The organism is Schinkia azotoformans (assembly GCF_035811335.1).
Classification (GTDB): Bacteria; Bacillota; Bacilli; order Bacillales; family Bacillaceae_J; genus Schinkia; species Schinkia azotoformans.
Genome location: NZ_JARSMD010000043.1, coordinates 1 through 42,101, shown reverse-complemented (window position 1 = coordinate 42,101; position 42,101 = coordinate 1). Strand labels below are relative to the sequence as shown.

43 protein-coding genes, 6 pseudogenes and 1 riboswitch are annotated in these 42,101 nt (G+C 36.5%); of the genes and pseudogenes, 29 read left to right on the top strand and 20 right to left on the bottom strand.

Annotated elements, in window-relative coordinates:
* Positions 1-162 precede the first annotated feature (162 nt).
* Positions 163-1,737 (top strand): plasmid pRiA4b ORF-3 family protein, encoded by a 1,575-nt coding sequence (locus tag P9E47_RS20650; protein WP_326164698.1) that lies wholly within the window; start codon positions 163-165, stop codon positions 1,735-1,737.
* Positions 1,738-1,791: 54 nt separating this feature from the next.
* Here the strand turns inward: P9E47_RS20650 and P9E47_RS20645 are convergent, their stop codons facing one another.
* Positions 1,792-2,238, bottom strand: coding sequence for a hypothetical protein (locus P9E47_RS20645; RefSeq protein WP_326164696.1), 447 nt, complete (start codon positions 2,236-2,238; stop codon positions 1,792-1,794).
* Positions 2,239-2,467: 229 nt separating this feature from the next.
* On the opposite strand from P9E47_RS20645, the pseudogene P9E47_RS20640 reads away from it, so the two are divergent.
* From P9E47_RS20640 to P9E47_RS20615, 6 genes and pseudogenes are all read left to right on the top strand, one after another.
* Positions 2,468-3,245: pseudogene (locus P9E47_RS20640) on the top strand (RNA-guided endonuclease TnpB family protein); the annotation flags it as partial.
* 184 nt (positions 3,246-3,429) lie between these two features.
* Positions 3,430-3,777 (top strand): ArsR/SmtB family transcription factor, encoded by a 348-nt coding sequence (locus tag P9E47_RS20635; protein ID WP_326164695.1) that lies wholly within the window; start codon positions 3,430-3,432, stop codon positions 3,775-3,777.
* A 51-nt stretch (positions 3,778-3,828) separates the two neighbouring features.
* A complete protein-coding gene (gene arsB / locus P9E47_RS20630; RefSeq protein ID WP_326164700.1) occupies positions 3,829-4,872 on the top strand; it encodes an ACR3 family arsenite efflux transporter in 1,044 nt (347 codons plus the stop codon).
* 12 nt (positions 4,873-4,884) lie between these two features.
* Positions 4,885-5,307, top strand: coding sequence for an arsenate reductase (thioredoxin) (gene arsC, locus P9E47_RS20625; RefSeq protein WP_326164692.1), 423 nt, complete (start codon positions 4,885-4,887; stop codon positions 5,305-5,307).
* A 105-nt stretch (positions 5,308-5,412) separates the two neighbouring features.
* Positions 5,413-5,748 carry an arsenite efflux transporter metallochaperone ArsD gene (gene arsD / locus P9E47_RS20620; protein WP_326164690.1) on the top strand — a complete coding sequence of 112 codons (336 nt, stop codon included), beginning with the start codon at positions 5,413-5,415 and terminating at the stop codon, positions 5,746-5,748.
* A 64-nt stretch (positions 5,749-5,812) separates the two neighbouring features.
* The gene (locus tag P9E47_RS20615) at positions 5,813-6,841 is read left to right on the top strand and encodes a GMC oxidoreductase (protein ID WP_326164689.1); all 1,029 of its coding nucleotides are present in this window, start codon (positions 5,813-5,815) and stop codon (positions 6,839-6,841) included.
* 73 nt (positions 6,842-6,914) lie between these two features.
* On the opposite strand, the gene P9E47_RS20610 is transcribed toward P9E47_RS20615, so the two are convergent.
* Both P9E47_RS20610 and P9E47_RS20605 read right to left on the bottom strand, forming a co-directional pair.
* The gene (locus P9E47_RS20610; protein ID WP_326164688.1) at positions 6,915-7,328 is read right to left on the bottom strand and encodes a VOC family protein; all 414 of its coding nucleotides are present in this window, start codon (positions 7,326-7,328) and stop codon (positions 6,915-6,917) included.
* 135 nt (positions 7,329-7,463) lie between these two features.
* Positions 7,464-8,147 (bottom strand): Dph6-related ATP pyrophosphatase, encoded by a 684-nt coding sequence (locus P9E47_RS20605; protein ID WP_326164685.1) that lies wholly within the window; start codon positions 8,145-8,147, stop codon positions 7,464-7,466.
* Between the two features lie 196 nt (positions 8,148-8,343).
* Between P9E47_RS20605 and P9E47_RS20600 the strand changes: the two genes are divergently transcribed.
* Positions 8,344-8,523 carry a hypothetical protein gene (locus tag P9E47_RS20600; protein WP_326164682.1) on the top strand — a complete coding sequence of 60 codons (180 nt, stop codon included), beginning with the start codon at positions 8,344-8,346 and terminating at the stop codon, positions 8,521-8,523.
* Between the two features lie 65 nt (positions 8,524-8,588).
* Here P9E47_RS20600 and P9E47_RS20595 read toward each other — a convergent pair whose 3' ends face one another.
* The 3 genes and pseudogenes from P9E47_RS20595 to P9E47_RS20585 all read right to left on the bottom strand — a co-directional run bounded on the left by P9E47_RS20595 (position 8,589) and on the right by P9E47_RS20585 (position 11,212).
* A complete protein-coding gene (locus P9E47_RS20595; protein WP_326164679.1) occupies positions 8,589-9,464 on the bottom strand; it encodes a cation diffusion facilitator family transporter in 876 nt (291 codons plus the stop codon).
* Between the two features lie 139 nt (positions 9,465-9,603).
* Positions 9,604-10,581, bottom strand: a pseudogene (locus tag P9E47_RS20590) (acyltransferase family protein).
* 19 nt (positions 10,582-10,600) lie between these two features.
* Positions 10,601-11,212: a DUF4362 domain-containing protein gene (locus P9E47_RS20585; RefSeq protein WP_326164676.1), complete on the bottom strand. Its 612-nt coding sequence runs from the start codon at positions 11,210-11,212 to the stop codon at positions 10,601-10,603.
* A 368-nt stretch (positions 11,213-11,580) separates the two neighbouring features.
* On the opposite strand from P9E47_RS20585, the gene P9E47_RS20580 reads away from it, so the two are divergent.
* Positions 11,581-12,690, top strand: coding sequence for a glycosyl hydrolase family 18 protein (locus P9E47_RS20580; protein WP_326164673.1), 1,110 nt, complete (start codon positions 11,581-11,583; stop codon positions 12,688-12,690).
* Between the two features lie 205 nt (positions 12,691-12,895).
* The gene (locus P9E47_RS20575) at positions 12,896-13,861 is read left to right on the top strand and encodes a quinone oxidoreductase family protein (RefSeq protein ID WP_326164671.1); all 966 of its coding nucleotides are present in this window, start codon (positions 12,896-12,898) and stop codon (positions 13,859-13,861) included.
* A 162-nt stretch (positions 13,862-14,023) separates the two neighbouring features.
* On the opposite strand, the gene P9E47_RS20570 is transcribed toward P9E47_RS20575, so the two are convergent.
* Positions 14,024-14,512: an SRPBCC family protein gene (locus P9E47_RS20570; protein ID WP_326164669.1), complete on the bottom strand. Its 489-nt coding sequence runs from the start codon at positions 14,510-14,512 to the stop codon at positions 14,024-14,026.
* Positions 14,513-14,733: 221 nt separating this feature from the next.
* Here P9E47_RS20570 and P9E47_RS20565 point away from each other — a divergent pair, with 221 nt between their 5' ends.
* Positions 14,734-15,186, top strand: a complete 453-nt coding sequence (locus tag P9E47_RS20565; protein WP_326164666.1) for a VOC family protein — start codon at positions 14,734-14,736, stop codon at positions 15,184-15,186.
* Between the two features lie 369 nt (positions 15,187-15,555).
* Here the strand turns inward: P9E47_RS20565 and P9E47_RS23015 are convergent, their stop codons facing one another.
* The 4 genes and pseudogenes from P9E47_RS23015 to P9E47_RS20555 form a co-directional block, all read right to left on the bottom strand.
* Entirely contained in the window at positions 15,556-16,071 is a 516-nt protein-coding gene (locus P9E47_RS23015) for a DMT family transporter (RefSeq protein ID WP_407697211.1), read from the bottom strand.
* Positions 16,072-16,083: 12 nt separating this feature from the next.
* Positions 16,084-16,134: pseudogene (locus P9E47_RS23010) on the bottom strand (hypothetical protein); the annotation flags it as partial.
* A gap of 28 nt (positions 16,135-16,162) precedes the next feature.
* Complete coding sequence (locus P9E47_RS23005) at positions 16,163-16,432, bottom strand: EamA family transporter (RefSeq protein ID WP_407697210.1); 270 nt, start codon at positions 16,430-16,432, stop codon at positions 16,163-16,165.
* A gap of 120 nt (positions 16,433-16,552) precedes the next feature.
* Positions 16,553-17,347, bottom strand: a complete 795-nt coding sequence (locus tag P9E47_RS20555; protein WP_326164665.1) for a M20/M25/M40 family metallo-hydrolase — start codon at positions 17,345-17,347, stop codon at positions 16,553-16,555.
* A gap of 161 nt (positions 17,348-17,508) precedes the next feature.
* Positions 17,509-17,609: riboswitch (purine riboswitch) on the top strand.
* Between the two features lie 91 nt (positions 17,610-17,700).
* Here P9E47_RS20555 and P9E47_RS20550 point away from each other — a divergent pair.
* From P9E47_RS20550 to P9E47_RS20540, 3 genes and pseudogenes are all read left to right on the top strand, one after another.
* Positions 17,701-18,882, top strand: a complete 1,182-nt coding sequence (locus P9E47_RS20550) for an MFS transporter (RefSeq protein ID WP_326164662.1) — start codon at positions 17,701-17,703, stop codon at positions 18,880-18,882.
* A gap of 191 nt (positions 18,883-19,073) precedes the next feature.
* Positions 19,074-19,414: pseudogene (locus tag P9E47_RS20545) on the top strand (nucleoside triphosphate pyrophosphohydrolase).
* Between the two features lie 122 nt (positions 19,415-19,536).
* Positions 19,537-19,743: a DUF1540 domain-containing protein gene (locus P9E47_RS20540; protein ID WP_326164659.1), complete on the top strand. Its 207-nt coding sequence runs from the start codon at positions 19,537-19,539 to the stop codon at positions 19,741-19,743.
* Positions 19,744-19,812: 69 nt separating this feature from the next.
* On the opposite strand, the gene P9E47_RS20535 is transcribed toward P9E47_RS20540, so the two are convergent.
* Positions 19,813-20,517 (bottom strand): hypothetical protein, encoded by a 705-nt coding sequence (locus tag P9E47_RS20535; protein ID WP_326164656.1) that lies wholly within the window; start codon positions 20,515-20,517, stop codon positions 19,813-19,815.
* A 326-nt stretch (positions 20,518-20,843) separates the two neighbouring features.
* Between P9E47_RS20535 and P9E47_RS20530 the strand changes: the two genes are divergently transcribed.
* Together P9E47_RS20530 and P9E47_RS20525 are read left to right on the top strand one after the other, a co-directional pair.
* The gene (locus P9E47_RS20530) at positions 20,844-21,533 is read left to right on the top strand and encodes a nuclease-related domain-containing protein (RefSeq protein ID WP_326164654.1); all 690 of its coding nucleotides are present in this window, start codon (positions 20,844-20,846) and stop codon (positions 21,531-21,533) included.
* Positions 21,534-21,629: 96 nt separating this feature from the next.
* The gene (locus tag P9E47_RS20525) at positions 21,630-22,001 is read left to right on the top strand and encodes an HIT family protein (protein ID WP_326164652.1); all 372 of its coding nucleotides are present in this window, start codon (positions 21,630-21,632) and stop codon (positions 21,999-22,001) included.
* 104 nt (positions 22,002-22,105) lie between these two features.
* On the opposite strand, the gene P9E47_RS20520 is transcribed toward P9E47_RS20525, so the two are convergent.
* Complete coding sequence (locus tag P9E47_RS20520; RefSeq protein WP_326164650.1) at positions 22,106-22,705, bottom strand: hypothetical protein; 600 nt, start codon at positions 22,703-22,705, stop codon at positions 22,106-22,108.
* Positions 22,706-22,974: 269 nt separating this feature from the next.
* Between P9E47_RS20520 and P9E47_RS20515 the strand changes: the two are divergent.
* The 3 genes and pseudogenes from P9E47_RS20515 to P9E47_RS20505 all read left to right on the top strand — a co-directional run bounded on the left by P9E47_RS20515 (position 22,975) and on the right by P9E47_RS20505 (position 28,698).
* Positions 22,975-24,894, top strand: a pseudogene (locus tag P9E47_RS20515) (3'-5' exonuclease).
* Between the two features lie 77 nt (positions 24,895-24,971).
* Positions 24,972-27,408, top strand: a pseudogene (locus P9E47_RS20510) (DEAD/DEAH box helicase family protein).
* A gap of 360 nt (positions 27,409-27,768) precedes the next feature.
* A complete protein-coding gene (locus P9E47_RS20505; RefSeq protein WP_326164648.1) occupies positions 27,769-28,698 on the top strand; it encodes a DMT family transporter in 930 nt (309 codons plus the stop codon).
* A gap of 98 nt (positions 28,699-28,796) precedes the next feature.
* Here P9E47_RS20505 and P9E47_RS20500 read toward each other — a convergent pair whose 3' ends face one another.
* Positions 28,797-28,994 (bottom strand): YvrJ family protein, encoded by a 198-nt coding sequence (locus P9E47_RS20500; protein WP_326164646.1) that lies wholly within the window; start codon positions 28,992-28,994, stop codon positions 28,797-28,799.
* A 44-nt stretch (positions 28,995-29,038) separates the two neighbouring features.
* Here P9E47_RS20500 and P9E47_RS20495 point away from each other — a divergent pair, with 44 nt between their 5' ends.
* Positions 29,039-29,905, top strand: coding sequence for a cation diffusion facilitator family transporter (locus P9E47_RS20495; RefSeq protein WP_326164644.1), 867 nt, complete (start codon positions 29,039-29,041; stop codon positions 29,903-29,905).
* A 77-nt stretch (positions 29,906-29,982) separates the two neighbouring features.
* Here P9E47_RS20495 and P9E47_RS20490 read toward each other — a convergent pair whose 3' ends face one another.
* The 3 genes from P9E47_RS20490 to P9E47_RS20480 form a co-directional block, all read right to left on the bottom strand.
* Positions 29,983-30,159 (bottom strand): YvrJ family protein, encoded by a 177-nt coding sequence (locus P9E47_RS20490; RefSeq protein WP_326164641.1) that lies wholly within the window; start codon positions 30,157-30,159, stop codon positions 29,983-29,985.
* 161 nt (positions 30,160-30,320) lie between these two features.
* Entirely contained in the window at positions 30,321-30,542 is a 222-nt protein-coding gene (locus P9E47_RS20485) for a DUF2922 domain-containing protein (protein ID WP_326164639.1), read from the bottom strand.
* 35 nt (positions 30,543-30,577) lie between these two features.
* On the bottom strand, positions 30,578-30,799 hold the full coding sequence (locus tag P9E47_RS20480; protein WP_326164636.1) for a DUF1659 domain-containing protein: 222 nt from the start codon (positions 30,797-30,799) through the stop codon (positions 30,578-30,580).
* A 666-nt stretch (positions 30,800-31,465) separates the two neighbouring features.
* On the opposite strand from P9E47_RS20480, the gene bioF reads away from it, so the two are divergent.
* The 3 genes from bioF to bioC are packed head-to-tail and all read left to right on the top strand — an operon-like array spanning position 31,466 to position 34,234.
* Entirely contained in the window at positions 31,466-32,650 is a 1,185-nt protein-coding gene (gene bioF, locus P9E47_RS20475; RefSeq protein ID WP_326164634.1) for an 8-amino-7-oxononanoate synthase, read from the top strand.
* Positions 32,647-33,429 carry an alpha/beta fold hydrolase gene (locus tag P9E47_RS20470; RefSeq protein ID WP_326164631.1) on the top strand — a complete coding sequence of 261 codons (783 nt, stop codon included), beginning with the start codon at positions 32,647-32,649 and terminating at the stop codon, positions 33,427-33,429. The genes bioF and P9E47_RS20470 overlap by 4 nt, the downstream gene beginning before the upstream one ends.
* Entirely contained in the window at positions 33,419-34,234 is an 816-nt protein-coding gene (bioC, locus tag P9E47_RS20465) for a malonyl-ACP O-methyltransferase BioC (RefSeq protein WP_326164628.1), read from the top strand. Before P9E47_RS20470 ends, bioC begins: the two co-directional genes overlap by 11 nt.
* A 96-nt stretch (positions 34,235-34,330) precedes the next feature.
* Here bioC and P9E47_RS20460 read toward each other — a convergent pair whose 3' ends face one another.
* Entirely contained in the window at positions 34,331-34,696 is a 366-nt protein-coding gene (locus tag P9E47_RS20460) for a hypothetical protein (protein ID WP_326164627.1), read from the bottom strand.
* 207 nt (positions 34,697-34,903) lie between these two features.
* Here P9E47_RS20460 and P9E47_RS20455 point away from each other — a divergent pair, with 207 nt between their 5' ends.
* Positions 34,904-35,182, top strand: coding sequence for a hypothetical protein (locus tag P9E47_RS20455; RefSeq protein WP_326164624.1), 279 nt, complete (start codon positions 34,904-34,906; stop codon positions 35,180-35,182).
* Positions 35,172-35,660 carry a DnaB-like helicase N-terminal domain-containing protein gene (locus P9E47_RS20450; RefSeq protein WP_326164622.1) on the top strand — a complete coding sequence of 163 codons (489 nt, stop codon included), beginning with the start codon at positions 35,172-35,174 and terminating at the stop codon, positions 35,658-35,660. The genes P9E47_RS20455 and P9E47_RS20450 overlap by 11 nt, the downstream gene beginning before the upstream one ends.
* A 605-nt stretch (positions 35,661-36,265) precedes the next feature.
* Here P9E47_RS20450 and P9E47_RS20445 read toward each other — a convergent pair.
* The gene (locus P9E47_RS20445; protein WP_326164620.1) at positions 36,266-36,778 is read right to left on the bottom strand and encodes a DUF3189 family protein; all 513 of its coding nucleotides are present in this window, start codon (positions 36,776-36,778) and stop codon (positions 36,266-36,268) included.
* A gap of 199 nt (positions 36,779-36,977) precedes the next feature.
* Here P9E47_RS20445 and P9E47_RS20440 point away from each other — a divergent pair, with 199 nt between their 5' ends.
* Both P9E47_RS20440 and P9E47_RS20435 read left to right on the top strand, forming a co-directional pair.
* On the top strand, positions 36,978-37,424 hold the full coding sequence (locus P9E47_RS20440; RefSeq protein WP_326164618.1) for a GNAT family N-acetyltransferase: 447 nt from the start codon (positions 36,978-36,980) through the stop codon (positions 37,422-37,424).
* 166 nt (positions 37,425-37,590) lie between these two features.
* Positions 37,591-38,040, top strand: coding sequence for a DMT family transporter (locus P9E47_RS20435; RefSeq protein WP_326164616.1), 450 nt, complete (start codon positions 37,591-37,593; stop codon positions 38,038-38,040).
* Positions 38,041-38,249: 209 nt separating this feature from the next.
* On the opposite strand, the gene P9E47_RS20430 is transcribed toward P9E47_RS20435, so the two are convergent.
* Positions 38,250-38,729: a PAS domain-containing protein gene (locus tag P9E47_RS20430; protein WP_326164615.1), complete on the bottom strand. Its 480-nt coding sequence runs from the start codon at positions 38,727-38,729 to the stop codon at positions 38,250-38,252.
* A gap of 353 nt (positions 38,730-39,082) precedes the next feature.
* On the opposite strand from P9E47_RS20430, the gene P9E47_RS20425 reads away from it, so the two are divergent.
* Positions 39,083-40,534 carry a D-alanyl-D-alanine carboxypeptidase family protein gene (locus P9E47_RS20425; protein ID WP_326164612.1) on the top strand — a complete coding sequence of 484 codons (1,452 nt, stop codon included), beginning with the start codon at positions 39,083-39,085 and terminating at the stop codon, positions 40,532-40,534.
* A 480-nt stretch (positions 40,535-41,014) separates the two neighbouring features.
* Entirely contained in the window at positions 41,015-42,028 is a 1,014-nt protein-coding gene (locus tag P9E47_RS20420) for a ketoacyl-ACP synthase III (protein WP_326164610.1), read from the top strand.
* The last annotated feature ends 73 nt before the right edge of the window (positions 42,029-42,101 follow it).

Below are 42,101 nucleotides of genomic sequence, written 5' to 3'. Positions count from 1 at the left end.
TTTAGTCATGGGTTGTTGACAGGAAATTCGTCAGCAAAAAGTAGCTGAACGTGGAGGTTTTAAGGAAAAAATATTACTGGTAGAGGTCACGGATCCTAGCTATTATTCTTGTTAGGAATCGATTGATTATAGCACAGAATTTATATATAAAGGTGAGGGCTTATGATACTACAATTGAAAATAACGTTAAGAGATTCGAAACCTCCGATTTGGAGAAGGATCGAAATAAGGGATTCGATGACATTTAATGAACTTCATCAGGCGATTCAAATTGCTTTTGATTGGTTTGACTATCATATGCATGGCTTTAATGTTAGAAGAACAAATGGCTTTAAAATAAATAATTACCTCTCAATTGAACCTGCAGGCAATGCAAATTATGAATTGATTAAGTCTTTTGATGAGGATGAGTCTCTGCTTAAGGAAATTTTTAAACAGGAAAAAGATAAAGTCATCTACACTTATGATTACGGGGACAATTGGGAGCATGAAATTGTTCTTGAAAAAATTTTACCTGAACAAGTAGGTGTATTTTATCCAAGATGCACAAAAGCTCTACGTGCGGCACCGGAAGAGGATAGCAGATTTGAATATTTGGAAACAGGAATTGTAACAGAAAATGTTGATTCTAAGTCTCTGATGGAAGATATCAATGAATATTTTATGAGCAGATTTGAAGATGAAGGTGCCCAGTCGTATAATACTGACGATCTTGGTGAGATTACCCAAGTTGGTAAAGAATCTGCAAATTGGCCAAGATTATTGGAACTCACTGAGGAACTTAAGCAATTGCAGCCTTGGAAATGGATCGATGATGATCAAATCTTTGCAATCCAAGACCCTGAAACAAAAGAATACGTGTACTGTTCCATCATGGGAGCAGGAGGTATGGAATATGGACTATCTGCCTTTATAGGTGTTGAGGGGATCGAATATTTAAGAGGGCTATTGACTGCAAACATCATTGATGAAAAATATTACTTAAAACAACGAAGTTTACTAGTAAGCTTCTCCAATCGGGACGAATTAAGTAAAGAAGATTTACAACTTTTAAAAGAACACGGCAAGTCATATCGTGGAAAAAATCAATGGCCGCAATTTCGCAGCTTTCGTCCCGGCTTTTACCCCTGGTTTTTAGATGAAGATGAAGTCCGTCTTTTTTCACTAGTAATCGAACAAGTAATGGAAGTATGTAGATTAGCTAAAAAGGATCCGAATTTGATAGCTGCAGAAGAGTTGGATTGGTTTTTTACAAGAGAGTATGATCACAAAAACAGAAAATGGATAGATATGCGAATTTCTGTAGGGACAAGCGTGCCTATGCTAGAGGATGTACCGTTGTATGTGAATGAACTCGAACTTCAGGAACTCAAACGTTCCAATAAAAGATCGAATATCCCTCTGGAATTTGATTGTGATTATATATTAACACCAACACAAGACCGGCCCAACGAGCGCCCTTATTATCCTAGACTAGCATTTTGTGTGGAAAGGAAACGAGGGTTGATTGTATATAGTGATATGGTGAAAACTAATAATGTTGGTGCCGTAACCCAAGAAGCACTTGTCGGATTAATAAAACAATTAAATAGTATCCCAAGAGAAATTTGGATAAAAGAAGAGATGTTCCCCTATCTAAAAGAAATTGCCAAAAAGTTAAACATTCAACTTTTAGTCGCTCAAAAGCTCCCTTTCCTTGAAGAAGCACGGAGGGAAATGGAAATGATGATGCTGTGATGGGGAATTGGCATAAAGGGAGGAATAGGACAGAGAACTACATCTCCGTCCCATTTAGTAATTATTGTCTGAATATACTGCATTATATATCTGATCACATAAATCAGCTGTATATGTTCTAAGTGTTACAATTAGATGCCGCTTTGCTAAATATACATTATCAATTTGTTCTTCCGCATAATTTTGGTCAACAAAACTACTGAACCGGTGGTATATATAATTTGTTAATATATTCTCAATCCATTGCCATTGACCCTCATTTTCCGGTCTATAATGCTGATTAATAGCATCATAGATCGGTTGAGGGAATTGGTCCTCACGGAACAACATACTGGCAGCTTCTTTAAAATTTTTTGCTTGTACTAAATTAAAAGATTCTCCATACACATCAAAAATATTTTCACAAATATAGCCTACATAAGTAGGAAAAGATTCGTCCAAGTTTCTCACGATTGATTCTTTATCTGTAACAGGTTCTATGAATGTTTTTTTGTAGTTCAATGAATGCCAATATAATGGTAAGATTTTTATAAAGAAATCGACATGGTATATTAATTCCAGTCATTTAAGACGTATGGAGGGATTTTTTTGAAAGTATATAACAAACTTGTCCGCGATTATATCCCGGATATTATTAAAAAAGATGGGAAGCTGCCAACTACCAAAATCCTTTCCGATGAAGAATATAAAGTGGAACTATAAAAAAAGGCTCAAGAAGAGCTAAACGAGTATTTGCGGGCTACTACAAACAAAGAAAGCATCGAGCATGACCCACAGTTCCCGACCCTCTGGCCCAAAAGAAGTGGATTCACTGGCTTTAGCGAACGCACAAATGAACCTTCAAACTGCTTATAAGAACTTCTTTGAAGGAAATGCTGAATTTCCAAAGTTCAAAAACCGTAAAGCTAGACAATCCTACACGACTAACTTAGTCAATGGAAACATCGAATTGAAAGATGGTCATATCAAACTACCAAAACTGAAACTTGTAAAAATCAACCAACATAGAGAAATCCCTGAGAATTACAAACTGAACTTGTACCATTTCCAGAACGAGGTCAGGAAAATATTATGTATCTGTACTAACAGAATACGAAAAAGATATACAGCCTAAAAAAATAGAAAATGTCGTTGGGCTAGATTTTGCTATGTCTGAATTATATGTGAGTAGCGAGAATGAGAAAGCCAATTATCCTCGATACTATCGTGTTGTGTCAGAAAAATTAGTAAAAACACAACGCATTCTGTCCAAGCGTAAGAAAGGTTCTGCACGTTGTTGGAACAAGCAACGTCTGGTAGTAGCTAAATTACATGAGAAAGTGGCGAACCAACGCATGAATTTTCTTCACCATAAGTCTAAAGAATTGGCTTCTAACTTTGACGCTGTCGTGATTGAGGTCTTGGACATGAAAGGAATGTCTCAAGCCCTTCACTTTGGAAAAAGTATTCAAGATAACGGTTGGGGCGATTCCTTTAACCTGTCAATCTTCGATATATACAAACTTCAGTCCCCATCTTTTAGATACATTTCATGACCATCAAGTGATTAATATATTGACCGAATGTAGATATTATGTTAAAAATAGTTCACTTCTATTGCTTATATAAGTATTTAATTATATGATTATAGTCGAAAATGAAAATATTAAGAAAAACTTAAAAACTAATACCGTTAGGGAGATGTAAAACGATATGCAACAAACAACAGTAGAAATCGTGAAAGCTGCACAAGTATTAAAACTTCTTGGGGATAAAACAAGACTTACAATCATTTCTATTTTGAAAAAGCAGGAGTGTTGCGTATGCGAGCTCGTTGAATTATTTGATATAAGTCAGCCTTCAATTAGTCAGCATTTGCGGAAACTTAAAGATGCTGCACTTATTGTAGAAGAGAGAAAAGGTCAATGGATTTATTATTCCTTAAATAAATCCAGTGAGTATTATCCACTTATTAATGATATATTGCTGCATGTCCATGAACAAAATGAGAGAACGGCAAATATTGATGGTAATGATGTTAAATTACGTTTTGATTGTTAGGTAAGCTTTAAGGAGAGGGATGAAGAAATTATGAGTAAAGAAATTGGGAACATGCGGCGTCTTTCCTTTTTAGACCGGTATCTTACGCTTTGGATTTTCCTTGCTATGTCGGTTGGGATTGGAGTCGGTAATGTAGCACCGGGCTTTGTAGATGGATTGAACAGCTTACAGGTAGGAACAACTTCAATACCGTTAGCCATTGGCTTAATCCTGATGATGTATCCGCCATTAGCGAAAGTTCGTTACGAAGAGATAGGGAGGGTTTTTAAAGACGTAAAAGTACTCCTGCTGTCACTTGTCCAAAATTGGATTATCGGTCCTGTTCTGATGTTTGTTCTGGCCATTATTTTTTTGCCAGATAAGCCAGAATATATGGTTGGGTTAATTCTTATTGGTTTAGCTCGATGTATTGCGATGGTTATTGTTTGGAATGATCTTGCCAAAGGGGATACAGAATATGCAGCAGGGTTAGTTGCCTTTAATGCATTATTCCAAACTTTGTTTTTCTCTGTTTATGCCTATGCATTTGTAACGGTAATTCCAAAATGGTTTGGAATTGAAGGAGCTATTGTTGATATTACAATGGCTGAGGTTTCAAAATCTGTCTTCATTTATTTAGGTATACCTTTTATTGCTGGTATGTTAACAAGGTTTATTTTTGTAAAAGCAAAAGGAAGACAATGGTACGAAACAAAGTTCGTTCCTAAAATCAGTCCAATTACCTTAATTGCATTACTATTTACGATTATCGTGATGTTCTCATTAAAAGGTGATGTAATTGTCAGCGTACCATTAGATGTTGTACGAATTGCAATTCCATTATTAATCTATTTTGTAATTATGTTCTTTGTTTCTTTCTACATGGGCAAGAAAATTGGTGCTGGTTATCCTGTGACAACGACATTAGCGTTTACGGCAGGAAGCAACAATTTTGAATTAGCAATTGCTGTTGCAGTTGGCGTGTTTGGTATCCATTCAGGCGCTGCCTTTGCTGCGGTTATCGGTCCACTAGTAGAAGTGCCAGTTATGATTGGTCTTGTCAATGTTGCTTTATGGTTTCAACGTAAATACTTTAATACACAGACAATAAATTAAAGGGGTCGTAACATGAAAAATAAAAAAACGATTTACTTCTTATGTACAGGTAATTCATGCCGCAGCCAAATGGCCGAAGGCTGGGCGAAGAAATATTTAGGTAATGAGTGGGTTGTTAAAAGTGCTGGTATCGAAGCACATGGTTTAAACCCTAACGCTGTAAAAGCAATGGAGGAAACTGGCATTGATATTTCAGCTCAAACTTCTGATATTATTGATCCTGATATTTTAAATAATGCAGATTTAGTCGTAACACTTTGTGGTGATGCAGCAGATAAATGCCCTATGACACCGCCTCATGTTAAACGTGACCATTGGGGCTTTGATGATCCTGCAAAAGCAGAAGGCACAGATAAAGAAAAATGGACTGTTTTCCAACGTGTTCGTGACGAGATTGGTGATAGAATTAAAAGATTTGCAGAATCTGGAGAATAATACATCTAAATAACCAAGAGGTTCTCTTGGCTTTCGTCAAGTTCAAATATAAGCATTTGCTTATAAGGGTGACCATGTTATTAAACATTATTAGGAGGCTAAATAATGAGTAAAATTGAAATTTTTGATCCAGCAATGTGTTGCCCAACTGGAGTTTGTGGGCCAAGTGTTGATCCTGAACTAACAAGAGTGGCAACAGCAATTTTTTCTATAGAAAAGTTAGGCAAAGATATTAAAAGATACAATCTAGCGAATGAACCTGATCCATTTATACAAAATACAGAAGTAAATAAATTGCTAAATGAAAAAGGGCCTGATTGTCTGCCTATAGTTATTGTGAATAGTGTTGTGACTAAAGTAGGTGAGTACCCCAAGAACCACAGTTCCCCAAGAACCACAGTTCCCGACCCTCTGTCCCACTCCAAGGCCGATTGGTTCTGAATTAAACAAATGGCCAATTAATCGGAGAGAGTTGAACGTTTATTATGGAATGGCAGAAAAATGATTGCATGTAACAAGGGATTGGGCAAAAGGTTCTTCCATGCAAAATATTATGTTAAAACGATTACATGCTGCAGGAATTTTAGAGGCGGATGATAGGCCTTTGGCTATTGATTTGACACCTTCACATCAAGGGGAAGTTCACTCAAATGCATGGTATAGTTCCATTAATGCTTTAGCGGCAGCACTTTTTGATAGACCATATGATCTTGCTGTGGATGCATACGTGTATAAAATAAATGCTCCGGGTAATAGAGCCCAAAGCGTACAGGTATTTGATGCTAATAAGAGGTCACATACAATCCGAGCAAAAAATGTAGTCGTTTCCGCTAGCACTCTAGAGACTCCTCGACTCCTCCTTAATTCCGGAATTCCAGGACCAGCAATTGGCCATTTCTTGACAGGACATGTGTCGATGATTGGGATCGGAACAATTAGCCGAAGACAATTTTCAGATAGAATCGGAAATCTTTCTATATTAAAGTTTGAAACGGAAGAGGATCCATATCAAATCCAAATACTAGGACCAAATCAGTATTGGTCCTACCAGCAATTTGAAGACAGAGTACCGACAGATCAGCTCTTTGTTGTATTTGCAACCTTTGGAAGAGTGCAGCCTAGACGAGAAAATAGGGTGTATGTTGATCCAAATGATCGGGATGAATTTGGTGTACCTTGGCAGCAAGTTCAGTATTCCTTAAGTGATAGGGATAGGCAAACGGCTAAGCAAGTGGAAGAAGGAATTAGACGATCTGCACGAGCCATGGGAGTAACTCTCGATGAGTCTTCTCTAGTTCTTCGTCCACCAGGTGCTGACATGCATGAAGCTTCTACCTGCAGAATGGGAGATGATCCCAATACCTCAGCAACAAATCGTCACGGACAAATCCATGGTGTTCAAGGTTTATTTGTAGCCGATAATAGTGTTCTTCCTAGTCTAACTGGGGCTTGGGCCGTTATTTCCGGCACTGCCTTAGTGATTAGACTGGCCGACCATATTGTTCGACAGTCAAGACAATATTTTGAAATGTGACACATGACCACTATTTGTGGTGTGAATTTTAAAAAAGTTTGTTTAAAATCCTGTATTTAAACAGGATTTTTTATTATTGATTAAGTGCACTTTCATCCATATAAGCAACTTCCCATAAATGACCGTCTAGATCTTGAAACCCCCATATATACATAAACCCATGATCTAGAGGTTCACTAAAAGATTTACCACCAGATGACAATGCCTTATTTACCATTTCATCCACTTGATCCCGACTTTCAGCTGAAAAGCTGAGAATTACTTCGGCAGAAGTAGTAGTATCCACAATTTCCTTCTTACTAAAGCCTTTGAATCGTTCTTCAATCATTATCATAGCAAAGATATTGTCACTGATAATCATACAAGACGTGGTCTCATCGGAGAATTGTGGGTTGAACTCAAAACCTAGCTCCTTGAAAAAATTAGTTGACTTGTTTACGTCTTTTACTGATAAATTGATAAAAATATTTTTGGATGTGAATGCCATTTTTTGTTACCTCCTGTAAAAGTTACCTAAAAAAAGCTATGTCAATTAAGTTTGCCATTAAATGTTGCTAAATATTCCATTTCCACTAATACAACGACAATTGGTCCATAGTTCCCGACCCTCTGGCCCATTCCATTAAAGCTCCATAGGTAAAAATGCATATTCACTGTTTCTAACAATCTCGCATTTACGAATGGGGATAGGCTGCTTGAAAATGGGACCATTAATTACAGTGGTATGGAACTCTCCGCCTTCTCCGCAAGGGTCAATACCACGAGCGACTAACTCGTGTACATAATCATGTGTTAAAATTCGTCCTAAATCTTCTTCTCGCATTCCAAGTGATAAATTAACAGTGACTATGATTGTCACAAATCCTAAATTGATAAACTCTTCTACAGCTTCACGATGATTCATATTCCATAAGGGCATCGCAAGTTTTAAGCCTGCATTTTTCGTTACCTTGTCATGCCAACAGTCGGTAGCAGGCATATCCAAATCCCCGGTTACTAACACTTCAGCACCTTGATTTTTTGCTTTTTCCAAAAGGCTCATAAATTCTTTTTCGTAATCTGTCCAACTTGAAGCAGCCGTAAGTACAGGTAATCCTATAGATTTGGCTTGAGCATTTATGAGTTCCGGAGGCATTCCGTGAGATCTAGACCGTTTCCCTTCTTCCTCCAACATAACAATCAATCCAACCGCTTCTCCAACTTTCATTGCTTTATATAATGCTAAGACACTATCCTTTCCTCCGCTAAATGAGGCAATAAACTTATGTCCGGCAGCACCGTTTTTCCAATCTATTAATTCTGTCATTTTAATCGGTCCCCTTTAATCAAATCCTCTTTGTACTAGTGTACATTATCCTCTGATTTTGTTTCTCAAGATAATTGTACTTAAATTTGGAACTACATTGGTGGCCTCGTATGTAATATTCTTAAGAATTTTTTCGAAACATTAATCGTTGAAATCGATGCTCACTTACATAAAGAAGGAAGGAGCTTTTATCGGATTGATTAAAGGAATCAATTTGGGAGGCAACTATTATGAAGATTTTGTATTCAATGGTTTGCGTAGATACGAAGCTGTTGGGCAAATTGGGGCTATCATAGGCAGATTTCTCGGAGTGGTTTGTGGAATTTTGCTTGTTCTCTTAATTGTTGGACTAAAAGGAAAAGGAAAATTTAAATAACGCTTTGAAAAATAATAGTCCACAGTTCCCGACCCTCTGTCCCAGTGAATACGCTTGCTTGATTTTTAATTATGTTGTTCCGATGGATCAACATGAACGTTTACTCTCGTATTTTTTAATGTTTCTTTCATTTCTTTTTTTAAGCTTCCTATAATATCATGTATTTCTTTAGCTGTAAGTTCTGAGGGAACCGTGATATGAAAATCAATATGTTTCATATTTCCAGATCTTCTTGTCTTAAGTTTATGGTAATCGATAAATTGATGACTATGGTTAAGGATGATTTTTTTTACTTTTTCTACTTCTTCATCAGATAATTTTGAATCAAGAAGGAAGTCAAAAGCACTTTTGCATAGGTCCCATGCCTCTTTGATGATCAATAACGCTACAAGGATTGCCACAATCGAGTCAAGGATACTTAAACCTGTAATTGCGATCAGCAGAATACCAATTCCTACTCCCAATGAGGTGTAAACATCTGTTTTCAAGTGAAGAGCATCAGCCTCAAGTGCCATGGAATCTTCTTCCTTTGCCACCTTATATAACTTTCTAGATACCATCCAATTGATAAAGGCTGAAATAAACATCACTGCCATTGCAATATTCGTTTGCTCTAATTCAGCTGGCTCAATTAATTTTTTGACTGCCTCTGTAATTATCATAATAGCTGCTACAAAAATCAGAAGGCCTTCGATGAGAGCAGACATATTCTCTATTTTTCCATGTCCATAAGGATGTTTTTCATCAGCAGGCTTAGCAGAGACTTTGACCGAAACGAAAGCAATGATAGAAGCGATAAGGTCCATTCCGGAATGAATGGCTTCAGAAATAATACTAACTGATCCACTCAACACTCCCGCGATCACTTTGAAAATGATCAGAGCGGTGTTCGATATAATCGATAAAGAAGCAACCTGCATTTTTCTATTTGAACTAACCATAAAAACCCTCTCCTTCGCACCCCGTATTAAGCTACTTATTAAGAGGATGTCCAAAAATCCTGGAAAAAATGACTAATGTTGGTTCAACTAAGTATTTCCTTAAATGTAGCTAAAATTCCACTTTTCCTTATAGTAAACTTTATAATATCTTTTTTGCATACGGAATTTTAATAATGACATAGGCAATCATAAAACACGTCGCCACACTTAAAGGGGCAACCATGGTAAATTTGACTAATGGTGGTAAATCAGAAATTCGAAATATCATGGTCCATCCAACAACTATAGGTGGATGAATCAAATAAACGGTATAGGCACTTTCACGCAGCACGTTAATAAAATGATTGTTGAAATTCCAGCGTTATTGAAAGTATGTAAGTAACCCAATGGATATACCAAAACACAAGAAAGGTTCCCAAAGAGCGTAAAAGAGAGCTTGAATGTTCATTCCTCCTGAGAATAAAAGGGTTCCGCTAAGCGCCCCCGTTGCAATTAAACCGAGAGGAAAAATAGGAATCATGATAATACCGATTCTTTTCCATGTTTTCACCAATTTTTCTGGTATATTTTCTAACCAATTTTGCCGGTACGATTTAATTCCTGCCCACATGAATAACATATATAATGGAAAATAACCGAATTGAAGCCCCCAAATCCCTGATCCGGTTGGGTAAACTAATCTCACCGTAAACGCAATTAATCCAAAAACAATCGCGAAAAGAACGAGTGTTTTACCTTTAGGGAAATAAGAGGTTCTTTGATTTTCTTTTTTTGGACCAGTCCATAATCGAATCAGGGCATAAATAATACCGAAATATAGGAGGGTCTCCAAAAACCATGCCGGTCCAAAAAACGATTGTTGAAACGAAAAAACCTTTTGGGTGTAAATTTGTTGAAGTGTCATTTGGCTTTGGAACTGAGCGAACCATACTGTAATTGGTCCAAGGATAAAATAGTAACATGCAAGGGGGATTCCAATGCGAACAAATCTCCCTTTCAAAAAAGCCTTTGCGCCCTTTTTTTCATAAGAAGCCGGCACAAAATACGTAGACAAAAAGAAAAATAAACTCATAAAAAATGCTTGGCAAACCCCAGTAAAGATACTGAGCACGATCATCGTTATACTTAAATGACTTTTATCTACATCCTCTAAAATCCATGAACCAGCTCCTCCATATGAATGATCCACAGTTCCCGACCCTCTGTCCCATTTTTCCTCCGTATTTCAGTTCAAATTCAAAAAGATCCCGTTGACTCATATTGTAGTTAATTATTAAGAGCTCTTCCTTGCCAAAAGGTCCAGCTTCACAGTCAATCGCGATATAGGAAGTGTTTGTGGGGTTTACCTCCTTAATCATATCGCCGCAGCTATTGGTTCTTATTTCTCCACTCCCATACTTGTCTCTGGTGTTGTCATCTTTTACCTCTAGAGATTCTCCGTTATATGTTAGATCAGTAATAATCGGATCTCCTTCAATCGTGTAGTGGACAATTCGTAAATCAGCGGGAACACCGTTTTTTATATTGTCATAGAAGCTCTGCATTCTTTCCAACCCTTCAATGCTTCCATGGCTATTTAGGACATCCACATTTCCTACTCCCTTAACATAAGGTTTGGTGGTATCTTTAACTGCTGATTGAGGTCCACCGTTGGTACTCGTGCCATTTTTTTCACGATCATTCGGATTGCAACCGGCTAGAGTAATAATTAACATGATTAAGAGGCCTATGTATGTTATTTCCTTCATTAGTTCCACGTCCTTTCTTGAGATTTGGTGTACATAAAGTGCATAAAAGGAATTACAATCTAACGTTTCTTCTTTGTTTTGCTTTTTTAATGGTGATGGAATTCTTCCTTTGTTAAATAGACGCTTTTATTTAAAAAATGTCACAATTATAAAAGCGTTTTTAATTTACTTCCAATGATGAAAACAAACCAATCTACTTGAATAAGATTTAAACAATGATCTTGCACAATTGGGCGCGATTGTGGAAAATCCGTATCTCTCTTATTCAACGAGTGAGAAATAGAAAGAGCATTAATGAGTCCATTCGTGTATAAGTTGCACCTTTTCTAATCATCTTAAGAGATATACAAATTAGAAGAAGGTGTATTATGGCAAAAAATTGTTATCGGTCATTCACCATCATTTCTTTAAGCATGGTCATTATTCTAATGTCTTCCTGCGGTCAGTCACAAAGTAAAGAAGAAAATCTCAGTACGAATAAAACTCCTCGGGAGGTTTTAGGTTTTTACACAGAACAGGAAGGAACGTATCCAGGCTCTCAACCTACAGTTGACTCGCAATTCTCCAGTCTAAGCATTATTGCACCTTTTTGGTATAAGCTTGATGATAAACGTCCAGGCAGTCTTATAGAATCCGTTACAGCAGATCATAAAAGAAAGGTTATTCAAAGTGCTCATGAAAAAGACCTAAAGGTATATATGGTTGTACATAATCTCTTTTATGAAACTGTGGAGAAGGGGAAGCAGGTAGCGAGTAATGTGCTCGATAACGATAAAAATCGCGATGTTTTCATTCAGAACTTACGCAATGAAATAAATCAGTTTAAATATGACGGTATTAATATTGACATGGAAAATTTGTATTTGACTGACCGAGATGCGTTTAGCCAGCTGATAAAAGAATTGTCAGATACACTAAATCGTGATGGAAAAGTAGTTACGGTTTCAGTCCCGGCAAACACAGGTGATTCCCGTGCTAATCCCTGGTCCCCATGGTTTGATTATGAAAAGATTGGTCAATATTCAGATGGGTTAATGATTATGACATACGATGAACACAATCCTAGAACAAAACCCGGGGCAGCAGCATCAGTCGATTGGACAGAAGCAACGATTCGTTATGCTTTGAAACATGAAGTACCATCAACAAAAATTTTACTCGGTATCGCTGGTTATGGATGGGACTGGGATACAACAGCAGGCAAAGCCAAGTATAGCTCCTATGAAGAGTTAATGGTTCAGAAAACAAAATATAAAGCTAAAGTTCTATGGGACTCCGGTTCTCAAACACCTCATTTTAGTTACGTAGATGAAGAACAACATAGCCACCAGGTTTGGTTTGAGAATAGCGATAGTCTGCGGTATAAGCTAGACCTTGTAGAAAAATATGACTTACGAGGAATCGGGATTTGGCGGCTCGGCTTAGAAGACCCAAAGTACTGGACAACTATACCTGAGAAAATAAAAGTAAAAAAGTGATGAAATGGTCATCCCAATCCTGAATATGGGTTTGGGCTTTAGAAAATGGAAAAAAGACATTATATTACTAATTTCATTCTTTAAAGATTGTGAAAAATTGTACATAATTAACAGTGGCGTTTCTATCAATCACCCTTCTTCCAAAAGGAGAGAAACTGATTTGCATATCCTTGTATCGAAAAAATATATAAGAGGGGTCGTTCATTTGAAAGCACTTGTGTTTAATACATTCGGAGGACCGGAAGTACTAGAATATCTTGAAATTGCGGACCCTGTTATTGGGCCTGATGAAATATTAGTAAGGATGAAAGCAATTGGGTTGAATTTTGCTGATATTTATAGAAGAAAAGGGAACTATCATCTTGCTGGTAATGCCCCGTTTATTTTAGGTTATGAAGGGGCGGGAGTCGTTGAAAAGACGGGAACTAATGTGCAAGGAATCGCCGTCGGCGACCCTGTTGCATTTGCCGATGTCCCATATGCTAACGCGGAACAAGTGGCTGTTCCGATGGAAAAGGCAATTCCTCTTCCAGAGACCATTTCGTTTGAAGAGGCAGCTTCCGTTTTGTTGCAAGGCTTGACTGCCCACTATTTAACAAAAGATAGCTATGCGGTTAAGGAGAATGATATAATTTTGGTTCATGCAGCAGCAGGGGGCGTTGGACAGCTGCTCGTCCAAATTTCAAAGCTCCTCGGTGGAAGGGTCATTGGTTTGACCTCCTCTATGGAGAAGGCGTCCGCAGCTAAGAAAGCTGGAGTAAATCAAGTTTTCTTGTACTCGGACGATTGGAAGAGAAAAGTTTTAGAGGAAACAAACGGAAAAGGTGTAGATGTAGTCTATGACTCAGTAGGCTCCACGCTCGAAGACAGTTTTGCAGCAACTCGCATTGGGGGAACGGTCGTATTTTTTGGAATGGCAGGGGGAGACCCTGCTCCAGTTGACCCAAGAATGTTGATGGATACGTCAAAGACTTTGACTGGTGGGGATCTTTGGAATGTCCTTACTTCCCGTGAGGAACGGGAAGCCCGTTCAGCCGAGTTGTTCCGCTGGATAGAAGAGGGGAAAGTAACGGTATCCGAGCCTACGATATTTGCATTGCGAGATGGCCGCAAAGCGCATCGTTTTCTAGAAAGCCGCAAAAGCACGGGGAAAATTTTATTAAGACCATAAAATGATAGTCTATGTTGGCGAAAAGGGAGACTATCGAGAGCAAAGGTTGGGTCAAGCGAAGCCAATAACAGGTCCGGCAAGAACGTGAACACCAGAAGGGATAGTCAAAAATAACAAAAAACACCGATGGTCGGTGTTTTTGATGTGGCTATGTTAAACGGCTTACATTTTTGTTAGGTATTCATCTAATTGATCAAAGGTCCCGGAATAACCTCCCTGAGCCATCTCTTTTGAATCCTCGAAGGTTTTGATCTCTTCCTCAGTCGGAGATACGGGAGCCACAATCATTGTAAGAGTTGTTTTCTCTTCTTCCTCGGTTAACGTAATGGTATTCAGGGTTTCCATAGGCCAATTTACGTCAAAGGGTGCACGTACAGTGTTACCTTCTTCATCAGAAAAGAAACTGGTGTAAACAATTTTCTCTGGTGCAATAATTTCACTGTATACAAATTTAACCCACATTACGTTGCCGTCAGCAGGTCTCTGGCTATAGTGAAAGACACCGCCCGGACGGAAATCCGATTTAGAAACCTCGAATGCCCATCCTTTTGGCCCCCACCAATTCATTAGGTGTTCCGATTTAGTTAACGCCTTAAACACAATTTCACGTGGGGCATTGAAAGTATGAGTGATTTTGATTTGAGTTGACATTGTGATTCCTCCAATAATTTTTGTTTTCATTCTCTTTATTTTCTCTCTTTTAACTAAAATTATTGTTGCACGATCTTCAATTAAAGGGCGCGTTTCTCTATTTCTTTGTTATCAAGAACTATGACAAGGTGTTTTTTGTTTGGAAGGAATTTGTAATTTTTGAAAAGAATAATTATGTAGATGATCAGGTAATAAATTTTTACACATTAGGAGGTAAAACTATGGCAAAAAACAAATTACTAAGAATGGACAATGTCGGCATCGTTGTAGAATCCCTTGATGACGCAATCTCTTTCTTCGAGGAGATTGGCTTGAACCTCGAAGGGCGAGCCACTGTCGAAGGTGAATGGGCTGGTAGCGTAACCGGACTGGGTTCTCAGTGCGTAGAAATTGCTATGATGGTTACCCCAGATGGCCACAGCCGAATTGAACTTTCGCGATTTCTCACCCCACCTACTATATCAGATCACCGGACTGCTCCTGTAAACGCACTCGGTTATCTACGCGTCATGTTCACCGTTGAAGACATTGACGAAATGGTATCCAGACTCACTAAGTATGGTGCTCAGCTCGTTGGAGAAGTGGTTCAGTACGAGGACTCGTATCGGCTCTGCTACATTCGTGGAACCGAAGGACTTCTAATCGGTTTGGCGGAACAACTCGGTAACAAATAAGTAAGTGACGTTTTATAAAAAGCCTTACTGAAATATACATTACTGAAGTAAAAATTTGAAACAGAAAAGCAGTGTGGTAGTAACTCGAAGAAGTCGGGAACGTCATATAACATAGCATTCACGCTGAATTAAACTAATAGGGCTATTCTTCAAGAAGGAGAATAGCTTTTTCTAATTGAAATAAATGACAGGATAGTTGAAAAGCAGATATCATAATAAAAAGTCACCAATATAACTTTCCAAATTATTCTTTTTATGGTTATAAAACTGGAAAGTTATGTAAATATTAGTGTCAGATTGTGAATAAAAAAAGAGTATAGGTCTTACCACTATAGGGGTAGGAGTGTCGTCAAAAATAACCATATTTAATTAGCTTTTTAACTTTTTTCGTTGATAAGTTGAAAGTACTACTCCTTCCACTATAAATAGTGATCCTAAAATCTCTGCACCCGTTATTGGTTTGTATAGGAATATCAATCCCATTATCATTGCTACAAAAGGTTCAAAATTAGATAATATGGAAGCCTTTGAAGCATCAACATGTCTAATGTTGTTATTCCAAATCAGTGTAGCTATACCGTGTACAACAACCGCAGTTCCGATCAACAAAGTCCAATCAGACATCTTAGAGCTTATTCGTAATGGGGTGTCTAGTAAAAAGACAAAAGGGATCGACACAATCAAGCCTACTATATTCGAATATAAAGTAATGATAAGTGGATCTATTCTTTGAGAGAGAAGTTTCGTCATTATAATCATAATGGCGAATGTAATCATTGTTATTACAAGCCACAATAATCCTTTATCAAAATGTAAAGAAGATGAATTGCCTGTGGTTACAACAAAGTAAATACCTATAATTGCTATAATAGACCCTATCAACATACGAAAGGTTAATTTTTCCTTTAAAAAGATAGCTGCTAAAAAGCCAGTTGAAATAGGGGTAGTTGCTAAAACTAATGCAGATGTTGTTGGATCAGCTGTTTGTAATCCTACAAAAAAAAGACCATTGGTTTATAAATACACCAATAACCCCTAGAAACAAAACTGCGAGTAAATCCGATTTATTTACACCTTTAAAGTGTTTTTTGAATGAGGATAATCCAATTAAAAATAGTACAATAAATAAAAGTCTAAGCATGGTTAGGAGAGTTGGGGAAAAATCTTGGACTAAAATCTTTCCAAATACAAAATTGCTTCCCCATACCACTACACAAATGGTTAGCAAAGTATATGCTTTTAACATATTTCTTTCCCTTTCTATAACAAAATAACAACTATCCTAGTTTAACATAGTAAAAACAAAAGCAAAAAGAGATGACCACCGAAAATGGTAATCACCTCTATATTGTCTATAAAATCCTTTTTATTTCGATAATTCTAAAATTAACTCTTTATAGATATTGAAAAATGCAAAGTAGTAATCTTTGTAGACATATTCATCTGTTTTGTGTGCCATTTTTGTTTCGCCTGGACCAAACATCATGAATGGGAAGTTGTCATCTTTATCTCGTAATAAGTTTGATGCATCCGTTACTCCTGGCGAACCTTTAACAGAAATTTCTAAACCTAAATGTTTTTTACCAAGTTCTTTAGCAAGATCAACCATTTCAGACTGTCCTGAAGTGAAAACACTTGGTAATGACATTGTCACTTCAACATCAATTTTAGAGCCTTCTTGATTGTATTTGTTAGCTGTTGTTTTGAATAAGTCAATCACTTCATCGTTATCAAATTCTGGAATCGTACGTACGTTTATTTCAGCTACTGCTTTTTCTGGAACTGAGTTTACTTGGTTTCCTGCATTAAAAATAGTTGTACTCATAACCAATTTATCTAGAACTTCATTTTTACGATCATCGCCATTCAATTTTCCGTCTCTTTCTGTCAATGTGAACGGATCTGAAGTCCACTGGCTTACATCACCAGGAGAAACGACATCCATATGACCAGAAATGCCAATGACTGGACTACCGCTTCCAATTTCAGCCACTAAGTTAACACGAGTGTTTGTAACTGGAACAATTTTAGATTCAATGCCGTATTCAGCAAATAAATCTTTCAAGTAATTTGCCACTTCGATTTCGTTTTCATTAACAGATTTAATCGCTATAATGTCAGATAAAATCTTTATTTTTTCTTCTTCTGTAAAATGTTTCAAACTAAAGCCCTCCAGTATTTTATCTGTCTATCTTCAATGAATACAACTGTATTTTACCCAAAAGTCCATTAAAAAAGTCCACAGTTCCCGACCCTCTGTCCCATTGGAGATTTTTTACACTTGAAAAGTAAAATGAAGCAATGTAGAATTGCAAGGTAAATAATATTAAAATATAGATTACCTGTATAACCTCTAGAATATGGCTTGAGGGTCTCTACCAGGAACCATAAAAATCCTGATTACAGAAAATGAATTATTCATTTTTTGTAATTAGGATTTTTTTCGTTTTTTTGGAAAGATCCTTTCAGTCTATTTTTTTAATACTATTAATAAAGAAAGGAAAATAATAGACTATGAATTTTAAGGTTATTATACTAGCATTATCGACGATCGCAGCTGGATTGGTGGAATTAATCGTAGGCGGGATATTACCGACCATCGCTGCCGACTTTAACATTTCATTAGGTACTGCTGGACAGCTAATCACAGTTTTCGCGCTAATCTATGCCATTGCTGGTCCTGTTTTACTTGTTTTAACCAGTAAAATCGAGCGCAAGAAATTATATCTTGCTTCCTTGTTTGCTTTTTTCCTCGGTAATATCATGACATATTTCAGTCCTAACTTTACCTTTATGATGGTGGCAAGGGTGTTGACTGCGATAAGCACAGCACTTATTGTCGTTCTTTCCTTGACCATTGCAGTAAAAATTGTTGCCCCTACACAACAAGCAAAGGCTTTGGGGCTCATTTACATGGGCATTAGTTCGTCACTTGTGTTGGGCGTGCCACTTGGAATCTTGATTTCCAATGCATTTGGATGGCGTGTAATATTCCTTGGAATCGCTGTGTTATCAGTTGGATCAATAGTGCTTATTACACTATTTTTGGAGCGCATTCCTGGGGGAAATACGATTCCTCTTTCACAACAATTAAAAGCAGTAGGAAGTGCGAAAATAGGAAGTGCCCATCTTGCTACCATATTCATGCTGGCAGGACATTATACGATTTATGCTTACTTCACACCATTTTTGGAAACGAATCTTCATCTCAATTCCTATTGGGTCAGTATCTGCTATTTAATTTTTGGTATTGCAGCCGTAAGTGGTGGCGCATTCGGTGGAATACTTTCGGATTGGATTGGGGCTCGTAAAAGTATCATCATCCTCATTAGTGCATTTGCTATTGTATTATTCTTATTGCCATTATCGACTTCTTCACTTGTCCTATTCATTCCAGTTATGATGGTATGGGGAGCATTAAGTTGGAGTATATCGCCACCGCAGCAAAGCTATTTAATTGAAACTGACCCTGCCACGTCCGATATTCAGCAAAGCTTTAATAATTCTGCCTTACAAATCGGTATATCGCTTGGATCGGCAATTGGTGGCATCGTGTTAAACCAAACCGGCACAATATCCAGTACAGCTTGGTTTGGAAGTGTCATTGCCATCATCTCCTTACTTTGCGCAGTCTTTTCTTTAACAAGACCAACCATGGTGAGAGAAAATACGTCCTTCCAGAGCTCAGAAATCTGATGCTATTGGGAATAGTCCGCAGTTCCCGACCCTCTGTCCCAGTTAGATAGCCCATTTAGACAAAATCCGTAAATCACGGGTTTTGTCTTTTTTTGACTTAAAATATTACAAATATAATGGTAAGATTCTCATAAAAGTAATCGGCCTGGAATATTGATTTCAGTCACATAAAGCTGTATGGAGGAATTCGAATGAAGGTATATAACAAACTGGTCCGCGATCATATCCCGGACATTATTAAAAAGGATGGGAAGCTGCCAACTACCAAAATTCTTTCAGATGAAGAATTTAAATTGGAACTGCAAAAAAAAGCACAAGAAGAACTGAACGAATATTTGCAAGCTAAAACCAACAAAGAAAGCATCGAGGAGTTGGCGGTTTTATTGGAAGTGATTCATGCACTAAGTACCGTTCATGGTTATTCTTTGAAGAGTTGGAGAAAATTCGTCAGCAGAAAGCAGTTGAACGAGGTGGATTCAAGGTGAAAATCTTATTGGTTGAGGTAACGGATCCTAGCTATTATTCTTGTTAGGGTTTGATTATGGAGTGATAGCAATAATAAAAGCTGCAACCGCACTTTTTTATATTGAATAAAACAAAGTTTATAGCAAAAAACAACATAAACGTAAAGGCCAAACTATAGGGGGGCATGAGATGCCTAAAGTAGAAGTTTCTTGTGCCATTTCAAACTGTTCATACTACGGCGAAGGGAATATTTGCACTGCTGAAAAAATAATGGTTGAGCACCAAAACCATTCAAGGTATGACACAGAATTGTCGACAGAATTTTTTGCGAAAAATCATACTGATGAGGCAACTATGTCAGCTGAAACATGTTGTAAAACGTTTAAACCAAAGTAAATATTTAAAAAAAGGGCGATTCTTCCAATGGAGTTGCCCTTCATGCCCACAGTTCCCGACCCTCTGGCCCTATCGATTTTTGAAATAATATGAATGAACGATTAATGCGATGATATATTCTGGCTGATGTTCTTGTACGTCTATTACTTGTACATTACTCATGATATGGTTGCGTTTCAATGTGCCGATTACCTGTTCATCTTGAGTTAGTGAAATGATTGATGTCACCGTCGTTGCAGAAGATGTATATGATTTTTCATAAAATCTATACTGAATCGCTTCTTTTAATTTTACAGCATTTTTTAAATTAATTAGCGTACGTGCTTCACCGATTCGTTCTCCATTTTTATGAATTTCCCACTGATCCTGCTGGTTAAACCATTTTTCACGATACCAATGTACGTCATATATGTCCTTGTCAATTTGAATTTCTAAGGACAAATACCAGTTAAAACCAAAAATATCACTTAAAACATAATTCCATTTCTTCGGAAAGTAACGTTTCACATAACCTCTCTGTACATCCCCTTTAAAAAGTGGTTTTTGAATTATTAATGTCTTTTGTAAATTATAAAAGGACCACGCTTCAATACCTTTTGGCTGATAAGAACGCTCTTTTTCTGCAAGCCTTTTACTAATCATAAAAATAACGAGAGATGCAATAGGAAGCAGAAAAATCATCGCAAACATTAGTGGCTCAAATGCATCAAACACAATATAACGAGCAAGTGCTGTTAATAATAACAAAACAAATAGTAAGTTTAGTTCAATCATCTCATTCACCTCTGAATATCGTTTCTATTCTTAATTGGTCCACAGTTCCCGACCCTGTGGCCTAGAAAAAGTAGGAAAGTGATCTTTTCTCTGTAGTATAAATTTACAAAGTGTTAACAAATGCTTTAATTATTTTACAGGCTTTTGGAAAATAATGTCGAAATCATATGGAAGAAGATTGTAGCAGACATATAGTGTAGAATACAACTAAAATTTATACAAGGTTTGCAAGAGGAAAAACTAGAATACAAGTTTAATCGGGATGGATCGATTATTTACTGGATGAGAACTAATAATCTAAGAGAGTAATAGAAAGGAATGATCAAGTGGAGGTTATATTTTCATTATTACTATTTATTTTTATTTTATATGCACCAAGCTATTTTAAATTTAAGGGATCTAATTATAAAGATGTCAGTGGAAATACCTATTTTAAGACAATTTTTGATAAAGGGAATTATGGAGAATTTTTAACATTTGTCATTTTAGAAAAGTTGGAGGGTTACCATAAATTAATGGCAAATTTATATTTGCCGAAAAAAGATGGCACTACAACTGAAATCGATCTGGTAATGCTATCAGAAACAGGAGTTTATGTTTTTGAATCAAAAAACTATAGCGGGTGGATTTTTGGGGATGAAGCCAATAAGAATTGGACTCAGACGCTAAATAGTCGCAAAAAATGCCGCTTTTTTAATCCAATTTGGCAAAATTCAGCTCATATTAATGCGTTAAAAGTAGCTATCGGCAATGGAGATAATAAACTATATAAGTCGTATATCATATTTAGTAAACGATGCACTTTAAAGAAAATAAATGTGACGTCTAACCATGTTAAAGTAATAAAAAGAAATCAATTAATTAATACAATAAAAAATGATATTATGAGTTCAGAAAATGTACTAACTCCTCAAGAAATAGATCAAATATATGCTGAATTGCTTAAATACGCCCATGCGGACGGAGTTACAAAACAAGTCCATGTAAGTTTTATTAAAAATAAAAAAATAAGATAATATACTAAGACAAAATCCGCATACTCACGGGTTTTGTCATTTGACTTTCAATAAATGTTATTATAATGGTAAAATTTAAATGTGGAAGGTGAAATTATGACTTGTCCATTTTGTTATTTAGAAAAAGGTCAAATACTACTTGAAAATGAAGATGCGGTTGCATTTTTTGATAAATTCCCAGTTCAAAAGGGCCATTTGCTAATAATACCTAAAGTACATGTTGAAACATACTTCGATGCCAGCGAGCAGCAGATCATTGCAATTCATAACCTTATTAAACAGGGAAAGGCGTTGATTGATAAACAATTTTCACCCGATGGCTACAACATTGGCGTTAATATCGGCTATTATGGCGGACAAACTGTTCATCATTTACATTTTCATTTAATCCCACGTTATAAAGGCGATATTGAGGATCCGAGGGGTGGGGTACGAAAAGCGATACCAAATATCGTGGCGTATCCGTAATGAAACTTTCCCTATAAATAGTCCACTATTCGTAGACTGACTCACAATGCATTCCGCCATAAGAGAAATGGGACAAAAGGCTAATCCATTGTCCCATTTAGTAATTATTTGCTGAGTATACAAGTGTCATAAACCTTATCGCATAAATCAGCAGTATGCAATCTAAGCGTTACTTTTAGATGCTGCTTTGCTAAATATACATTATCAATTTGTTCTTCCGCATAATTTGGATCAATAAAACTACCCAAGTAGCGGTATATATAATTTGTTAATGTATTCTCGATCCATTGCCATTGACCTTTATTTTCTGGTTTATAATGCTGATTAATAGCATCATAGATTGGTTGAGGAAATTGGTCCTCTTGAAACATCAAGCTGGCAGCTTCTTTGAAATTCTTTGCCGCCACTACATTAATGGATTTCCCATACACATCAAAAATATTTTCACAAATATAGCCTACATAAGTCGGAACGGAATCGCACAAGTTCCTCATTATTGATTCATGATCTGTAACAGGTTCCTTTACCATAAAATAATCTGAATAAATAGCAATATATTCGGAAATGGTAAGTCCGAATTTTTCCCACTCCTGCTCCGATTGAGGCAAATAATTATCAATGACATAATCATAAATTTTTTGTGGAAACTGGTTGTCCCTGAACAAATCATAAGCAATTTCTCTAATTATTTCACTTTCATCCATAGCCTTCGTAAACCTCCTTCGATTTTTATCCATCCATTTAACTATTAGATTATTATTTAAGGTGAGATGGAGATGAGAAGTTCTTGTCTCGGTTATAGCTAATTAGCGTCCTTATTAATACTATATGAGCGACTATATTATGTTATTAGAAAAATCCAAAATAATACATGTAGAACAGCTTTAAACTGATATTTACACCTAAATTATGGTAAACAGCTGGGTATATTGTAGTATAATGAGATAAAAAGGCGAATTTTGGGGTGATAACATTGGCTTATACAATACCTGAAACAATCCGTTCTTCAGCTACAGTTGGGGAAAGATTATTATTCAGGACGTTCAAGACTTATTTGCCAGATGATTATATTGTTTATTATGAACCTGAAATACATGGAAAGCGTCCGGATTTCGTGATTATTGGCCCCGATTTAGGGTTACTGGTTTTAGAGGTTAAAGATTATACGAAAAATACATTATTCCAGATAAATATAGATGAATGGACAATCAATACAAGTTCAGGTGAACAAACGAAAACGAAGAGTCCTTTAAAGCAAGCGCGGGATAATATGTTCCATATTGTTGATGCATTAAAGAAAGATAGAAATTTAGTTCATTTAGAAGGGAAGTATCAGTTCCAGTTAAAGTTTCCCTATGGATTCGGTACGGTATTTACACGCTTATATCAAAAGGATTTTATAGAAAACGGATTATAGAGCGTGGTTGAGCCATCCTTATGTTTAACGAGAGATGAAATTGATCCAGAAAAAGAGGCATTTTCTGAAGAAAACCTAATTGAAAAGATTACTAATATGTTTGTTGTTCCCTACAGGCTTAGAACCCCTTTATCAAAAGAGGAAATAGATGCAATAAGGTATCATCTTTTTCCAGAAGTCCGGATTAGCGCAGAGTTTAAGCAGCCAGTTCCATACCAGGATCAACTACTCTTGTCATTACATGATATAAAAGCAATGGATTTACTCCAGGAAAACCTTGCTAAGCAAATTGGAGATAAAAACCGACTTATTCGTGGTGTAGCGGGAAGCGGTAAAACACTGATTTTGGCAAGTCGAGCTAAATTACTAGTGAAGGAACATCCGGAATGGAAAATTTTAATATTATGTTATAACATCTCTCTTTCACGAAGTATTGAACAAATGATTCATCATATGATGCAAGAGCCCGACAATTTATTTGATTTTGATTTTACAAAAGAAGATGCTGATTTACCTAGCACATCACGAACTATTAAAGTTCGTAATTTTCATGCATGGCTTAAAAATGATTTGAAAATTACAGAAAAAGAGATCCCATCAATTATTGAAAAACTAGAAAGTGGAGAGTCCATTCTTCCAATGTACGATGCTATTCTGATAGATGAAGGACAAGACTTCGACCCAGAATGGTTTCAACTGGTTTGTAATTTGCTTAATCCTGAAACGAAGTCCCTTCTTTTGGTGGAGGACCGCGCACAGGATATTTACAAGCGAAAACGTAGTTATCTGCAGGATACAGGGCTTAGCTTTCAAGGCCGTTCAAAAATACTGAGTATCAACTATAGGAATACCGCACAAATCGTTAAGTTTGCCTGGGATTTTTATCAAAAAAATTCCTCGTTAAAAAACAAGGTGGTTACAAAGGAGTTTAAAGGTGAAATTATTGCTCCGCAAAGTACCAGAAGAAAAGGCGTAGAGCCTGCGATTGTTAAAATGGATAGTTTTTTTAAAGAAGCAAAAATAGTTGCCAAACAAATAAACAAGCTTCATGAACAGTATAAAGTTCCATTTTCTGAAATGTTAATCCTTTATCGAGTAAAGAAAACGTACAAGATGAGTTATATTGACGTTTTAAAGCGCTCCCTTACAGAGGAAGGAATTGACTATTACTGGTTAACAGAAAACAGCGAATCTAAGCGGAATTTTGAAAAAGAACAAGAAACAGTAAAAATCAGTACAATTGAAAGCAGTAAAGGGCTGGACTTTCAGGCGGTATTTATAGTAAATGTTGACAATATGCCTTTTGCTTTAGAAGAGGATAAAGAGCGGGAAGCATCTTTATTATATATTGGTATGACGAGAGCAAAAGAATTTTTATTCCTATCCTATTCAGGTGAATCGGAGTTTACAGAATACTTTGATAGAATTTTGGATCAAAGAAAAGAATTGAAAAAATCAAGTGAAAAAAGTGGTTGAGTTGTAAATGTTCGGCTAACAAAAACATGAGAACCATGGTAGTTTTCAAAATAAGATCTTTCGAATTGGAGAAAAAGATGAAGAAGATTGAGCTTGTCACTGAAAATATCATTCAAAAGATTATATCTGGAATTGAGAGCGCTTCTACTATTTATATATTAACTGCTTTTGTTATGAAGTCTGGCGTTGAATTATTAAACCCCCACCTTCAAAAAGCGACTAAACGTGGGGCAGATATAAAAATATGTACCGGTGACTATTTGTACATTACTCAGCCAGAGGGACTAAAAAAACTTATTGACATACATAAGGAATTAGAAGTTCGGATGTGGCGTAGTAATGGAGTTTCCTTTCATCCAAAGGCTTATATTTTTCAGAACGAGGATGACGGCACCTTTATCATCGGTTCCTCCAACCTGTCACGTTCTGCCTTAACCACGGGTGTGGAATGGAATTTAGCCATGAAGGAATCAGCTGAGCCAAGTACATTTCAGGAAGCAATGGAGCAATTTATACATATTTTTCATCATGAACAAACAATTTCGGTAAATCGTGAAATAATAAAATCCTATCAAGGAAACTATGAAAAGTTTCATAAAAATAACCCAATGCTTGTAGAAAAGTGGTCCAGGTTGGAGGAAAAAACTTTGATGTTTCCTAATTAAAGAGGAACAGGAGGAAGAACCAACTCCAGATCTTATTAGGGAGAAGATTGAAGAGTATACAACAATCATAAAACCTTTGCCTGTTCAAGAGGAAGCTTTGGAGTTCCTGAACCAATTGCGTGAAGAGGGCTACAATAAAGCAATGGTGGTATTGGCAACTGGCCTTGGAAAAACATATCTTGCTGCCTTTTTTGCTAGAATGTTTAAACGAATCTTGTTTGTTGCTCACCGTGAAGAAATTTTACACCAAGCAAAACGATCTTTTGAAAAAGTCATTTCTTATAAAACAACTGGCCTATATTATGGTCCAGAAAAAAATCCAGATGCAGATATTATCTTTGCCTCTGTAACCACATTAAGTATGAAACAGCATCTATCTACGTTTAAATCAAAAGCGTTTGATTTAATTATCACCGATGAATTTCACCATGCAGCTGCTAATACATACCAGCGGGTACTTGAGTATTTTGCCCCAGAATTTCTTTTAGGGATTACTGCGACACCAGACCGTATGGATAATAAGGACATCTACGGACTATGCGATGGTAACGTTGCGTACCAAATGCATTTTACGGAAGCCATTGAAAAACATTGGTTGGCTCCTTTTAAGTATTACGGCGTTTATGATGAAACAGATTATACGAAGGTAAAATGGCTGGGTACGAAATATGATCGTGAAGAACTTCTTGCTGTTCAATTACGAGAAGATATAGCTGAAAAAATAATTAGTGCTTGGAAAAAGCATAAGCAGACAAGAACTTTAGTATTTTGTTCTAGCATTAAGCAGGCTGTTTATTTATCAAATTACTTCAATAGCCATGGTGCTAAGACGGTAGCACTTCACTCAGGCCAAATTGAAATAGGAAGAAAAGATGCGATTTCGTTGCTTGAAAATGGTGAATTAGATGCCATTTTCACCGTCGATCTTTCTAATGAAGGAGTGGACATACCAGCCGTTGATACACTACTGTTTGTTCGCCCTACTGAATCATTAACAGTGTTCACGCAACAAGTGGGTCGTGGACTTAGACGTCATCCTGAGAAAACTCATTGTACCATTATTGACTTGATAGGAAATTATCGGAATGCCGATCTGAAGCTAAGCTTGTTAGACACCAGTAGAAACGAGCAAAAGAAAGCAAAGTTAGTAGATCCGATACCACCAGAATTATGTGAAATCAACCTAGAATTGAACGTTATTAATTTATTAAAAGAGCTTGCACAAAAGAGGCAACCTAGAAAAGAAAAACTTTTATTTGCTTATCAAGAATTAAAAGAAGAACTGGGCAGAAGACCGTCCTATTTGGAATTGCATTTATATGGGAAGGCTGATTCGAAGGAGTATAAACAAGAATTCAAATCATATGCTGGTTTCCTTAATTGGGCGGATAAATTGTCTCAAGAAGAAAAAGAGATTTATGAAAAATACAAGACTTGGTTAGAGGAAGTAGAATCAACTAGCATGAGTAAAAGCTATAAAATGGTTGTTTTATTAGCCATGTTGGAAAGAGGGGCGGAAAATTGGTATTTGCCAATAACACCAGAACAAGTGGCACCCTTTTTCAAAGATTACTATCAACAGAAAAAATACCGGATGGTTATCGAGTTTTCTAGGGAAAAGTCAAAAGGTGTTTGGTTGGATGACGAAACCAAACTAATTAGTCAAATTAAGACCATGCCAATGACAAAATGGAGTGGTAGTTCAAAGGGGTTGGTTGAATTTCAGAATAATGTGTTTATGCTTACTTTTGAAATTGCAGTGAAACATCAAGAGCTATTGTTTCACTTAACGAAGGAAATTTGTGAATACCGGCTGCATGAGTATTTTGAGAGGAAGGAACAACAATAGATATAGTACCTTACTTGTTAGATGAGATTCTTCAGCTCACTAATGTATTATAATTTTTCAGATAATATAATAAAATATGGTAATTGCAGCTGAGTTTAATTGAAAAGGAGGAATTTGATATAGGACTTTCATTAGATGACACATCCATTGCGAAATATTATAAGAAGCTTGGTATAGAAGAGGGAAAAGAAGTGGGACAGAGGGTCGGGAAGTCTGGTTCTATGGTATTAGGAGCTAAATTTGCTCTAGGTCTTAATAAAAGTGGTAAAATGAAATTTGTATTAGATACTATTTGCATATTTTAAATTATCCATATAGTCCTAAGATGGTCAACGCTAAGAAATAGGGGAGATGTAAAAGATGGAGAAACTATCAACAACAAAGGCTTCACTTGGGATTGCCTTTGTTGTTCTTATTTGGGGATCTATTTGGCCGATCTATAAATTTTCTCTTCAATTTTCGCCGCCACTACTTTATGCAGGAATCCGTGGAGTGATTGGAGGCATTCTCCTGACGCTCTTTCTACTCCCGCGGTGGCAAAAAATTCAGTGGAAAAAGACCTGGCCCATTTATCTTATTTCAGCATTTTTTAATGTCGTTATTTTTAACGGTATACAAATGATTGGATTGCAATATCTTCCTTCCGGGCTATATACCGTCATTGTTTATCTTCAGCCTGTACTAGTGGTGCTTCTGACTTGGCTTTGGTTGAAGGAGACTTTGTCTGCAAAAAAAGCAATTGGCATGCTCATCGGATTTCTTGGTGTTGTGATTGTAAGCATTGAGGGGATTTCAGGAAAGATTTCTACCTTGGGCATTATCTTGGCTCTTATTACCGGCCTCGGCTGGGCAATAGGAACTGTGTATGTGAGAAAAACAAGTGCTATGGTTGATAACTTATGGCTAGTTGCGATCCAAAATATTATCGGTGGCTTCATTATGTTTGGTGCTGGTATGGCAACTGAAGATTTTTCTGCTATTCAATGGAATCTCCCATTTTTCTGGAGTTTGCTGTACGGGGCCATTTTCGCAGTCATCCTTGCCAATGCGGTCTATCTAAAATTGATGAGCGTCGGCGAAGCAAGCAAGGTTGGTTCATATACATTCTTAGTACCAATGATCAGCGTTTTCATTGGAACATTCATGTTAGGTGAACCGTTTACTGTATCATTATTTGGCGGTATGATTCTAATTCTATTTAGCATTTATTTGATCAGTTCCAAAAAAACAAGAGAAACAACTGTGGAATTGGATGTAGAGTATGAAAGGACCAAAACTGCTGTTAAATGAAATTTAACAAACCACATAAAGAAACGTCATTTCCAGTATGTGAAGGAAATGACGTTTCTTTATCCGATTTTTGAATTTTTGGGACATTTTCCCTTTCATCATTTTTTAGCTTCTATTGTATTAAACTGATTTTTTGTATTGGTATTTGTTACATGCATAGGCTCTGCCATTCGTTCTGGAAGCCTAATGATTGATTGGTTCAATGTATCAAGCTTCCCCTCAATTCGGTGTAAGAGGTAGAACCTGACAACAACCGGAAACCCATAATCTTGAATGAATGGAAGTAGTTGTTCCAATGAGAATGCTCCTTTCTTTTTGTGGAGCCGCAGGGTCGGGAACTGTGGCTCGATTAAATAGAAAAGTGAGGGTTGCTTCTTTATCCATTATATCGAACACCGCTCTGATCATTTTTAAAGTGATCGCGGGGGTTTTGAGTGGATCAGTTAGTATTATTTCTGAAGCCATTCATTCCGGAATGGATCTTATCGCTTCTATCATTGCTTTCTTTTCTGTTAAAGAGTCTGCTAAGCCTGCTGATGAAAAACATCCTTATGGACATGGGAAAGTAGAGAATATGTCTGCTCTTATCGAAGGCCTTTTGATTTTTGTAGCAGCTATTATGATTATTACAGAGGTAATCAAAAAATTAATTGAGCCTACTGAATTGGAACAAACGAATATTGCAATGGAGGTCATGTTTATTTCAGCCTTTATCAATTGGATGGTGTCTAGAAAGTTGTATAAGGTGGCAAAGGAAGAAGATTCTATGGCACTTGAGGCTGATGCTCTTCATTTGAAAACAGATGTTTACACCTCTTTAGGAGTAGGTCTTGGTATTCTGCTGATCAAACTGACAGGTTTTACTATCCTTGACCCGATTGTGGCTATCCTTGTGGCGTTATTGATCATCAAAGAGGCATGGGTTCTATGCAAAAATGCTTTTGACTTCCTTCTCGATTCAAAATTACCTGATAAAGAAGTAGCAGAAGTGAAAAAAATCCTCCTTAACCATAGTCATCAGTTTATCGATTATCATAAACTTAAGACAAGAAGGTCTGGAAATATGAAACATATAGATTTTCATATTACGGTTCCCGCAGATCTTACAGCTAAAGAAATACATGATATTATTGGAAGCTTGAAAAAAGATATGAATGAAACGTTGAAAAATACGAGAGTATACATTCATGTTGATCCATCCCAATAGGGATACAGACACGAAATTGTGGGCTTTATTAAATGCGAACAATAATTGTTACTGTTCGCATTTTTACCTAAAGGGTATTAAACTGTTTTTTTCGTATTCGTATTTGTTGTATACGTAGGTTCAGCCATTCGTTCTGGAAGCCTTAGGATTGATTGGTTCAATGTATCAAGCTTTACCTCAATTCGATGTAAGAGGTAAAACGTAACAACAACCGGAAAACCATAATCTTGAATGAATGGAAGTAGTTGTTCCAATGGGAATCCCTCCTTTCTTAGTGTGGTAGGTCATGGAATCGGGAACTCTGTCTCGCTGGGCCGCAGGGTCGGGAACTGTGTCCCGCATTAAACTAGGCCAGAGAACCCGAACCTGTGGCCACTCCAACTATTAGAAAAGGGAGCCTTGGGCTCCCGTTCCTCTATAATCCTAATTCAACATCATCTACATTACGCTCAACTACACGGGCGCCTTTTTTAGCAACAAGATCCCCGCCTGTTGATGTGAAGACATTGGCGGCAATAATTGTATCCATTGCTGCTGATACAGCAGCAGCCTCAACCGGTTCGATCGGGTCATCGATGGAGAGAGTAGCCGTTTTCCCTTCAAAGTTAATAAACTGTAATTCTAGTTTTTTACTCATTTCGTGTCCTCCTTTCTTCTAGTTTTTAGATTTCCTTACTCAGAAACAATGTCAAAGTTGCTAGTGCGCTGAACCACAACTAATTCGTGCTGTTGCAGGCCAGCCATTGCAATGGACGCATTTAGAATATCATCCGGTGTGGCAGTTGTTTTTAAGTTGCTGTAGTTTTTCGCCTTGTAGATGGGCTTGCCATCTAAATCCATACCGTGATTATATTCAATTCGAAGTTGGCTGCTATTCATCACCTCTGATGCCATTTGTTCATCACCTCCTTTCACTATATAGATAGGAGGTTTGGGACAAAAAGGGACAAAGGAATTCAAATTTTTTTATTTTATCACAGATTCCTGCATGGGCTTCCTTTCCGCAGGAATCTGTAAGAAAAAACCGGACGAAGAATGACTATCTGAATTGGAGGTATGGGCGATGAACAAGGAACAGGGAAGAGAAGCATTAATCGAATGGAAATATTAGGATAACATATGGGGAAGGTTCTTCTTTTAGAGGACAATCGAAAGTTTTGTGCGAAAGGACACATCAAGCGATTATAGACTGTTCGATGTGCCGTTTTGTGTTTTTATAGAAACCCAAACGCAAATTATTGATTGCCCCAGTAGATTGAAGTTGCGGACTTGGGTTTGTGGACTTTTTCTGATTTTTTTTTGGCCAACGTATAGCGACTTTGTTTTTTGCTTTATAGAGACTTGTTATATTGCTAAAAAGTAACAAATTTGGCTTTGCAATTATTGAAAGTAATTACAGGTTATGGTACTTTAGTAAATGTAAACCGTATTTCTATAATGGTTAACAAAACTATACAGCTAGGTTTGTGGGATGAAATATTCATGTTTTAAAACCCATCAGCAAAAGGAATACATATAAAATTTTCACAGAAAAGTTAAAATAACGGAGAGGTAAGAAAAATGCAGCAGACATGGGAAGATGATATTAAAAAAGAGTTAGAACAATTAGAACGCCTTTCGCAGAAAAGGGTTTTGCAAAAGACAGAAAACGCCCAGTTGCCATGGTTATATCTTAACGGTCAGTCCATGCTTAATTTGGCATCCAATAATTATCTTGGTTTGGCTGGAGATTCACGTTTGCTAAAAGCGGCAGCAGAGGCATTATATATGTGTGGAACAGGAGCAACAGCTTCGCGGTTAATCGTAGGCAACCATCCTTTATACGGGGAGGCGGAGGCTTTGTTAACTGACTGGAAAGGGATGGAGAGTGGAATGATTCTTAATAGTGGCTATACAGCGAATATCGGAATCATTTCAGCCTTAATGGACAGGAATGGTACTATTTTTAGCGACAAGTATAATCATGCCAGCATCGTTGATGGGATTGTATTAAGTCGTTCCAAATTTCAGCGTTATCGACATTGTGATTTAAATCATTTAGAAGCTTTATTAAGGAAATATCCGACGGATAAACGAAAATTAATTATTACTGATGCAGTTTTCAGTATGGATGGGGATATTGCGCCATTGGAAGGGCTAGTTTTCTTGAAGGAACGGTATAACGCAATTTTAATGGTCGATGAGGCCCATAGCAGCGGAATTTTTGGCGGCCAAGGCGAGGGATTAGTTTGCGCCCATCAACTTCAAAATCGTGTTGATATACAAATGGGAACTTTCAGTAAAGGTCTAGGTAGTTATGGTGCTTATATTGTCGGCAGTAAGTGGCTGATTGCCTATTTAATGAATAAAATGCGAAGTTTTATTTTTACAACAGCTCTTCCGCCATCTGTTCTTGGGTCCATTAGTGCTGCTATTAAAATTGTTAGAACGGAGCAGTACAGACGAAAACAATTAATGGAACATAGCCATTATTTTGCTTCTTCTTTAAAAAGACTCGGATTTCTAATAGGACCAAGTGAAACGCAAATTATTCCAGTTATTATCGGTTCTAATGAACAAACGATGTTATTCAGTCGAAAGCTTCAAGAAGAAGGAATCGCTGCTATTGCTGTACGTCCTCCAACAGTCCCAGAGGGACAAGCCAGAATTCGTTTTACAGTGATGGCGACTCACAAACGAAATGATTTAAAGCAAGCTATTGAGAAAATTGCGCAAGTTGGGCACAAGTTGGGAGTTATTGAATGAACACTCAATCTATTATTCTACTGCCTGGCTGGGGACTTGAAAACCAAGTTTGGTCACCTTTAGAAGAAAAATTGGGAAAACACTATAATCTCTATTTTGTTGAGTGGCATGATATAAATACAATTACAGATTTTAAACAAAGAGCTGCTCACTTAATTGAAATAGAAAAACTATCGTCTTTTTTCCTTTTAGGATGTTCACTTGGTTCAATTGTTGCTTTAGAAATTGCTCGCAGCTTTCCAGAGCAAGTGAAAGGCATTGTCATGCTTGGTGGGACAAGCCGTTTTACTGTTGAAGCAGCAACTGGATATACCAATGGATGGCCATCAAGAATCGTTGAGCGGATGAAATCAAATATGAGGCGGGATTTGAGAAAGACGTTGATTTCTTTTTATACATCAATGTTTTCAAAAAATGAAATAGAGAATGGGGAATTGGATCAATTTCTATCGCTAAGAATAAATCAAAGTCAGGAAAATAACCTAGAATCGTTGCTTATTGGCCTTGATTATCTTAATCAAATGGATTTAAGGAATGATTTGGAAAAAATTTCGAGCCCAATGCTGCTAATTCATGGTGAAGAGGATAAAGTTTGTCCGAAAACGGCTGTAGATTATATCCTCCAACAGATGAATGGGAATGCTGTTTTGAAAACATTACCGGGAACAGGTCATCTTCCTTTTCTTTCCAAACCAGAGAAATGTGTAGAGTGGATTCAAATGTTCATTGCGGAAAATTCGTTAGCAAAGGGAGAGGGGAGAGGGACCTATGATAAATAAAGCACTGTTACAGAAGCGTTTCACGAAGCAAGCGCTAAGCTATGATGAATTTGCCAATGTTCAAAAAAAGATGGCTCATCATCTATTAATGCTACTAAAGGATGTGCATCTGGGGGAACAAGGGGTTATCCGTATTTTGGAAATTGGCTGTGGGACAGGCTATTTAACTGAACGCTTATTACAGCGTTATCCTCATTGTCAAATAACAGCAGTGGATTTCGCTCCAGGGATGATTGAAACGGCACGAAAAAAAGTCAATGATCAAAGGGCTACGTTTATTTGTGGCGATGCTGAAGAAATGGAATTCAATCATTCCTATCACTTAATTATTTCAAACGCTACATTCCAATGGTTTAATCAGTTAGAAATTACGATTAGAAAACTTTTTGAAGCGCTCTATACAGGTGGAAAGATTTATTTTTCTACATTTGGAAATTTAACCTTTCATGAGTTGCATTCATCATTTAAACAAGCGCAAGAGCAGCTTCTGACTACGAAAAAGCATACATTGGGGCAATCGTTTTTTTCACTAGATGTATTGGCATATATATGCAAGAGTTCTTTAGAGTCTTACCCTATTCAAATGAAGTATGAAGAAATTCATGAAATTGAAACCTTTGCTACGGTGCGAGACTTTCTTACATCGATTAAAAAAATTGGTGCAAATAATAGCAATCAAGAAGCCTATTGCATGAACCCATCGCTGTTCAAGGAAATGATTCGAAACTATGAATGTAATTATAGAATTGGCAACAGTATCAAAGCAACTTACCATTGTTTATATTTTTCAGTATCATCTGAATAAGTTGAAACATGGGGAGATTCCGCCCCCGTGACGCCCTGAAGAATGCTAGAATTGTAGAATTGAAGCTGAGCGAACAGTCACTGTTCGCTTATTTTTTTACAACCGATTAAAAACATAAATATTCCAATCCTGTGAGCCATTCTGTATTCTGGCTGTTTCATATACAGTTATGATGCCTAGTAGTTTGGCTTTATTGAGCATTCTCCTAAAAGATGATCTTGATATGCCGTTCCCATTGTATTCTACATGAATGGCATTGAGGATGTCTTCAATTCTTTCATGACAAACACCTGGCGTTACATCTGCAGATAGAACTAACGATCTAAAACCTATTAATTCGCTCTTTGTGAAAATATACTTGTGCTCTACTAACCAGTTAAAGATATTAGTATGAAATTCCTCCAAGCTATCAAACTGTGATAATTCCTCTAAACGATTCCGATTCCTTTCAATGATTTCCATCTTTACCACCGCCCTTTCGCTATGTAAATAGGAGCTTGATTAAAAAAAGTGACAAAAAAGATTTATTTTTTTCAAAAAATATAAAATTGAATGTCCCTTTTTATAAGGCTGAGTCTATCTATATGGTGAAAAGGATCATAAGGGAGTGAAGATAATGGCTGAAATAATAGTTTCTGAGAAGCCGCAGAAATTTACGTTCGTCGATAATTGGATCTAGAAGATACGGCTGTTTTTGAAACGATTCATGAAAAAATGGTGCATAAGCTCAATCAGTATGTTGATATCCATCATTTCCCGCCAACTATTACCCAGATTGCGGTTGAACCCCCTTTGGATAATAGGTTTTTAAAACAACAGCAAGTATGGGCAGCACAGGTCAAAGCCGAAAGAGAATCTGGCAGGATGAAAACGTTTCTTGACTACTTGCCTGAGGAGTTGAGAGGTGCGTATAGTCGTTTATTGGAGGGAACCCATAGTGACAAGTAAATTATTTAATCAAGAGGCTGAACAAGCGGTATTGGGTGCGATCCTGGTGGAAGGGAGTCTCATCCATGAATGTACATTGTTGCCAATGCATTTTAGCCCAGGATCCCACCAGCTTATTTTTCAAGCGATGCGAGGGGTGGGGGGAAGTCGTCAAGAAGTTGATATTGTCTCTGTAACGACAAAACTTGGTGACCTCCTCGGGCAAGTTGGAGGCCTAAACTACCTATGTGATTTAGCTGATGCAGTCCTAACTACTGCTAATTTTACATTCTACGAGCAATATATATTGGAAGCATTTAGGCTTCGGGAAACGCGAAAGATTGCATCGAACTTGGCTGAAAATCCTGAAAGATTTGCCGTCCATTATCAGGATTTGACAAGGATCCAAGAATTTATGCAAAAGGAAACTAGAAAATCAAAGGATATTTTGGTTAAGATCTATGAGGATATGGGCAGGGAAACTGATGGACTAAGTTAAGAAAAATTACAATGTTAAAGGTGCAGGTTAGTATAGCAAAAGTATATATAAGCATCGATTGCGTGTTAAAGTATTGGAACCTTTTTTAAATGAATAAATAGATTTACAGATACAAAAAAGGATATTAATAGAAAGTGGAGAATGGATATGTTCATAAAACCAATTAGTTCCAGTTGATATTGATAATATATGAACATGAAAGAAGTGGTTTGTTATGAAAAAATTCAAAGAAATTTTAGGTCTTCTTTTCGTTTACATTTTTTTAGGAATTTTCTTGTTTTGCGTATGTTGGTCTGTTGCTTTATTCCATTTTGGTAGCGAATTATCTATATTTGCTATTTTATTTTTTCATGTAGTGTTTAACACTTATCTAGCATCGTTTATTTATTATCTTTTTAAAAAAGAAAAAAGACATCCTAAACTGTGTATTATGACTTCTGTGATATTATATATTTCTCAAATTTTACTGTATATTTCACCACCTATTTCATTCCTCTTTTTGATATTTACTTCTTCCGTATTTCCTTTTCAAAAAATGATTTTTAATTTATCAAGATGGGATTAAACTATTGTGTCTTATTTTCTCCCATTAAATTATAATCTTTTCAAAGTTTTTTAAAATCTTTATTTTCTAATATAACAACTTTTTTATTGGTTGATTTACCAATTTGTTTAGTGTACTCAACTAGACGAATAATATTATTACAGCATTGTTTGGCACCAATCACTAATAAAGGTACACCAATGATATCAATATGTAATCCTCTGGAAAATAAACCTCCCATTGTCATAGCAATTGGAACTGTGGGAGATGTATTTGAAAAGATAATTCTTTCCTTATTCTGATAATTTTCTTGTAATAATTGGCTTAGCTCTTTTAATGCAGGAATAACTAATTTGCTTCTTTTTCGACCAATTGAATAAACAGAATTTCCCTCATCATCAATACCATGAAAAAATAATTTCCCAAAATCATCCTTTGTCAACTTATTAAAATAGTCTATATTCAAGATTTCCTGCTTGGTTAGTTTTCGATCAGTGGGCAATTTTTTTAAATGATAAGCTGCTGCCAATGCGGTGCTATGTGTTCCCGCATAATCATCATAAATATAAATCACAATATCACCCTTTTTATTTCAAAAGTAATACCTAGTATAACCATTTGTTCTGAAACTAACTCTGACATTCAGTCTTCCTTTAGAGGGACATAGGTAAAGCAGTCGCTCTTTCAGCTAATGGGCAGGTTAATTTAATATCGAAAGTTCTAAATTTAGTGTAGAATTATCGGAAAAGATAAATTATGAGGTGGGGAAAATTATGAAAATACTTCATGCTACAATTGAAGATTTAGAAGGCGTATCAAATTTATTTAATTTATATAGGATGTTTTATCAACAAGAATCCGATTTAGAAGGTGCTAAAGCATACATAAAAGAACGTATAGAAAACAAGGACTCCGTTATATTTGTCGTTAAAGACAAACAAAACTATGTCGGCTTTACACAACTTTATCCTACATTTTCATCTATATCTATGAAGAGAGCTTGGATATTGAATGACCTATATGTTGATACAAAAGCAAGAAAACAAGGAGTAGGGGAAATGCTCTTGCATAAAGCAAAAGAATACGCTATTGAAACAGGTGCTAAAAGTATTAATTTAGAAACAGCATCAGATAATTATTCTGCTCAAAGACTATATGAAAGAAATGGATACAAAAGGGATTCCCAATTTTATCATTATGAATTAGATTTAGCCGAATAGTCTTTAAACCGATTCTTGAACTAAACGGGGTGTATTTCTGAAACAAGCAGGAACGCTTGTTTCTTTCGCCAAAAGGGGTAGGATGAATTTTGAGTAATAAAAAGGTTTCTAAACTTGAAAAATGGCGAGCAAAGTATGCTTCAATAAAGGAGGAGCCATTTGGGCTGTGTTATTGGCATTAAGCTCAGCTATTTCTTGGGCTATTGCTAACTTGCTTTTCAAACTGAAATTAAAGCATTGTGACACCATACAGTTTACTACTTGGCAAATGACGATTGGAGCAATTGGATTATTAATATACACTCTTTCATTTGAACACGGTGAAGCGCATTGGGGCCTGATGCCAGTAGTTTACATTTTGTTTTCTGGGGTTATAGCATCTGCCTTGGCCTTTGTTATGTGGAATCATATTTTGAGGCATACACAAGCAAGCACCGCATCTATTTCTTTACTGCTTGTACCCATCGTGGGTGTCATTTCTGGATACATCTTTTTGAATGAAAACCTAAGTATAGTAACATTAGTAGGAATTTTACTTGTACTTGTAGGGATATGGATTGTAAATCGTAACAGTTCTCTAGAAACCGAAAAGAACCTTTCTAGGGATATCGAATAAAATAAACTCGCACAACAATTTAGGCAGGAGAAAATATGATAAAATGCTTGGGAAGCGGTTCTTCGTTAGGGGATTAAATATGGGTGAAAAAACTCAAACAAACAGTAATGCATTGCTTCACTAACTCTTGGCAGTATAGGAGAAAAACACATTGAATTAGGGAATTCAATGTGTTTTTTTGAAGTTTCTCATATGAGAAAGGTATTTTTTTATTTTTCAGGTTTAACTGCTATAAATTCGTCAATAGTTTCAGGGGTATTTGTGCCTTCTTTTCCTTGGAAAAGATCAATATTAACGGTTACATCCATACAGCCAAGGTATTTTCCATTTTCATCACGTACTGCCATGAATTTTTGGTAAATTTGACCAGTTTCACCAGAACGTTTTGGGAACCAAAATTCCCATTCGTCGCGTGTTCCTGAACGGAAATCATTCAACAATTTTTCAACGTGGTGAGCCACTTTTGGGTGAAGTTCAAGCACAGGGCGACCAATAGCTTCTTTACGGCGACCATGCACGCGGTTTGGATTATTAGAATACCAGCGGAAAATATCGTTGGCATCGCAAAAGCCCATTTCAAAAGGCAAAAGTTTGATGATTGAATCTAAAGTGCTTGCTTTGATCGCACCAGTTTCAAAATTAATTACAGCTTCAGGACTAATTAAATCTGACAATTTTTCTTCAGACATTTATATTCCTCCTTTAGAGTAGGATAAACGGAAGTAGTATTTTATGATAATGATTATCATTTTCATAGTTTAATATAAAACTAAATTATTATGTTGTCAATAGTAGAATGCTGAAATAATAAGAATCGGATGGTGTCACTGTCATTGGGAGTGGAAGAAGATCAAGTATGACAATACTAACTGTTCAGTTTTAGAACGGACTGCAATGAAATAGATTAAACTATATTAAACTAGTCGATGGGATAATAGAATTGTCGTAGAAAAAAATGCATCCAATGACATAACAAAATTTATTAGTTGTAATTTTTCCTATTCACCTTGCAAACAATAAGACAAAAAAGGTGGTAGGGAAAATGGACTTGTTATCTGTAAAAAGGCTAATTAAAAATGAAGATGGATATACTCTTGAACTTCATATTAATCAGGAATTAAGTGAATTCGCAAAAGACTTTGACACAATATCAAAAGCTGAAAATAAAACTTTAGAAAATGCAGTTCGAGATTTTGTGCAAGAAAATTTTTCAGGACTAAAAATTAAATCAGTAAAGGTTGTGCTTGGATCATTATTAATTGCTTCAATTCCTTTTGCAGATATTGAAGCTTCTGCTAGTACAAATAATATGCAATCTTACAATCAAGCAACAGAAATATATACTGTTAAATCAGGAGATACACTTTATAAAATAGCAAATAAGTATGGAATAACTGCTACCCAGTTAAAAAGTCAAAATGGCTTAGCAACTACTATGATTTATCCAGGGCAACAGTTAAAAGTTCCCAATCAGATTTCCAATCAGAATGAAGAAAACATAACCCAAGCCCAACAAAGAGTATATACCGTTAAGTCGGGTGATACGATTAATAAGATAGCGTCAAATTACAATATGTCTGCAGCACAATTAAAAAAATATAATCGGTTAGCAACTACTATGATTTATCCCGGACAAACTATACATATCCCAGATAGAGAATTAATAGATATTGTTAATTCATTGCCTTATGGTGTGTTAAGCCTTAATGATAGAGGGGAAAACGTAAAGATCATTCAAAAAGCTTTTAACAGGTTAAATTATGTTCTAAGTGAAGATGGAGTATATGATAAAGGAACGCAAGCAGTGGTCAAAGATTTTCAAAGTAAATACGGGGATATCGCAAATGATGGGATATATGGGTCTAAAACAAGGGCATATTTACAGGACGCGCTCCTCACTGATCACATTATTGTAGAGAATCCTGATAGTTTATTAGTACTAGTCAATAAAAACAATGCTTTGCCGAAGGATTATGTTCCACAAGATCTAACGGTTCCTAATGTGAATTTTCCTTTTCAGGAATATGACTCCAAAAAATTGATGAGAAAAGATGCTGCTACTGCACTTGAAGAAATGTTTCGGGAAGCAAAACGTGAAAATATTAATCTGTATGCAGTTTCTGGATACCGTTCCTACGACCGTCAAAATGAGATTTTTGCTTCAAAGGTCATACGAAGTGGTATGGAAAGTGCAGGTCAATTTAGCGCGAAACCTGGAGAAAGTGAACATCAAACTGGATTGGCAATGGACCTGACCAGTCCAAGTGTAAATTACGGATTATCACAGCAATTTGGGGAAACGAAAGAAGGACAGTGGATTAAAAAGAATGCACACAAATTTGGATTTATTATCCGTTATCAAAAGGGAAAAGAATCCATTACAGGCTATCAATTTGAACCATGGCATGTTCGATATGTAGGGAAAAACGCAGCACAAGTAATTGCCGAACAAAATCTTACATTTGAGGAATATATAAATAAATACCATAAATAAAACGACACAGGGGGTCAGGAACTCTGACCCATTCTATTGTGCAAAAATGATCACCGAACTGTGCGGTCAATTCCTTTTTGAAACAGCTCCAATTACAGGAAGCAATCTTTTGCTGACACCGTTGAGTTGTTTCTCCGCCATTTTCAATTATCAGTATTTATTCACTTTTGAGCAACTGCGATAAGGGCAGGGGATGTTATGTTGAAGGGAGCCCCTTTAAAATCTCCGAATAGTTCAATCTTTTTAAAGCCACTTTCACTTAATACTTTATTAAGTTGATTTGAAGTAAGAGGATAGAGCTCGACACTATTTTTATATACTTCTCTCGTTATGAAATATCATTAATTGTGGGCCACAGGGTCGGGAACTCTGGCTCAAAATTTAATTTTTTAATATAAATTAGTACCTACTATTAATAATTAGTGATAAAATAATACAAAGAATTGAATAATTGTTATAAAATTTAAAAGGTGGTTTCTTATGTATAGCTCCAAAGCACGTATTACAGCAATCGGTTCGTATGTCCCTGAAAAAAGATTAACTAATGATGATTTAGAAAGATTAATTGATACCAATGATGAATGGATTTCGAAGCGAACCGGTATTAAAGAACGAAGAATTGCACATGAAGATGAGTACACAAGTGATATAGGCTGTAAAGCTGTCTGGAACTTAATGGAACGATTTGAAAAATCAGTAGAAGACGTAGATATGATTATTGTCTGTACATTAACACCCGATTTCAACACTCCAAGCACTGCTGCATTAGTCCAAGCAAAACTAGGTATAAAGAATGCTGGAGCCATTGATTTAAATGCAGCTTGTGCAGGGTTTACATATGGATTGCATGTGGCTAACGGATTAATTACTGCTGGTTTACACAAGAAAATTCTTGTTATTGGAGCAGAGACTTTATCAAGAATCACGGATTATGAAGACCGAACTACCTGCATTATATTTGGAGACGGTGGAGGAGCAGTACTCGTGGAGTACAGTGAAAATCAACCGAGTTTCCTTTCGGCACATGTGGGTTCGGCAGGTGAAAAAGGAAAAAACCTATATGTGTCAAACTTATCAACACAAATGTTTGAAGAAGAAATCATCAATAGCGGTAAATTCGTTCAAAATGGACGTGAGGTATATAAATGGGCCGTTACTACTGTTCCTAAAGGTATGGAAAGTGTGATGGAAAAAGCAAACTTAGCGATGAGTGACGTCGATTGGTTTATCCCTCATAGTGCAAATTTACGAATGATTGAATCCATTTGTGACAAGGCAGATTTTTCACTTGGGAAAACATTATACAGTTTAGTTGAATTTGGTAATACCTCGGCAGCTACGATTCCCTTATCACTAGACAAAGGAGTACTTGAAGGAAAAATCAAAAATGGTAACAAATTGTTGCTTTATGGCTTCGGTGGCGGATTAACACACGCTGGACTGCTGATTGATTGGAACATATGGGACAAGGGGTCGGAAACTCCGGCTCTTTAGTAATGAACATGATCAAGATAAAATGACATAGTCCATGGACCTGAACCTATCAGGTCTTTTTGTGCGACGGGCA

What these genes read in the sequence shown, in the direction of transcription:
- P9E47_RS20650 (WP_326164698.1), top strand. Translation starts at nt 163, where the DNA reads ATGATACTACAATTGAAAATAACGTTAAGAGATTCGAAACCTCCGATT.
- P9E47_RS20635 (WP_326164695.1), top strand. Translation starts at nt 3,430, where the DNA reads ATGCAACAAACAACAGTAGAAATCGTGAAAGCTGCACAAGTATTAAAA.
- arsB (WP_326164700.1), top strand. Translation starts at nt 3,829, where the DNA reads ATGCGGCGTCTTTCCTTTTTAGACCGGTATCTTACGCTTTGGATTTTC.
- arsC (WP_326164692.1), top strand. Translation starts at nt 4,885, where the DNA reads ATGAAAAATAAAAAAACGATTTACTTCTTATGTACAGGTAATTCATGC.
- arsD (WP_326164690.1), top strand. Translation starts at nt 5,413, where the DNA reads ATGAGTAAAATTGAAATTTTTGATCCAGCAATGTGTTGCCCAACTGGA.
- P9E47_RS20610 (WP_326164688.1), bottom strand. Translation starts at nt 7,328, where the DNA reads ATGGCATTCACATCCAAAAATATTTTTATCAATTTATCAGTAAAAGAC.
- P9E47_RS20605 (WP_326164685.1), bottom strand. Translation starts at nt 8,147, where the DNA reads ATGACAGAATTAATAGATTGGAAAAACGGTGCTGCCGGACATAAGTTT.
- P9E47_RS20595 (WP_326164679.1), bottom strand. Translation starts at nt 9,464, where the DNA reads ATGGTTAGTTCAAATAGAAAAATGCAGGTTGCTTCTTTATCGATTATA.
- P9E47_RS20585 (WP_326164676.1), bottom strand. Translation starts at nt 11,212, where the DNA reads ATGAAGGAAATAACATACATAGGCCTCTTAATCATGTTAATTATTACT.
- P9E47_RS20580 (WP_326164673.1), top strand. Translation starts at nt 11,581, where the DNA reads ATGGCAAAAAATTGTTATCGGTCATTCACCATCATTTCTTTAAGCATG.
- P9E47_RS20570 (WP_326164669.1), bottom strand. Translation starts at nt 14,512, where the DNA reads ATGTCAACTCAAATCAAAATCACTCATACTTTCAATGCCCCACGTGAA.
- P9E47_RS20565 (WP_326164666.1), top strand. Translation starts at nt 14,734, where the DNA reads ATGGCAAAAAACAAATTACTAAGAATGGACAATGTCGGCATCGTTGTA.
- P9E47_RS23015 (WP_407697211.1), bottom strand. Translation starts at nt 16,071, where the DNA reads ATGTTGATAGGGTCTATTATAGCAATTATAGGTATTTACTTTGTTGTA.
- P9E47_RS23005 (WP_407697210.1), bottom strand. Translation starts at nt 16,432, where the DNA reads ATGTTAAAAGCATATACTTTGCTAACCATTTGTGTAGTGGTATGGGGA.
- P9E47_RS20550 (WP_326164662.1), top strand. Translation starts at nt 17,701, where the DNA reads ATGAATTTTAAGGTTATTATACTAGCATTATCGACGATCGCAGCTGGA.
- P9E47_RS20540 (WP_326164659.1), top strand. Translation starts at nt 19,537, where the DNA reads ATGCCTAAAGTAGAAGTTTCTTGTGCCATTTCAAACTGTTCATACTAC.
- P9E47_RS20535 (WP_326164656.1), bottom strand. Translation starts at nt 20,517, where the DNA reads ATGATTGAACTAAACTTACTATTTGTTTTGTTATTATTAACAGCACTT.
- P9E47_RS20525 (WP_326164652.1), top strand. Translation starts at nt 21,630, where the DNA reads ATGACTTGTCCATTTTGTTATTTAGAAAAAGGTCAAATACTACTTGAA.
- P9E47_RS20520 (WP_326164650.1), bottom strand. Translation starts at nt 22,705, where the DNA reads ATGGATGAAAGTGAAATAATTAGAGAAATTGCTTATGATTTGTTCAGG.
- P9E47_RS20505 (WP_326164648.1), top strand. Translation starts at nt 27,769, where the DNA reads ATGGAGAAACTATCAACAACAAAGGCTTCACTTGGGATTGCCTTTGTT.
- P9E47_RS20485 (WP_326164639.1), bottom strand. Translation starts at nt 30,542, where the DNA reads ATGAGTAAAAAACTAGAATTACAGTTTATTAACTTTGAAGGGAAAACG.
- P9E47_RS20480 (WP_326164636.1), bottom strand. Translation starts at nt 30,799, where the DNA reads ATGGCATCAGAGGTGATGAATAGCAGCCAACTTCGAATTGAATATAAT.
- bioF (WP_326164634.1), top strand. Translation starts at nt 31,466, where the DNA reads ATGCAGCAGACATGGGAAGATGATATTAAAAAAGAGTTAGAACAATTA.
- P9E47_RS20470 (WP_326164631.1), top strand. Translation starts at nt 32,647, where the DNA reads ATGAACACTCAATCTATTATTCTACTGCCTGGCTGGGGACTTGAAAAC.
- bioC (WP_326164628.1), top strand. Translation starts at nt 33,419, where the DNA reads ATGATAAATAAAGCACTGTTACAGAAGCGTTTCACGAAGCAAGCGCTA.
- P9E47_RS20460 (WP_326164627.1), bottom strand. Translation starts at nt 34,696, where the DNA reads ATGGAAATCATTGAAAGGAATCGGAATCGTTTAGAGGAATTATCACAG.
- P9E47_RS20440 (WP_326164618.1), top strand. Translation starts at nt 36,978, where the DNA reads ATGAAAATACTTCATGCTACAATTGAAGATTTAGAAGGCGTATCAAAT.
- P9E47_RS20430 (WP_326164615.1), bottom strand. Translation starts at nt 38,729, where the DNA reads ATGTCTGAAGAAAAATTGTCAGATTTAATTAGTCCTGAAGCTGTAATT.
- P9E47_RS20425 (WP_326164612.1), top strand. Translation starts at nt 39,083, where the DNA reads ATGGACTTGTTATCTGTAAAAAGGCTAATTAAAAATGAAGATGGATAT.
- P9E47_RS20420 (WP_326164610.1), top strand. Translation starts at nt 41,015, where the DNA reads ATGTATAGCTCCAAAGCACGTATTACAGCAATCGGTTCGTATGTCCCT.